This window comes from Erwinia sp. L03-1 (genome assembly GCF_058686115.1).
This window is the reverse complement of sequence record NZ_CM178762.1, coordinates 2,757,175-2,813,976: the sequence shown is the minus strand read 5'-3', so window position 1 is coordinate 2,813,976 and position 56,802 is coordinate 2,757,175. Positions and strand designations below refer to the sequence as shown.

52 protein-coding genes and 2 pseudogenes (1 of these 54 only partly in view) are annotated in these 56,802 nt (G+C 55.4%); 33 read left to right on the top strand and 21 right to left on the bottom strand.

All coding sequences use genetic code 11. The annotated features are described in order from the left end of the window. The 3 genes in view from AC4PCC_RS12980 to AC4PCC_RS12970 are tightly spaced (each overlapping or abutting the next) and all read left to right on the top strand, a layout consistent with a single transcriptional unit that may run on beyond the window. A protein-coding gene (locus tag AC4PCC_RS12980) for an MFS transporter (RefSeq protein ID WP_492124797.1) crosses the window boundary here: on the top strand, positions 1-1,342 show its 3' portion. 359 nt of this gene lie to the left of the window's left edge; only the last 1,342 of its 1,701 coding nucleotides appear in the window; the start codon falls outside the window, past its left edge; it ends in the stop codon at positions 1,340-1,342. Then, complete coding sequence (locus tag AC4PCC_RS12975; protein WP_492124796.1) at positions 1,339-2,433, top strand: HlyD family secretion protein; 1,095 nt, start codon at positions 1,339-1,341, stop codon at positions 2,431-2,433. The genes AC4PCC_RS12980 and AC4PCC_RS12975 overlap by 4 nt, the downstream gene beginning before the upstream one ends. Continuing rightward, positions 2,430-3,812 carry an efflux transporter outer membrane subunit gene (locus tag AC4PCC_RS12970; protein WP_492124795.1) on the top strand — a complete coding sequence of 461 codons (1,383 nt, stop codon included), beginning with the start codon at positions 2,430-2,432 and terminating at the stop codon, positions 3,810-3,812. The genes AC4PCC_RS12975 and AC4PCC_RS12970 overlap by 4 nt, the downstream gene beginning before the upstream one ends. 79 nt (positions 3,813-3,891) lie before the next feature. Here the strand turns inward: AC4PCC_RS12970 and AC4PCC_RS12965 are convergent. The 3 genes and pseudogenes from AC4PCC_RS12965 to AC4PCC_RS12955 all read right to left on the bottom strand — a co-directional run. Next, positions 3,892-4,596, bottom strand: a pseudogene (locus AC4PCC_RS12965) (glycosyltransferase); the annotation flags it as partial. A 183-nt stretch (positions 4,597-4,779) separates the two neighbouring features. Then, positions 4,780-6,249 (bottom strand): annotated as a pseudogene (locus AC4PCC_RS12960) (RHS repeat-associated core domain-containing protein); the annotation flags it as partial. Beyond that, on the bottom strand, positions 6,250-6,837 hold the full coding sequence (locus tag AC4PCC_RS12955) for a hypothetical protein (protein ID WP_492124794.1): 588 nt from the start codon (positions 6,835-6,837) through the stop codon (positions 6,250-6,252). It lies immediately after the preceding pseudogene. Between the two features lie 345 nt (positions 6,838-7,182). On the opposite strand from AC4PCC_RS12955, the gene AC4PCC_RS12950 reads away from it, so the two are divergent. Continuing rightward, positions 7,183-7,350, top strand: coding sequence for a hypothetical protein (locus AC4PCC_RS12950; protein WP_492124793.1), 168 nt, complete (start codon positions 7,183-7,185; stop codon positions 7,348-7,350). Here the strand turns inward: AC4PCC_RS12950 and AC4PCC_RS12945 are convergent. Beyond that, the gene (locus AC4PCC_RS12945) at positions 7,338-8,501 is read right to left on the bottom strand and encodes a beta-glucosidase (protein ID WP_492124792.1); all 1,164 of its coding nucleotides are present in this window, start codon (positions 8,499-8,501) and stop codon (positions 7,338-7,340) included. The genes AC4PCC_RS12950 and AC4PCC_RS12945 overlap by 13 nt on opposite strands. Before the next feature lie 162 nt (positions 8,502-8,663). On the opposite strand from AC4PCC_RS12945, the gene AC4PCC_RS12940 reads away from it, so the two are divergent. Continuing rightward, positions 8,664-10,136 carry a phospholipase D family protein gene (locus AC4PCC_RS12940; protein ID WP_492124791.1) on the top strand — a complete coding sequence of 491 codons (1,473 nt, stop codon included), beginning with the start codon at positions 8,664-8,666 and terminating at the stop codon, positions 10,134-10,136. 23 nt (positions 10,137-10,159) lie between these two features. On the opposite strand, the gene mdoC is transcribed toward AC4PCC_RS12940, so the two are convergent. Beyond that, positions 10,160-11,284, bottom strand: coding sequence for a glucans biosynthesis protein MdoC (mdoC, locus tag AC4PCC_RS12935; protein WP_492124790.1), 1,125 nt, complete (start codon positions 11,282-11,284; stop codon positions 10,160-10,162). Between the two features lie 274 nt (positions 11,285-11,558). Between mdoC and AC4PCC_RS12930 the strand changes: the two genes are divergently transcribed. The 3 genes from AC4PCC_RS12930 to AC4PCC_RS12920 all read left to right on the top strand — a co-directional run bounded on the left by AC4PCC_RS12930 (position 11,559) and on the right by AC4PCC_RS12920 (position 16,079). Then, the gene (locus AC4PCC_RS12930) at positions 11,559-13,094 is read left to right on the top strand and encodes a glucan biosynthesis protein G (RefSeq protein ID WP_492127519.1); all 1,536 of its coding nucleotides are present in this window, start codon (positions 11,559-11,561) and stop codon (positions 13,092-13,094) included. Continuing rightward, positions 13,087-15,648: a glucans biosynthesis glucosyltransferase MdoH gene (gene mdoH / locus AC4PCC_RS12925; protein ID WP_492124789.1), complete on the top strand. Its 2,562-nt coding sequence runs from the start codon at positions 13,087-13,089 to the stop codon at positions 15,646-15,648. The genes AC4PCC_RS12930 and mdoH overlap by 8 nt, the downstream gene beginning before the upstream one ends. A 188-nt stretch (positions 15,649-15,836) precedes the next feature. Further along, complete coding sequence (locus AC4PCC_RS12920; RefSeq protein WP_492124788.1) at positions 15,837-16,079, top strand: YceK/YidQ family lipoprotein; 243 nt, start codon at positions 15,837-15,839, stop codon at positions 16,077-16,079. A 33-nt stretch (positions 16,080-16,112) separates the two neighbouring features. Here AC4PCC_RS12920 and AC4PCC_RS12915 read toward each other — a convergent pair whose 3' ends face one another. From AC4PCC_RS12915 to AC4PCC_RS12900, 4 genes are all read right to left on the bottom strand, one after another. Next, on the bottom strand, positions 16,113-16,511 hold the full coding sequence (locus AC4PCC_RS12915; RefSeq protein ID WP_067703078.1) for a MysB family protein: 399 nt from the start codon (positions 16,509-16,511) through the stop codon (positions 16,113-16,115). 243 nt (positions 16,512-16,754) lie between these two features. After that, positions 16,755-17,993: a multidrug efflux MFS transporter MdtG gene (gene mdtG / locus AC4PCC_RS12910; RefSeq protein ID WP_492124787.1), complete on the bottom strand. Its 1,239-nt coding sequence runs from the start codon at positions 17,991-17,993 to the stop codon at positions 16,755-16,757. Between the two features lie 155 nt (positions 17,994-18,148). Further along, positions 18,149-19,072: a Kdo(2)-lipid IV(A) acyltransferase gene (locus AC4PCC_RS12905; protein ID WP_067703085.1), complete on the bottom strand. Its 924-nt coding sequence runs from the start codon at positions 19,070-19,072 to the stop codon at positions 18,149-18,151. Positions 19,073-19,224: 152 nt separating this feature from the next. Next, a complete protein-coding gene (locus tag AC4PCC_RS12900; protein WP_492124786.1) occupies positions 19,225-20,319 on the bottom strand; it encodes an NADH:flavin oxidoreductase/NADH oxidase in 1,095 nt (364 codons plus the stop codon). A 209-nt stretch (positions 20,320-20,528) separates the two neighbouring features. Between AC4PCC_RS12900 and trhO the strand changes: the two genes are divergently transcribed. Together trhO and proP are read left to right on the top strand one after the other, a co-directional pair. Continuing rightward, positions 20,529-21,581 carry an oxygen-dependent tRNA uridine(34) hydroxylase TrhO gene (gene trhO / locus AC4PCC_RS12895; protein WP_492124785.1) on the top strand — a complete coding sequence of 351 codons (1,053 nt, stop codon included), beginning with the start codon at positions 20,529-20,531 and terminating at the stop codon, positions 21,579-21,581. 403 nt (positions 21,582-21,984) lie between these two features. After that, positions 21,985-23,454, top strand: a complete 1,470-nt coding sequence (gene proP, locus AC4PCC_RS12890; RefSeq protein WP_345831320.1) for a glycine betaine/L-proline transporter ProP — start codon at positions 21,985-21,987, stop codon at positions 23,452-23,454. Between the two features lie 108 nt (positions 23,455-23,562). On the opposite strand, the gene solA is transcribed toward proP, so the two are convergent. From solA to grxB, 7 genes are all read right to left on the bottom strand, one after another. Then, on the bottom strand, positions 23,563-24,675 hold the full coding sequence (solA, locus tag AC4PCC_RS12885; RefSeq protein WP_492127518.1) for an N-methyl-L-tryptophan oxidase: 1,113 nt from the start codon (positions 24,673-24,675) through the stop codon (positions 23,563-23,565). A gap of 106 nt (positions 24,676-24,781) precedes the next feature. Beyond that, on the bottom strand, positions 24,782-25,036 hold the full coding sequence (gene bssS / locus AC4PCC_RS12880) for a biofilm formation regulator BssS (protein WP_067703098.1): 255 nt from the start codon (positions 25,034-25,036) through the stop codon (positions 24,782-24,784). 216 nt (positions 25,037-25,252) lie between these two features. Next, entirely contained in the window at positions 25,253-25,528 is a 276-nt protein-coding gene (locus tag AC4PCC_RS12875; RefSeq protein ID WP_492124784.1) for a hypothetical protein, read from the bottom strand. A 143-nt stretch (positions 25,529-25,671) separates the two neighbouring features. After that, positions 25,672-25,917: a DNA damage-inducible protein I gene (dinI, locus tag AC4PCC_RS12870; RefSeq protein ID WP_067703109.1), complete on the bottom strand. Its 246-nt coding sequence runs from the start codon at positions 25,915-25,917 to the stop codon at positions 25,672-25,674. 85 nt (positions 25,918-26,002) lie between these two features. Further along, positions 26,003-27,049, bottom strand: coding sequence for a dihydroorotase (gene pyrC / locus AC4PCC_RS12865; RefSeq protein ID WP_492127517.1), 1,047 nt, complete (start codon positions 27,047-27,049; stop codon positions 26,003-26,005). A 242-nt stretch (positions 27,050-27,291) separates the two neighbouring features. After that, a complete protein-coding gene (locus AC4PCC_RS12860; protein ID WP_067703121.1) occupies positions 27,292-27,858 on the bottom strand; it encodes a lipoprotein in 567 nt (188 codons plus the stop codon). Positions 27,859-28,008: 150 nt separating this feature from the next. Continuing rightward, complete coding sequence (gene grxB, locus AC4PCC_RS12855) at positions 28,009-28,656, bottom strand: glutaredoxin 2 (protein WP_492124783.1); 648 nt, start codon at positions 28,654-28,656, stop codon at positions 28,009-28,011. 255 nt (positions 28,657-28,911) lie between these two features. Here grxB and rimJ point away from each other — a divergent pair, with 255 nt between their 5' ends. From rimJ to murJ, 3 genes are all read left to right on the top strand, one after another. Further along, positions 28,912-29,502 (top strand): ribosomal protein S5-alanine N-acetyltransferase, encoded by a 591-nt coding sequence (gene rimJ, locus AC4PCC_RS12850; protein ID WP_067703123.1) that lies wholly within the window; start codon positions 28,912-28,914, stop codon positions 29,500-29,502. Positions 29,503-29,536: 34 nt separating this feature from the next. Further along, the gene (locus tag AC4PCC_RS12845) at positions 29,537-30,463 is read left to right on the top strand and encodes a Gfo/Idh/MocA family protein (RefSeq protein ID WP_492124782.1); all 927 of its coding nucleotides are present in this window, start codon (positions 29,537-29,539) and stop codon (positions 30,461-30,463) included. Positions 30,464-30,587: 124 nt separating this feature from the next. Beyond that, positions 30,588-32,126, top strand: a complete 1,539-nt coding sequence (murJ, locus tag AC4PCC_RS12840) for a murein biosynthesis integral membrane protein MurJ (RefSeq protein ID WP_492124781.1) — start codon at positions 30,588-30,590, stop codon at positions 32,124-32,126. Between the two features lie 70 nt (positions 32,127-32,196). Here murJ and flgN read toward each other — a convergent pair whose 3' ends face one another. From flgN to flgA, 3 genes are all read right to left on the bottom strand, one after another. Beyond that, entirely contained in the window at positions 32,197-32,628 is a 432-nt protein-coding gene (flgN, locus tag AC4PCC_RS12835) for a flagellar export chaperone FlgN (protein ID WP_067703132.1), read from the bottom strand. Positions 32,629-32,632: 4 nt separating this feature from the next. Beyond that, positions 32,633-32,929 (bottom strand): flagellar biosynthesis anti-sigma factor FlgM, encoded by a 297-nt coding sequence (gene flgM / locus AC4PCC_RS12830; protein ID WP_067703134.1) that lies wholly within the window; start codon positions 32,927-32,929, stop codon positions 32,633-32,635. Between the two features lie 101 nt (positions 32,930-33,030). Continuing rightward, entirely contained in the window at positions 33,031-33,699 is a 669-nt protein-coding gene (gene flgA / locus AC4PCC_RS12825) for a flagellar basal body P-ring formation chaperone FlgA (protein ID WP_492124780.1), read from the bottom strand. Between the two features lie 155 nt (positions 33,700-33,854). Between flgA and flgB the strand changes: the two genes are divergently transcribed. The 11 genes from flgB (at position 33,855) to flgL (ending at position 43,783) form a co-directional block, all read left to right on the top strand. After that, the gene (gene flgB / locus AC4PCC_RS12820; RefSeq protein ID WP_067703137.1) at positions 33,855-34,268 is read left to right on the top strand and encodes a flagellar basal body rod protein FlgB; all 414 of its coding nucleotides are present in this window, start codon (positions 33,855-33,857) and stop codon (positions 34,266-34,268) included. 3 nt (positions 34,269-34,271) lie between these two features. Continuing rightward, positions 34,272-34,676 carry a flagellar basal body rod protein FlgC gene (gene flgC / locus AC4PCC_RS12815; protein WP_067703140.1) on the top strand — a complete coding sequence of 135 codons (405 nt, stop codon included), beginning with the start codon at positions 34,272-34,274 and terminating at the stop codon, positions 34,674-34,676. Positions 34,677-34,687: 11 nt separating this feature from the next. After that, entirely contained in the window at positions 34,688-35,356 is a 669-nt protein-coding gene (gene flgD, locus AC4PCC_RS12810; protein ID WP_492124779.1) for a flagellar hook assembly protein FlgD, read from the top strand. Between the two features lie 24 nt (positions 35,357-35,380). Beyond that, positions 35,381-36,580 (top strand): flagellar hook protein FlgE, encoded by a 1,200-nt coding sequence (gene flgE / locus AC4PCC_RS12805; RefSeq protein ID WP_067703146.1) that lies wholly within the window; start codon positions 35,381-35,383, stop codon positions 36,578-36,580. Positions 36,581-36,601: 21 nt separating this feature from the next. Further along, the gene (locus AC4PCC_RS12800; RefSeq protein ID WP_067703151.1) at positions 36,602-37,357 is read left to right on the top strand and encodes a flagellar basal body rod protein FlgF; all 756 of its coding nucleotides are present in this window, start codon (positions 36,602-36,604) and stop codon (positions 37,355-37,357) included. A 17-nt stretch (positions 37,358-37,374) separates the two neighbouring features. Beyond that, complete coding sequence (gene flgG, locus AC4PCC_RS12795) at positions 37,375-38,157, top strand: flagellar basal-body rod protein FlgG (protein ID WP_067703154.1); 783 nt, start codon at positions 37,375-37,377, stop codon at positions 38,155-38,157. A 109-nt stretch (positions 38,158-38,266) separates the two neighbouring features. Continuing rightward, entirely contained in the window at positions 38,267-38,968 is a 702-nt protein-coding gene (locus tag AC4PCC_RS12790) for a flagellar basal body L-ring protein FlgH (RefSeq protein WP_492124778.1), read from the top strand. 9 nt (positions 38,969-38,977) lie between these two features. Further along, positions 38,978-40,084 carry a flagellar basal body P-ring protein FlgI gene (locus AC4PCC_RS12785; RefSeq protein ID WP_067703157.1) on the top strand — a complete coding sequence of 369 codons (1,107 nt, stop codon included), beginning with the start codon at positions 38,978-38,980 and terminating at the stop codon, positions 40,082-40,084. Then, positions 40,084-41,022: a flagellar assembly peptidoglycan hydrolase FlgJ gene (flgJ, locus tag AC4PCC_RS12780; protein WP_492124777.1), complete on the top strand. Its 939-nt coding sequence runs from the start codon at positions 40,084-40,086 to the stop codon at positions 41,020-41,022. The genes AC4PCC_RS12785 and flgJ overlap by 1 nt, the downstream gene beginning before the upstream one ends. A gap of 120 nt (positions 41,023-41,142) precedes the next feature. Next, on the top strand, positions 41,143-42,795 hold the full coding sequence (gene flgK, locus AC4PCC_RS12775) for a flagellar hook-associated protein FlgK (RefSeq protein WP_492124776.1): 1,653 nt from the start codon (positions 41,143-41,145) through the stop codon (positions 42,793-42,795). A gap of 22 nt (positions 42,796-42,817) precedes the next feature. Further along, the gene (gene flgL, locus AC4PCC_RS12770) at positions 42,818-43,783 is read left to right on the top strand and encodes a flagellar hook-associated protein FlgL (protein ID WP_492124775.1); all 966 of its coding nucleotides are present in this window, start codon (positions 42,818-42,820) and stop codon (positions 43,781-43,783) included. Positions 43,784-44,206: 423 nt separating this feature from the next. On the opposite strand, the gene rne is transcribed toward flgL, so the two are convergent. After that, positions 44,207-48,169, bottom strand: coding sequence for a ribonuclease E (gene rne / locus AC4PCC_RS12765; protein WP_492124774.1), 3,963 nt, complete (start codon positions 48,167-48,169; stop codon positions 44,207-44,209). 693 nt (positions 48,170-48,862) lie between these two features. Between rne and rluC the strand changes: the two genes are divergently transcribed. After that, positions 48,863-49,825, top strand: a complete 963-nt coding sequence (gene rluC, locus AC4PCC_RS12760) for a 23S rRNA pseudouridine(955/2504/2580) synthase RluC (RefSeq protein ID WP_492124773.1) — start codon at positions 48,863-48,865, stop codon at positions 49,823-49,825. A gap of 36 nt (positions 49,826-49,861) precedes the next feature. Here the strand turns inward: rluC and AC4PCC_RS12755 are convergent, their stop codons facing one another. Continuing rightward, complete coding sequence (locus AC4PCC_RS12755; protein WP_492124772.1) at positions 49,862-50,443, bottom strand: Maf family protein; 582 nt, start codon at positions 50,441-50,443, stop codon at positions 49,862-49,864. A gap of 142 nt (positions 50,444-50,585) precedes the next feature. Here AC4PCC_RS12755 and yceD point away from each other — a divergent pair, with 142 nt between their 5' ends. The 8 genes from yceD (at position 50,586) to fabF (ending at position 56,728) form a co-directional block, all read left to right on the top strand. After that, positions 50,586-51,107, top strand: a complete 522-nt coding sequence (gene yceD, locus AC4PCC_RS12750) for a 23S rRNA accumulation protein YceD (RefSeq protein ID WP_492124771.1) — start codon at positions 50,586-50,588, stop codon at positions 51,105-51,107. A gap of 15 nt (positions 51,108-51,122) precedes the next feature. After that, on the top strand, positions 51,123-51,293 hold the full coding sequence (gene rpmF, locus AC4PCC_RS12745; RefSeq protein WP_073980962.1) for a 50S ribosomal protein L32: 171 nt from the start codon (positions 51,123-51,125) through the stop codon (positions 51,291-51,293). 26 nt (positions 51,294-51,319) lie between these two features. Beyond that, the gene (gene plsX, locus AC4PCC_RS12740) at positions 51,320-52,354 is read left to right on the top strand and encodes a phosphate acyltransferase PlsX (protein ID WP_492124770.1); all 1,035 of its coding nucleotides are present in this window, start codon (positions 51,320-51,322) and stop codon (positions 52,352-52,354) included. A 6-nt stretch (positions 52,355-52,360) separates the two neighbouring features. Continuing rightward, entirely contained in the window at positions 52,361-53,314 is a 954-nt protein-coding gene (locus AC4PCC_RS12735; protein WP_492124769.1) for a beta-ketoacyl-ACP synthase III, read from the top strand. Between the two features lie 16 nt (positions 53,315-53,330). Beyond that, complete coding sequence (fabD, locus tag AC4PCC_RS12730; RefSeq protein ID WP_492124768.1) at positions 53,331-54,254, top strand: ACP S-malonyltransferase; 924 nt, start codon at positions 53,331-53,333, stop codon at positions 54,252-54,254. Positions 54,255-54,273: 19 nt separating this feature from the next. Next, a complete protein-coding gene (gene fabG / locus AC4PCC_RS12725; protein ID WP_492127516.1) occupies positions 54,274-55,008 on the top strand; it encodes a 3-oxoacyl-ACP reductase FabG in 735 nt (244 codons plus the stop codon). Between the two features lie 153 nt (positions 55,009-55,161). Beyond that, positions 55,162-55,398: an acyl carrier protein gene (gene acpP, locus AC4PCC_RS12720; RefSeq protein ID WP_004157115.1), complete on the top strand. Its 237-nt coding sequence runs from the start codon at positions 55,162-55,164 to the stop codon at positions 55,396-55,398. Between the two features lie 88 nt (positions 55,399-55,486). Then, on the top strand, positions 55,487-56,728 hold the full coding sequence (fabF, locus tag AC4PCC_RS12715; RefSeq protein WP_492124767.1) for a beta-ketoacyl-ACP synthase II: 1,242 nt from the start codon (positions 55,487-55,489) through the stop codon (positions 56,726-56,728). Positions 56,729-56,802 lie beyond the last annotated feature (74 nt).

The window sequence follows — 56,802 nt, the reverse complement described above, 5'->3', positions numbered from 1 at the left end:
TTTGCTGGTAAACGATTTAAGTTCCGCCATCGTGGTGCGCACCGCGCATGGAATGGTGGGCGCCGCCCTCAGTTCCCTGGGTATCTATTATCAGATTCAGGCCTGGCCCGCTAAGCATCGGCTTAAGGCGATGACCATCGGCATCGGCGCGTCACAGCTGGCCATTCCGCTTGCCAGGCTCTTTTCAGACGAGCTGCTACAGCTGGAGGAGTGGCGGGGGCTTTACCTGTTTGAACTCGGCCTGGCAATGATCTGTCTGGGAGCGGTACTGATACTTAAGCTGCCGCCCGGCGAACGGATGAAGGTTTTCGAGAAAAAGGATTTCCTGACCTTCCTGCTGATGGCACCGGGAATGGCGCTGTTTTGCGCGGTGCTGTCACTCGGCCGGGTAGAGTGGTGGACCAGTACGTCCTGGCTGGGGATCTGTCTGGCTCTCGGGCTGGTACTGGTCATAGCCGCCATTGTGCTGGAACATAACCGCAGCAATCCGTTGATCAATACCCGCTGGCTGCGCACCGGATCAATAATACGACTGGGTATTGTGATGATAATGCTGCGCGTCACGCTGGCGGAGCAGAACACGGGCGCGATTGGCTATCTGCAACAGATGGGGCTACTCAACGATCAGATGCATGGACTGGCGCTGGCGATTCTGGCTGGCGTAGTCGCTGGCATCGTAATCAGCGCACTGACTATTAATGTTAAGCACCTGAGCTGGCCTATTGTTGTCTCTCTGTTGCTGATTATTGTGGCATCGCTGATGGATGCGCAGTCCAGCCCGCTGACGCGCGCGAACAATATGTATTTCAGCCAGTTTTTGCTGGGATTCAGCAGCACCTTCTTCATTGCACCTGCGCTACTGATGAATATCGGCAGCGTGGTCACGCAGCCTAAAAACCTGGTGAGTCTGGTGGTCCTCTTCGGCATGAGTCAGAACCTCGGCGGATTGATGGGCTCTGCGATCCTTGGGACGTTTCAGACCTGGCGTGAGAAGTTTCACTCCAGCCTGCTGGGTGACCAGCTGTCGACGCTCGATCCAAACGTCACCGAACGGCTGAGCCAGTATACCGGCCTGTTTAGCAGCCAGATTAGCGATAGCGCACTGCTGGCCGCTCAGAGCACCACGCAGCTTCAGAGCGTTGCCACCGTGCAGGCTAACGTGCTGGCCTATAACGATACTTATCTGCTTACCGCTGGTATGGCATTCGTCACCCTGATTTGGGTGCTTTGGCGACTGTCCCGTCAGCGTTACCTTAACTGGCAACAGGCAAAACGTGAGGCGGAAGCCGAACGTCGGGCAATGCTATCACCTACCACTTCAATCAGTCCGGGGAAAGAATGAGTCAGCAGGAACAGAACCCGCTTTCGGAACGAGAAAGAAATAATAAGCTGCGTATATTATCCATCGCCTTCGGCGCTGGGATTGCGATTGTTGGCGTACTGGTTATCCTCTATGCGTGGCAGCTTCCTCCCTTCACCAGTCAGATCCAGTCGACGGAAAACGCTTACGTTCGTGGTCAGGTGACGTTTATCAGCCCTCAGGTGAATGGCTATATTACCGCCGTGAATGTGCTGGACTATCAGCCGGTGCACCGGGGCGATGTGATTATGACCATTGACGATCGTATCTATAAACAACGGGTTCACCAGGCGCAGGCGCAGGTGGCGATGAAAAAAGCCGCTCTGGCAAACAATATCCAACAGCGTCGCAGCGCTGAAGCGGTGATTGAGCGCAATAAAGCGATGCTGGCCAACGCCAGGGCACAGGCGGTGAAAAGCGCGCTGGACTTGAAGCGCGTGGAGAATCTGGTGTCGGACGGTTCGCTGTCGATTCGTGAACGGGATGCGTCCCGCGCCAGCAACAGTCAGACACTGGCCGACGTGCAGCAGACGCAGGCCACGCTGGATGTCTCCCGTCAGGATCTGCAAACCGCCATTGTTAATCGCGCGTCACTGGAGGCCGATGTGGCCAGCGCGGAGGCTGCACTGGAGCTGGCGCAGATCGATCTGGATAACACGCGCATTATTGCCCCCCGCGACGGGCAGCTGGGCCAGATTGCCGTCCGTCAGGGTGCCTACGTTACCGCCGGCACGCGTCTGACGTCGCTGGTTCCGGAGCAGATGTGGGTAGTGGCAAACATGAAGGAAACCCAGATGGCCCGTATCCAGCCCGGCCTGCCGGTCACCTTTACCGTCGATGCGCTCGATGGTGAGAAATTCCAGGGTAAAGTGGAATATATCTCCCCGGCGGCAGGCTCGGAATTTAGCGCCATTTCACCCGACAATGCCACGGGGAACTTTGTCAAAATTGCCCAGCGCATCCCGGTGCGTATCAATATCACCAGTGATAACGCCGGGCATTTACGTCCGGGCATGTCCGTCGAAGTGAGCATTGACACCTCTGCGTCGTCGTCCTCTCAGGAGAAGAAATGATGCGCTGGAAGCTATCGCTGCCGCTGATGCTGGTGGTTACAGCCCTGACCGGATGTGCAACGCAGGTCGAAAAGGCGCCCGGGGCGCTCCCCATCCCTCAGCAGTGGCGTAACCAGGTGGGGCCCTCATCGCCAGTGGAAGCGGGCTGGTGGCGCAACTTTAACGACGACAATCTCAACCGGCTGGTTAGCCAGGCACTGCGCAACAACCTGGATATCCTGACGGCGCGATCCCGCGTCGAGCAATATCGTGCCCAGCTGCGCGGGGCTGAGGGCGATAATCTTCCCACGCTCAACGCTGGCGTCAGTGCCACCCATGCTCGCGCGCTCTCCTCGGTAAGCGGACAGCCTTATGAGTATGCCGTTTTTCAGGGTCTGTTGCAGGCCAGCTATGATGTTGATATCTGGGGCGCACGCAGCAGCAGCATTGACGCCGCCACCGCCTCACTTGCCGCTCAGCAGGCCGCCGCCTCGGCCGCCGAGCTGACGGTGGCCAGTTCAGTGGCCTCAGGCTATATGACGCTGGTTGCACTGGACGAGCAGCTAAGGGTGACAGAATCCACGCTGGCTTCACGCGCTAACTCGCTTAAGCTCGCCCAGCGGCAATATGAGACAGGCTACACCTCAAAGCTGGAGTGGGTGCAGTCCGCGTCGGAGTATCAGACGGCGAAAGCACAGATCCCGGTGCTACAGCATCAAATCGCCCAGCAGGAAAATGCGCTGAGTATTCTGGTGGGCATGAACCCCCGCGAAATTGCCCGGCGACGTGAGTTTGAGCAGGTTGCCCCGCAGATGCTGCCTTCGTTGCTCCCATCAGAGCTGTTACAGCGTCGCCCGGATATCGTCCAGGCTGAGAGGCTGCTGCTGGCGGCGGATAGCTCCCTTGCGGCATCCCGCGCGCGGCTGCTGCCTTCGCTGAACCTGACCGCATCCGGTACGATGCAGAGTTCTGCACTCCACCAGCTGCTGGATAACCCCTTCAGGTTATGGAGCATTGGCGGCAGCGTGCTGGCCCCGATACTCAACCGCGAAGCGCTAACGGCGCAGGTGGATGTGTCCATGGCCAGCCGCAATCAGGCGTTGTACAGCTATGAAAAGGTGGTGCGTAATGCCTTTAGTGAAGTTAACAACGATCTCGACGCGATTGAACGCTACCAGCAGCAGCTGGTGGAGCTGCAAAAGCAGGCGCAGGTAGTGAGTGAAGCGCTGCGTATTGCCAGCAATCGCTATCAGAATGGCTATGCATCCTATCTGGATGAACTGGATGCCCAGCGAACGCTTTACAGCACCCAGCTCAACCTTGTACAGGTAAAAAATAACCTTCTCCAGGCGCAGATTGATCTCTACCGGGCGCTGGGGGGCGGCTGGAAGGAGGCGTAGTGATGCACAGGGACGACGAAATGGTCGTCCCTGTGAGGTTATTCAGGCTGAAGTTAAACACCGTCGGTCATATAAATGATTATTTCCATGAGTGATCTGAACCATTGATAACCTGCCTTCCGAGGCTAAGCATGTTCTGCCTGGGGTGGAGAAGCTGGCCGTATTGTTCATCGCTAAAGCCTTGAGTTTTTCGCCTTAAAATTTTATCTGGTAGGGTTTTTAACGTCGCAACTGCTTTCTTATCCCAGTCAATAACCGCCTGGGTATTTGACAGCTTGATTGTGCTGTAAAGCGCCTCGGTAAATACATCAGGACCGGCAAGTTTAAATACGTTAGTTTCACCCCGCTGATAATTTTCCACTGCCATATCCAGTGTCCGGTTAATTACCCTGTTCTCCCGGGTTGCGCCAATAGGGGTATTGGGCACTGCCTGCTCTTTTTCTCCTTCTTTGGCGATATATTCTTCTTTAAAGCCTATCCCGCCATAGAGAGACAAATCGCCAAACGGCGCTCGCTGCGTATCGTCGACATCCTTATATATCCCACCTTCGTGTTTTAATACTAACAGGCGTAACAGATCGCTTGCCTGTGCATATTTTTTTTCGCGGGTGGTATTAGTATAATACTTAAAAGCAGGGTGAGACTGTATTGCTGAAAATGAAGGTAATGTTCTGAGGTCGGTAACATTAACGTTACTTCCGCGAAATCTTTCAACTAAATCAGCGCTTGCTCCATTGTAACCCTCAATACCGCTGTCATAGATAAGTTGCGTTTTATAATCCGGGTTCATACTGGCAGTATTAAGCGAAAGCTCGACATTCTTATCCGATATTTTGTTGGTGCCAATCCAGATCATATGAATGGATTTTGGAATGTCAGCATACTCATGCGCGGAAATCTCTGCCTGGACTTCTTTATTGATATTCTGTCGCAATGAGGATTTTTTGCCGGAAAAAAAAGGCATTCTTCCGTCGGAATCACTGTAAGAAAGTGGGTTATTCCTGACCATCCGAAACAGGTTGAGGCCATCCACCGTGCCTGCCGGATCCGAACTCAGCCAGCGCGCCGCCCAGGGCTGATAGTAACGGTAGCCATAGTAATATAACCCCGTAGCATCGCGCTCTTTGCCCGCAAATCTGATGGTTTTATAGTGAGATTCTGTCTGGCTACGGGCTGTCCATAAGGCTGTACCGCCAAAGGGATAGTATTCCTCAAGGCTAATAACATTGCCGTCATCGTCCACTTCCAGAGCGCTGCTCCCTGAAAGATTGTCGTAACTCCATCGCGCCATATTATTACCAATACCGTCTGGCTTGCCGCTCTCCCAGTGCAGTATGCGCAGCTGTGCCCCCCCCGACGCATCCAGAGTAATGACCTGCAGATTTTCCGTTAACGAACTGCCCGTTGAGCGGGTACGCAGCTCCAGCCCTGGCAGGTAAATAACCTGCTGTTTTTGCGTGCTGTTGCCCGTTTGCTGTCTGGTCACCTTGAGCAGACGCTGGCTGGTACTGTCATAGCGGTACATTTCACTGTCATTTGCCCCAGCGTCACGGACTATGGGCATCACTTTTCGCAGCTCGCCCCGGGGTGTCCAGTCCAGCATTTGTCCAGGCTGTAACTGTTTTTGCTGGCCAGCCGCCGTAAACAGGGAGTCTACTATGGTCGGGTTCGTCGTCAGTGCGCTTAAGACGCCACGGTTGCTACGATTGCTGATGGTAACGTCAGTGGTATAGGTATTTGAGGTGGCAGGCGCAGCGTGCCGTATTTGCGTCAGGTTTCCGGCATTATCGTACTGATAAGATCGGGTATAAGGCGTAAAGGCTGAACTGTCGGTGGGGAGGGGGATGATGGTAGCGGAAGAGCCAGTGTTCTGTTGCATATTAGCCATTTCGCGCCCGGTGGCGCTGACCAGTTGGTACAGGCTGTCATAGCGACAGGTATTCTCCGGCACCACTTTCTGATTGCGCCAGAAGCGGGTTTCTTCTGCATCGTTACGGATACTTAGCACATTGCCTACCGGATCGTACTGATAACGCAGGTCCTGCAACACTTTTCGCCCTGCGTGATGCCCGGCGGGGCGCTCAGTTTTGATACCTGTCAGGCGTTGTGTTTCCGGCTCGTAGTGGTAGAGCGTCACAACGCCATTGCCATGCTCTTCACGCAGCTTCTGCCCGGCAGCAGACCAGGTCAGAGATTTAACAACCACCTGCTCCGGCTCGTTCCTGATTGTCAGCCAGCTGCCTGAAAGCAGGCCGGATACGTCGTAGACGACACGCTGCTGATTGCCGCTGGCGTCGGTGGCGATGAGTGTCGAGCCTGTAGCATCCACGCGGGTCAGAGTGGTATACGACCTGTCGTCCAGCCGGTCGTCCCAGGCAGAAATAGCGTCCCCCTCCCAGTTAACAACGATCTCTTCGTTATCCATGTCCTTAAGCAACTACCGGGTCACCGAGAGCGACCCGCCGCTCAGGGCGATACTGCTTGTCTGAATCAGGCCGGCGGTGTCGTAATGGCTGACGCACTGACCCGTGAGATTAAAGGCTTTCTCCTCTTTTGAGCGACCAGACCAGATAAAACGATCCGTAATGCGCACGGCCTGGCCCACCTGTTCAGTCGTGCTGAGCAGGCGTCCCGCCAGCGAATGATGCTCATACTGCCAGGTGCGGATTAAGGTCTGGCTTTCATCCCTGATGCCCTCATCAGCGTTGATGTTGGTTACTGCCCGGAAAGGGCGCCCGGCGGTATCATGCAGGGTAACCGCGATCCCGGCATCAACGCTCTGCGTGTGCAGGACATTGCCGGTCAGATCTGTCACACAGGTAAGATTTACCAGGCTGGCTTTAGACAGGCGCGGGTCTGCGCTCTGCGTCATAAAGCCGCGTGGATGATACTGATAATGGGAGATACGCTCATCCGTTAACGACGGTGCGTCGGGATGGCGGTGATAAGCGATGTTGCGAACGGTCAGCGCACGGTTATCAAATACTGCGACCGAGGGTGTTTTACTGAATAGCGTTGTACTCATATTTGCTCTCCATCAGAGGATTAAACGGTCAGAGTTGCATCAATAACTATAAGGCAAAAATGGCCATGAGTTTTGCTGGTAGAAATAAAGGCGCACTGACGGGTGAGGGCGATCGCGTGTCGCCCATCCTTTACAGCGCAGGCTGGGCAGCAGATAATACCCGCTTATGAATGAACATCCTGAATATGAACCCGAAAAAGAACCGCGTTTCCGGCTGGACGATGCTCATTTTGCCATAGTGGTACTTGCAGTCACTTCCGTTACCCTTATAATCTTTGTCCTGATCCTTACCCTGCTAATGATGTAATAATTAACCGGCCACGGTCCGCACGGAGTATGCATAATATGGGATCCAGAGAGGATAAACTTCTGGCGCTGGTGGGGTTACTGTCGGCCTGCCTGATTGCGGTTATGGTTCTGTTCACCCTGACCCTGCTGTCGGACGCGCGTCATCCCTCTGACGATACCATTTTGCCCCAGTCATGCTACGCCATGCCGCCTCACTCCGGCTGATTCGCACTTTTTAATTTGATCTGCTGACTGCGTACTGCCAGTGCATAGGACTCAAAAACCGGTCGGGTGCCGTTCGCATCCGGCAGGCCAAACAACCCGTCAGGCGAACGACGGCTGTCAGCCCAGGCCGGATAAGCCACCACCGGATAAACGGAAACACCTTCTATCTGTACGCCGCGCTCCATTGCTATCCCGACCTGTTCCATCACCCCGGTAAACCAGGGGGCGCATTTATCACCCTCCGCACCGGTCTCGGCAATCAGCATCGGGCGCTGATAGCGCTGCCAGACCTCCTGAAGCAGGCTGGACAAATCGCGATAGTCAGGGTGCGGCGGTGCTATGGGGGTACCGTCCACCCGCCACTGGTTATCCGGATAATAGTTCAAACCCACGATATCCAGCAGCGACGCTTCCCCGCCTAATTCCGGCTGCACCCGACCGCTCAGCATATCCCATGCCTCAAACTGTGCTTCGTGTTGCCTTAAGGCTGTCTGGCGGGAAGCCGCGGTATCCTCTGCGGGGGCAACGTTCACCAGCGGGTCGGTTAATACAAAGCGTGCGCCGGGCAGCACGTCCCGGATGGCCCGCATTGCGGCGAGGGAGGCTCTGACCAACTGCTGCTTTAGCTCGCGCCCGCGCCCGGTCACACCGGGGTTAAACAGGGCTGCGTCAGCGCCGGCCCAGGACCAGAAGGAGATCTGATTCATCGGCGTAATAAAAGGGTGGGTATAACCTTCCTGCTGCATGACGTGAGCCATTGCCCGGGCAAACGCGGCAAAGCGGTCAACAAAGGCAGGCTGCCAGATATCCAGATGGGATGGCCAGCCGAAATGGGCCAGCTCCCAGATCATTTCCAGCCCCTGATTTTCGGCAGCGTGCAACATGGGCAAAAATGTTGACCAGTCATACTCACCCGGCGTCTCTTCAATCAGATACCAGCGTGCGCCGTCGCGGGCGGTAAGCAGTTTTTCCGCTGCCAGCAGGGCATAGTCTTTTTCCAGCAGCGTATCGTGACCGCTATTGATCACCAGATCGAAGCGTTTGCCTTCGGCACGACGGGCGGTGGAGCAGGCAAAGCTTCCCTGAAAGAAACTTTTAAACAGTGTTGGGCTGTGGGGCTGGCGTGACACATCAAGCATTCCGGTTTTCATGCGCGTTCCTCACTCCATTAACCTGACGCAACTCTCTGCGCTAAGTTTAGCCTATCCGGGGTCACCGCATTTAATCAGAACAGTCGCATCACATTTAGGCCGCTGCGCTATTAATAAAACCGCTAGAATAGAGCGCTTACGCTGATGATCTGAGGATAACGCATGGCCGAAGCTTTTACGCTGGATGAGGATGCAACCCCGGGTATACCGTCGCGACTGACGCGCGCCGTCTCCCCGCGGGTGGATATGCACCCTGACCATAGCGGTATTCATCCGCTGGAAGAGGGACTGGACGCGTTCGCCGCGCGCTATTTGTTAACGACGATGGCGGAATACAGTCTGGATATTCAGTACTACATCTGGCAGAACGATATGTCAGGCAGGCTGTTGTTCAGTGCGGTACTGGACGCGGCGGATCGCGGTGTTAAGGTGCGCCTGCTGCTGGATGACAATAATACCATGGGGCTGGACGACACGCTGAGCGAGCTGGCTCGCCATCCTAACATCGCGGTCAGGCTGTTCAATCCCTTCTCTTTTCGGACGCTCAGGGCGCTGGGCTACCTCAGCGATTTCGCCCGTCTGAACCGCAGAATGCACAATAAAAGCTTTACGGTCGATCGGCAGGCGACGATTGTCGGCGGTCGCAATATCGGTGATGAGTACTTTGGTACGGGTGACGAGCCGCTCTTTTCCGATCTTGACGTACTGACCATCGGGCCGGTGGTCAAAGAGGTCACGAAGGATTTCGAACGCTACTGGCAGAGCAGGGCCGTTGAACCTCTGAATGCAGTGGTTAAGCGTAAAGAGGGGCACGGGCGAGAAGACGTCCAGCTGCCGGATATGTGGCGCAACGATCCTAAGGTGATGCGCTACCTGAATAAGGTCAACGCGTCGACATTTGTGACTCAGCTTGAGAGTGGTACGCTGCCGCTTACCTGGGCTAAAACGCGACTGCTGAGCGACGACCCGCGCAAGGGGCTGGGACGTGCGAAAGCCAGCACGCTGCTGCCTCAACGGATGCTAGAGGTGATTGGCAAACCGCAGGTGCAGTTCGATATCATTTCGGCTTACTTTGTGCCGACCCGGGCGGGTGTTGCCCAGCTTCTGTCGCTGGTGCGCCAGGGGGTGAAAATTGCCATTCTCACCAATTCGCTGGCGGCAAACGACGTCTCCGTCGTCCATGCGGGCTATGCCAAATGGCGTAAAAAGCTGCTGCGGCACGGTATTGCGCTCTATGAGCTCAAGCCCCATAGCGACACGCGCGAGCCGAGCCACGATCGCGGGCTAACCGGTAATTCCGGTGCCAGCCTGCATGCCAAAACCTTCAGCGTGGACAATGAAAAAGTCTTTATCGGCTCATTTAACTTCGATCCGCGTTCGGCGATGCTGAACACCGAAATGGGGCTGGTGATTGAAAGTGCAACGCTGGCGACCAGCGTTCATGAGCGATTTATCAGCAGCATGCGCGATCGCGCCTGGACCCTGCGGCTGGATAAGTGGGGGCGGGTTAACTGGGTAGAGTATCCCGGAGAAGGGGATAAAGAGCGGGTACATAAGCACGAACCCCGTACCCGCTTCATCCAAAGGCTGCTGGTGCGCCTGGTCTGGCGGCTGCCGATTGAGTGGCTGCTCTAAGCCAGGTAGCGCCCTGCGGGGCGCTACCGCTGCGGCTTCCCGGAGAAGAGAAAGCGCAGAACCGGAATACGTAAATGGATTTCATACAGGATAAAGGCAATGCCAAATACAAATACCAGCCCGGCAAAAAAGCCGAGGGTATTGTTGCCGATCTCGGGCACAAAGAAGATGCCGTACAGAATAGTCAGCGGATGGTGCACCAGATAAATAAACAGGGAAGCATTCACCAGGTAGGTCACCCGGGGCGAATGAGAATTTAACAGACGATGTCCCAGAGAGAACACTACGTTAACCATCCACAGGCCCATCATCATGGATACAACCGCATCAATTTCATACAGCCAGCCGTCGCCCTTGCTGTAGGTCTGGTTAGCCACGTAGGCAATAAAGGCCAGCAGCGATCCAATAAATGTCCAGGGCACCGGGCGCACGCACAGCGCTTTAATCGCCGGATATTTCCAGGCCATTGCGCCCAGGACAAAGAAAGGCAGGAAGAACAGCGATTGCATGACGGCATAGTTAAAGAATCCATTCCCGAGCAGCTGCGGTTCAAAATGAAACAACAGACGGCGAATCGCGCCCCAGGCCAGGCTGCAAAGCAGGATCGCCAGGCTTAATTTCCCCCATGTCAGGTCAGAATAATCTGTTTTTGCGGGCCTGCTGTCCCGCAGCCACTTAAACATCCAGACACCCGCCGTGGTCAGTACTACCAGCACCAGCAGGAACCAGAGGTGGGAGATCAAATCCCATGTCAGGGCATTAAACTTTTCATACAGCGAAAGGTTATGCCAGTCACCAATTTTAGTGGTCCAGGCTTTGATCATAAAAAACTGGGGAAGCGTCAGCAACGGGACAGCGGCGAGCATCGGGATGCCAACGCGCTCAAGGCGGACCTTAAGCCAGTGCTGCGGCGTGTATCGCAGAAACAGCATATAGGAAAAATAGCCGGAAATGACGAAGAAAACCTGCATACGGAAGGCATGAATAAAGTCATTAAAAAGGGTCAGCCATTCGGAGGGGGTCGCACTATTGACCGACCATGACTGGGTCGAATAGATCAGTGAAACGTGAAAGGGGACGCCAAGCAGCATCAACCATGCCCTGATAGAATCGAGGAAGTACTCTCTTTGCTGCGTTTTTCTAGTCATATTCATCCAAAAATCAACAAATTAATGCAGTAGTTCGCCCTGAACCACGCTAAAGCTTATCGCTTACTTTAGTTGAACGTTCATGGGTATACTATCAGGGGATTCTGTATCCGCTAAGCACTTGAGAATAGGGCGCTAACGCCGCCAATACCGGGGAACTAAAAGTGGTGTCAGGCTGTCGGAATGCTGAATTATCCATTAAGATGGATGGAATTAATTTTGGTACTCGAAAGGGGGGGATGTGCTGATTAAAATGAAAAGTAAGCCACAACAGATGACATTGCGCTTACTTGGCGCTGCGGTCTTATTATCAATGTATGCCAGCTCAAGCTGGGCTTTCAGCATTGATGATGTGGCAAAACAGGCAAAAGAGCTGGCAGGAAAAGGGTATGAAGCCCCAAAAAGCAATCTGCCTTCTCAGCTGCGCGAAATGAAATATGCTGATTATCAACAGATTCAGTTCAACCGGGATAAAGCCTACTGGGGTAAATTAAAGACGCCATTTAAGCTGGAATTCTATCACCAGGGCATGTATTTCGATACGCCGGTACAGATCAATGAGGTGATTGCCTCTTCGGTTCGCCAGATCAAATATTCGCCTGATTACTTTAACTTCGGCAACGTTAAGCACGATCCTGATACGGTCAAAAACCTTGGTTTTGCTGGATTCAAAGTGTTGTACCCGCTTAACAGCAAAAACAAAAAAGATGACGAAATCACCAGCTTCCTCGGTGCCAGCTACTTCCGTGTGATTGGTGCGGGCCAGGTTTATGGACTCTCCTCGCGCGGGCTGGCCATTGATACGGCGCTGCCCTCGGGCGAAGAGTTCCCGCGATTCAAATCGTTCTGGATCGAACGGCCTAAGCCGTCCGACAAGCATCTGGTTATTTACGCGCTGCTTGACTCTCCCCGCGCGACCGGGGCCTATCGCTTCCTGATTACACCGGGTAAAGAGAGCACCGTAGACGTTCAGTCTAAGGTCTACCTGCGCGATAAAGTGGGCAAGCTGGGCGTTGCCCCGCTGACCAGCATGTTCCTGTTCGGACCTAATCAGCCGTCGCCGATGGTTAACTATCGTCCCCAGCTGCATGACTCCAACGGTCTGTCCATTCACGCCGGAAACGGCGAGTGGATCTGGCGTCCACTGAATAACCCGAAACATCTGGCGGTAAGCACCTTCACCGTTGAGAGTCCAAAAGGCTTCGGTCTGCTTCAGCGCGGGCGCGACTTCAACCAGTATCAGGATCTGGACGATCGTTACGATCTCCGCCCGAGCGGCTGGATTGAACCGCAGGGCGACTGGGGTAAAGGGCACATTGAGCTGGTGGAGATCCCTACTGCTGACGAAACCAATGACAATATCGTTGCCTTCTGGACGCCGGAACAGCTGCCGGAACCGGGCAAAGCAATGAGCTTCAACTATCGTCTGCACTTCACCCGCGACGAAAGCCAGCTGCATTCGCCGGATACTGCCTATGTAAATGATACGCTGCGCTCCACCGGCGACGTGAAACAGTCTAATCTGGTTCGCCAGCCCGACGGCACCCTGGCCTTTATCGTTGACTTTACCGGTCAGGATATGAGCAAGATGCCGGAAAATACGCCGGTTACGCCCCAGGTGAGCATCGGTAACAACGGTGAGCTGGTGGAAAACAGCGTACGCTATAACCCGGTCACCAAAGGCTGGCGTCTGCTGATGCGTATCCGCGTCAAAGATAATAAACAGCCTACGGAAATGCGTGCGGCGCTGCTTAACGGCGACAAAACGCTGACGGAAACCTGGAGCTATCAGTTGCCTGCCAATGAATAAGTCTACTGTTATACCTACCGAGTATATCGATGCGCTGCCCCTTTCGCCGGAGCGAAAGGGTGAGCTGCGTGAATCGCTGCCACTCCAGGGGGATGACGCCTTTAGCCAGCTGCACCAGAATCTGGCTGAGGGCGAGCCCCTGGCTTCCCGTCCTGACGACGCGCCCCTGTCGTCGGTTCGCACGCGTATTGATCACACCTGGCCGGACTCCGTGGGCGAACAGGGTGAGCAGTTCGATAAGGATGCACTGGATCGCACTACGCTGAAGGCGATGCCTCCCCATACGCGCTCCTCTATGTATCCGGAAGCCTGGCGCACCAACCCGGTTGCGCGCGCATGGGATTCGCTGCGTGGCCGTAAAACCGTTCCTCGCTTTACCAGTGCGGAAGAGAGAAGGTCGGAAGAGAAGTGGCGACATGTTGGCTCAATCCGCCGCTATATTCTGCTGATCCTCACCATCGCGCAGACGGTCGTCGCTACCTGGTACATGAAAACCATTCTGCCGTACCAGGGCTGGGCGCTGATCGATCCTATGGATATGATCAACCAGAACTGGCAGCAGTCGCTGCTGCAAATCCTGCCGTACGTGCTACAAACCGGGATACTGTTCCTGTTCGCCGTGCTGTTCTGCTGGGTGTCGGCAGGATTCTGGACGGCTCTGATGGGCTTCCTGCAACTGCTGATCGGCAAGGACAAATACAGTATCTCCTACGGAACGGTGGGGGATGAGGCGATCGATCCGGCGCACCGTACCGCGCTAATTATGCCTATCTGTAATGAAGACGTGGAACGCGTCTTTGCCGGGCTGCGCGCGACCTGGGAGTCGGTAGTGAGAACCGGGGAGCAGCAGAACTTTGATGTCTATATTCTGAGTGACAGCTATAACCCGGATATCGCCCTTGCCGAGCAGAAGGCGTGGATGGAGCTGGTGCGCGATGTGGGTGGCGAAGGGCGTATTTTCTATCGCCGTCGCCGTCGCCGCGTCAAGCGTAAGAGCGGCAACATCGATGACTTCTGCCGCCGCTGGGGCAGCCAGTACAGCTATATGGTTGTTCTTGATGCGGACAGCGTGATGAGCGGTGAGTGTCTGACCGGCCTGGTGCGTATGATGGAAGCGAACCCCAATGCGGGGATTATCCAGTCATCGCCAAAGGCATCCGGTATGGACACGCTGTATGCACGCTGCCAGCAGTTTGCTACCCGAGTTTATGGGCCGCTGTTCACCGCCGGTCTGCATTTCTGGCAGCTGGGGGAGTCTCACTACTGGGGACACAACGCCATCATCCGCGTGAAGCCCTTTATTGAACACTGCGCGCTGGCACCTCTGCCGGGGGAAGGCTCGTTTGCAGGATCCATTCTGTCGCATGACTTTGTGGAAGCCGCGCTGATGCGCCGTGCAGGCTGGGGCGTCTGGATTGCCTACGATCTGCCTGGCTCATACGAGGAGCTGCCGCCTAACCTGCTGGATGAGCTGAAGCGTGACCGCCGCTGGTGTCACGGTAACCTGATGAACTTCCGACTGTTCCTGGTCAGGGGCATGCATCCGGTTCACCGCGCCGTGTTCCTGACCGGGGTGATGTCCTACCTCTCTGCGCCGCTGTGGTTTATGTTCCTCGCCCTGTCGACGGCACTGCAGGTGGTGCATACGCTGATGGAGCCGCAGTACTTCCTGCAGCCCCGACAGCTGTTCCCGGTCTGGCCGCAGTGGCGTCCCGAGCTGGCGATTGCGCTGTTCTCTACCACCCTGGTGCTCCTGTTCCTGCCCAAGCTGCTGAGCGTGGTGCTGATCTGGTGCAAAGGCGCTAAGCCCTACGGTGGTGCGCTGCGGGTCTTCGCGTCTCTGTTCCTCGAGATGCTGTTCTCGGTACTGCTGGCGCCGGTGCGTATGCTGTTTCACACGGTCTTCGTGGTCAGCGCCTTCCTCGGCTGGGAAGTGGTCTGGAACTCTCCGCAGCGTGATGATGATGCAACGCCATGGAGTGAGGCATTTAAACGTCACGGTTCACAAATGGCGCTGGGTATTGTCTGGGCAGCAGGAATGGGCTGGCTTGATTTGAACTTCCTGTGGTGGCTGGCACCTATTGTCTTCTCGCTGATCCTTTCACCTTTTGTGTCAGTATTTTCCAGTCGTTCGACGACCGGGAGAGCGTCACGACGGGCGAAACTCTTCCTTATCCCGGAAGAGTACGATCCGCCAAAAGAGCTGCTGGATACCGACCGCTACGTGCAGATCAATCGCGAACGTGCGCTGAAAGATGGCTTTATGCATGCGGTGTTTAACCCATCGTTTAATGCCCTGGCAAGCGCGATGGCAACCTCACGTCATCTCAAAAGTGAGATACTGGAGTTTGCCCGCGATCGTCGCGTTGAACAGGCGCTGAGCGAGTCACCGCTTAAACTGGATCGCGACCGTCGACTGGCGCTGCTTAGCGACCCGGTGACGCTGTCAAGGATGCACTACCGTCTGTGGCAGAATGCGGATAAGTATCATGACTGGTTTGATTACTATCAGTCGCTGAAAATGAATCCGCTGGCTATTCAGAAAGCGAAATAAATAGCGCTGTAATGCTCTGCGAAAGCGGGGTAACGGCAGCAGAGGCCGGGGATTTTCCCCGGCCTTTTTTTATGCTATTTACGCCAACCTTACGTTTTTAACAGGGTTTATAACGGACGGCGCGAACGTGGGTAGGATAGAATATGCGGTAAGTATCGCTCTTTTACTTAGCTTTTGGTCAGAAGGTTATGATGAAGAAAATAATATGCGGGTTACTGCTGGGTGCCAGCGTGCTGGTACTGAGTGGCTGTGGCAGCATCATCAGCCGCACGCTGCCCGGACAGGGTCACGGAAAGCAATTTTATCCTGGGGTGCAGTGGGACATTCGCGATACGCCCTGGCGGTTTCTGACGATTATCGACCTGCCGCTGTCGCTGGTGGTTGATACGCTGCTGTTACCGGTGGATGCCAGCCACGGACCCTATCAATAGCGCACCCTAAAGGGGTGCGCCGTCTTGCATGACTCAGGCCCAGCGATCGGATTCGCTGTTGTCGTCTTCCCACTCCTGCGCAGCCGCTTCACCCTCTTCGGTGTCTGCAGGCGGCTCAAGCTGGAATTCACCTTCATCCCATTCGTGCAGGGTATTTTCCGGCATCCACTCCTGACGCAGTTCAATCTCGTCGAAATCGCCATCAAAAATAGCCTGGGCCGCTTCACCACTGCGCAGCGACAGGCATTCGCCTTCATCGCCCTCGTTAGTAAAGAACTCAGCCTGCCACATGATATCGCCATCCTGCATAACGTATTTTTGCAGATTGAACTGGCTGACGGAGGCATCATCCTCTTCCAGCTCTGGATTCGCAGCCAGGTACTCTTCACGAGCGGCGTCGATGGCTTCTTCCAGCGTTGCGTATAATGACATGCTATTTTCCTTTCCCGGTTAAGACTATCAGCAAAGGATAGTCTAAGTTTTGCAGGGGTAAACCCGTCTCAGGAAAAAAATCGTGCTGTTTTGTATACGCGTATCAGTGTGTTACAGAAAAAAGTGATGAAGGATTAAAAAAACTTCTGTGACATTCATTCTAATTCAACAGCGTAACGCGGTTGCCGCCTGGCTTTATATGCACCCGTTCAAAGGCAATACTGCGCCCGTAACAGCCAGCCTTCATTCCTCTGCCCGCGCGGGGAGTACGGCCCGACGGCGCAGTACCCGCCACGAGTAGACTGCATTGAACAGCACGACGGTTGCCGTGACCACGAATACCGCGCGAAATCCCCAGTGGGCAGAAACCAGCGCACCCATAAGCGGGCCGGTAACATTACCGATGTCGCGGAAAGACTGGTTATAGCTGAAAATACGCCCGGCGACCTGGTTAGAGGCGTTATAGATGAGCAGAGTCTGTACTGCCGGCAGCAGGGCACCGTCAGCCGCGCCGAGCAGGAAGCGCAGGATGCCCAACTGCCAGGGATTCTGCACCAGCGACATCGGAATGAGCAGCAGAACAGAGACCACCAGCATGGCGATCAGAATGCGTTCGGGACCAATGCGGTCGCCCAGTTTGCCCAGCCTCGGCGCGCTGATAAGCGCTGCCACGCCGGGCACGGAAGCGATAAGCCCGGCAATAAACGCCAGGTTTTGCGTAGTACCGTTCAGTTCACGGACATAGAGCGTGAGAATGGGGGCAATTGAACCGGTAGCAATCTGAATAATCAGCGTGGTGACGAACAGCGCCAGCACCAGTCTGGGATTTTTAAGTGAGGTGAAGACCTGGCGCGCGTGCAGCATGTCTTTCTTTTTAACGGGTATAAAGGTTTCTTTGACGGCGAGCAGGGTCATAATAAAGCAGATAAACAGCACGGCGGCGGTAATAAAAAAGACCGGCCGCAGGCCAAAGCTGTCAGCCAGCAGGCCGCCGATTAGCGGCCCAATCAGCGCGCCGCTCACGGCACCGGTAGAGAGCCAGCCCAGCGCCCAGCCGCTTTTATTACGCGGCACCTGGGTCGCGATTAACGCGTTAGCGTTTGGCACAAAGCCGCCCAGCAGGCCCAGCAGCGCTCGCAGGGCAAGAAACTGCCAGACGGACGTTGCCATGCCCATCAGCAGCATCACAATCGCCATACCCAGGGCGGAGCGCAGCAGCATAATTTTTCTGCCTTTGCGGTCGGCCAGGCCGCCCCAGAAAGGGGAGGCAAAGGCAGAGAACAGAAACGTGATGCTAAAGACCGCACCTGACCAGAGCGTGAGCGCATGGGGATCGCTCACGCCAAGCAGCTCAACGTAGAGTGGCAGAAAAGGCATGACCAGGCTGAACGCCACGCCGGTCAGAAAACAGCCGCACCAGGCGACAAACAGGTTTTTCCGCCAGTTCAGTTGTACCAGAGTCACTTCTGAGGGGGTAGACATAGGGGCGCAGGTAACCTGTCGGCAGTAAATGTTTAATTAGCTTGCTAATTATGCGCTTAAAAAACAGTCATGAACAGGGCGGGACAGAGATATTTAAACGAGCAGGGAGTATCAGGAAGTGGGACAGTCCGACCGCTATCGGACTGTCCGTGGGCTTATTTGTAGAGAGAGGGCTCGCCTTTGGGGCGTGTTTTAAAACGGCGATGCAGCCACATATACTGCTCAGGCGCCATCAGCACGCCGTTCTCCACCACCTTGTTCATCCTGGCCGCCGTGGCCGCCTCGTCATCAAGGGGGATGGCTGTCTCTTCTGGCAGAATAACCATTTCATAGCCTTTGCCCTGCGGCAGGCGGCGCGGAACAAAGGGGATCACTGCGGGCTGGCCGCTGCGGATCAGCAGGTAGCTCCCCCGGGTTGACGCGGCTTTTTCCACGCCAAAGAAGGGCACGAAAACGCTGCTTTTTGGGCCGTAATCGTGATCCGGGGCATACCAGATAATATCGCCATTTTTCAGCGCCCGAATCATACCTTTCACGTCGCGGCGGTCGAGCATACTCTTATTGGAACGCATCCGCCCCCAGGTTTGCAGCCAGTCCAGCAGGGCATTGTCATTAGGGCGGTAAACGCCGATGCCGGGGTTATGGATGCCGAATATTCGGGCACCCAGCTCCAGCGTCAGAAAATGCATGCCAATCAGCAGTACGCCTTTGCCATCCTGATGCGCTTTTTCAATATGTTCCAGGCCACTGACCTGAAACCATTTCTTAATGCGCCAGTCGGGCCAAAACCACGCCATGCCGGTTTCGATTAGGCCCATGCCAACAGATTCAAAGTTTCGGACCACCATCGCCTCGCGCTCGGCTTCCGGCATGGCGGGAAAGCAGAGTTCAAGATTGCGGCGCGCGACCCAGACGCGGCGACGCAGAAAGCGCATGGAGAGCCGGCCAAGGCCGCAGCCTGCGTAATAAAGAACGGGGTAGGGCAACAGTACCAACAGGTAAAGTAAACCGATACCAAACCAGGTAAACCAATAACGTGGATGCAGCAACGCACGCGAAAATTGAGGCAGCTGAGTCATGAGTTTCCAGAGTAAAATAAAGGGGCACCATTATGCGGGCCGGGGATGAACATTTATGGCCTATTGTGCCATTTTTTAAGAACAAACTGAAATTATCACGGTGTCGTTAAGGATGGGGTTACTGTCCCACCGCAGTGGGACAGTGATGTCGGTCAGGATTTAAACAGACCTTTTACTTCATGTGGCTCACAGCGCCAGTACTGCTCGGGCGCATTAACTTTTGCACCCAGCTTCGCGGCGGCGTGCCACGGCCAGCGCGGGTCATAGAGCATGCCCCTGGCAAGCGCCACCATATCCGCCTGATTATCGGCCAGTACGGCCTCGGCCTGCTCAGGATCGGTGATCAGACCAACGGCGATAACCGGGATAGCCACGGCCTGTTTGACCGCCGTCGCAAAAGGCACCTGATAATTGGGGCCGACCGCAATCTGCTGTTTCGGCGACAGGCCGCCGCTGGAAACGTGAATGTAAGCACAGCCTTCCTTCTCCAGCGCCTGACTCAGTGCCACAGACTGTTCTGTATCCCAGCCACCTTCCACCCAGTCGGTAGCAGAAATGCGTACGCCCACCGGTTTATCTGCCGGGAACACGCGACGGATCTCACGGAAAATCTCCAGCGTCAGGCGCATACGGTTTTCAAGCGAGCCACCGTACCGATCCTCGCGCGTGTTGGAGAGGGGCGAAAGGAACTGATGCAGCAGATAACCGTGTGCTGCATGTATCTCGATCAAATCCAGCCCCAGCCGGTCGGCGCGAATGGCGCTGTCGATAAAGCCCTGCTTAATCTCCTCAATACGCGCGGTGGTTAAGGCAACCGGGGGGGTATCTGTCTCATTGAAAGGCACGGCTGAAGGGGCAGAGGTCTGCCAGCCTCCCTGCTCAGGCTGTAAAAAGCCGCCACCGTGCCAGGGAGCGTCAGTTGACGCCTTACGACCCGCGTGTGACAGCTGGATCCCCAGCGGAATTGAGGAGTACTGACGCACATCCTTTAACACATCCGCCAGCGCCTGCTCGGTTTCATCGTTATACAGCCCCAGGTCCTGCGGGGTAATGCGGCCAGCAGCCTCAACGGCGGATGCCTCAAGGATCAGCAGTCCTGCACCGGAAAGCGCGAGGTGGCCCAGATGGATGCGGTGCCAGGCGGTGGCCCGGCCCTGGTCGGCAGAATACTGGCACATCGGGGCGATGGTGATGCGGTTTTCCAGGGTGAGCTTACCCAGCGTTATCGGGGTGAAAAGGTGACTCATGAATTTTCTCCGGTATTAATCACAGTTCTGAACTGAACAGGCTAACTATAGGCGGTTATTTCTGTGATGTTGATCAGGCTATGCTGTTAAGTGCCAAACATTACCTTTTAAAGAACCCGGCAACGACTGACAAATCTGGTTTGATTTCCGAATGATTCAGGTATCATAGCCGCCGCAAAATTTCTCTCTTGAATGCAGGAACGAACACCATGCCAGTGTTACATAACCTTGTTTCCAATGAAGAGCTGAGGGCGCGCATGCTGGCCGAAACCGAGCCGCGCACCACCGTCTCTTTTTATAAATACTTCACTGTTGACGATGCGAAAGCCTTTCGTGACGCGCTCTATGTTGCGCTGACCCGACTTAAGGTTTTTGGCCGCGTCTACGTTGCGGCCGAAGGCATCAACGCCCAGATTAGCGTACCTGCCAGCCAGTACGACGCGATGAAAACGATGCTCTATGCCTTCCATCCGGCGCTGGATAACCTGCGGATGAATATCGCGCTGGACGATGACGGTAAATCGTTCTGGGTGCTGCGCCTGAAGGTGCGCGAACGTATCGTAGCGGATGGCATCACCGATGATTCCTTTGATGCCAGCGATGTGGGTGACTACCTCAAAGCGAATGAAGTGAACGCCATGCTGGACGATCCCGAGGCGATATTTGTTGATATGCGTAACCACTATGAGTACGAAGTGGGTCATTTCGAGAACGCGCTTGAGATCCCTGCCGATACCTTCCGCGATCAGCTGCCGATGGCGGTCGATATGCTGCAGGACAATAAGGACAAAAAAATCGTCATGTATTGCACCGGGGGCATTCGCTGTGAGAAGGCCAGCGCCTGGATGCGACACAATGGTTTTGAGAACGTTTATCACGTGGAAGGCGGGATTATCGAATATGCCCGGCGCGCGCGTGAGCAGGGGCTACCCGTGCGCTTCAGGGGCAAAAATTTTGTTTTTGACGAGCGGATGGGGGAGCGTATCTCCGACGAGGTGATTGCGCACTGCCATCAGTGCGGCACGGTGTGCGATAACCACGTCAACTGCAAGAACGATGGCTGCCACCTGCTGTTTATCCAGTGCCCAGCCTGTGCGGAAAAGTACCAGCACTGCTGTAGTCCGCTCTGTATGGAAGAGCTGGTCCTTACGCCGGAAGAGCAGCGCGCGCGTCGCGCAGGCCGTGAAAACGGTAATAAGGTGTTTAATAAGTCGCGTGGCTTATTGAATATGACCTTAAAGATCCCCGAGTCAGATCGCTAACTTAACGATCCCCAATCCGGACCGTCAGCGTAACGTTGACGCTGAAAGATCCCTCAGTCGGATCTGCCCGCGTGGGGGCCAGTCCGATTTGTCCGCGTTCAGGGGCCAGTCGGACGGCTGGCCCTGTTTGACGCTTACACAGTTTTTTCCTTTCTGCTTTGTCCTCTCTGTTTACGCTGCCCGCACTTACGCCAAAAATGCCTTCATTAAAACGATAGCTATCACAAACTTGAAAAAAAACGGGTCGTCTACTAAAGTAAATATCCGTAAAGAAAAGTTGCCCACGCGTATTAACACCTTCGCCCCGTCGCAATCCGCTGCTTTATAGCTTTCTTTCCCTTTAGTTCGTTTTTCACCGGCAACGAAAGCTATAACGCTGCTCACCCTTACTCATGGAGATTGTATGAGCAACACAGAAAAACAGAAGAAGCATTTCTGGCAAAAGCCAAAGAAGCCAAAAGAGCTGACCTTCGAAGATATTACTATCGTTGATGGCGACATGCTTAAGCGCGCCGTAGGTGCTGCAGCCCTGGGTAACGCCATGGAGTGGTTCGATTTTGGTGTTTACAGCTATCTTGCCGTTACCATTGGTAAGGTGTTCTTCCCCGGCGGCAGCGCGGCGGCACAGCTGCTGGCGACCTTTGGCGCCTTCGCGGCGGCCTTCCTCGTGCGTCCGGTGGGTGGCCTGGTGTTTGGTCCACTCGGCGATCGAATTGGTCGTCAGAAAGTGCTGGCGATCACCATGATCATGATGTCCATCGGGACATTTTGCATCGGTATCATCCCCAGCTATGAGAAGATTGGTATCCTGGCACCGATCCTGCTGCTGGTCGCCAGACTGGTACAGGGCTTCTCTACCGGGGGGGAATACGGTGGCGCCGCGACCTTTATCGCGGAATATTCTACCGATAACCGTCGCGGCTTTATGGGCAGCTTTCTGGAATTCGGCACGCTCGGAGGTTATCTGTTGGGAGCGGGCCTGGTCACGGCGTTGACCGCCTTTATGCCGGAACAGACGCTGTTGGACTGGGGCTGGCGCATTCCTTTCTTCATCGCCGCGCCACTGGGCCTCTTTGGTCTGTATGTGCGTCTGAAACTGGAAGAGACACCCGCTTTTCAAAAGCATATGGAGAAACAGGAAGCGCTGGAGCACAGCAAACCCCGCCTGACGTTGTTTCAGATGTTAAGCAAGTACCGCGCGCAGATGCTGAAGTGTATTGGTCTGGTGCTGCTGTTTAACGTCTCTAACTACATGCTCACCTCCTATATGCCAAGCTATCTGACCGGGATTCTGGGGCTGAGTGAGATGAGCAGCCTGCTGCTGATCCTGGTGGTGATGTTTGTCATGATGCCGCTGACGCTGTTCTGGGGGCACTGGAACGATCGTCTGGGCCGTCGTCCTGTTATTTGGGGCGGCGCAGTGGCCCTGATAGTGATGGCGATACCCTGCCTGATGCTGATTGGATCAGGCAATATGCTATGGGTATTCGTGGGCCTGATTATCCTTGGGGCGATTCATACCTGTTTCAGCGGCTCAATGCCCGCAACGCTTCCGGCACTGTTTGCCACTGATATTCGCTACAGCGCGCTGGCGATTGGTTTTAACCTGTCCGTTTCGCTGTTCGGGGGTACCACCCCGCTGATTACCACCTGGCTGGTCAGTACAACGCACAATCTGATGATGCCGGCCTACTATTTAATGGGCGCAGGGGTTATTGGCGTGATTACCGTATTTACCATGCGTGAAACGGCGCGGAAGCCGCTTAATGGATCGGCACCGGCGGTGGCGAATGAGGCAGAAGCCCATAAGCTAATTAACAAGCTTCGTCTGCGACAGAAAAAGAAAGACGCCGCGCTTAATACGCCAAAGTAACGGCACGTAGATAAAAAAACCGGGCGAGGCCCGGTTAAATAAGACGGTAAGAAACGCCCTGTAAGCGATGCGCTGGCAGGGCGTTTTTAATAATCGTTACCAGGCTAATCATAAACGTGAAAGACTAAATGGCGATAAATCAAATTGAGAGGATTTACCCTGAGCAAAATCTGCCGCTATTTCGCCTAACACGGTTGAAAATTTAAAACCATGTCCGCTCAGGCCGCTAATAATAAGTCGGTCCGGCGAACCGGGTAGCGTATCAATAATAAAGTTTTCATCCTGCGTATTATCGTAAGTGCAGGCCTCTCCCCGCAGACAGACCCCTACGCCCGGTAAGAACTGGCGCAGAAAAGAGAAGAGCTCACTGCCATCTTCGGCGACAGAGCCAAAAGGCTTACGTTGTTCAGGCGATGTGATGGGCTGGCCGCCGTTGTGTTTACCTATCTTAATGGCATTGTTATCAGCCGGGAAACCGTAAAACTGCCCGCCGTCAGGCGTTTCAGCGGTAAAAGCGGGGAAGCGGTTATTTTCGCTGTAGCGCCCATCGGCCTGATGCCAGGCGAAGACTTTCCTGACCGGCGTGATGGGCAGGGAGGGGAGCAGAGATTTCCCCCAGGTTCCGGCGCTAAGCAGCAGTTTTCGCCCGCAAAAGTCGCCATCGGCGGTGCTAACCCATTGCAAACCGTCGCGCTCCTCAAGCGAGTCCACGCCGCAGTTAAACAGCTGCGCACAGCCTGCCTCTTTCGCCAGCCGAATCATATGGCGGATCGCCAGCTCTGATTTCAGGTAGCCCGAGCGGGGTTCGAAAATGCCGGTATAGCCAGGTGGAACGCTGAGCTGAGGCCAGCGGCGAGTCACGTCATCACCGCTAAGCGTTTCTGTTTCAAGTGTAAACTGACTGACGCTGTGGCGGATATTGCGCATAAAGGCTGAGTCGTCGGGAGCCAGATTAATCACGCCGCAGCGATGCATAATGCGCTCGCCGCAGTCGGTTTCCAGCTTGTCCCACAGCTGCTGTGCGCGCAGTATCATCGGGACATAGTACGCGCCTTCGCCATAGGCATGGCGGATCAGTCGCGTTTCACCATGATGGCTACCCTGCTGGTGGGGAGGATGATGCCGGTCAATCATCAGAACTTTCAGTCCGGCCTGCGTAGCGTATAAGCCCGCAGCCGCGCCAACCGAGCCGCTGCCCACTACGATTAAATCATAAACCATCTGCATCCGGGTCCTTAGTAATCAGGTGAGGCATGCAGAATAGCAAACTGTCGCAGTAATGAAAAAGGCACCCTGTTGGGTGCCCTTAAGATAAAGCCAAAACGGACTAATGCTTTTTGTAATCACGATCCTGATATTCCGTGGCTTCTATCTTGGCAATACCGGCTTCGAGGATAGAGATAAATTGTCTGGCAACATCAGTGGTTAACCAATAGGTCTGCCCCACTTCAGCCTCTTCGGACTGCTGCTCGTTTGAGGTAAGGGAATGTAGCCGGATCATCATTGCATCGTAGCTGTCTACGGTACTGATATCCCACCCAACGAGGGGATGTGTCTGGATAACATCTTTGTTTCTGTCCATTATGATCCCCTTATTATTCGTGTTAATGATGACAACGAAGTGATTTATCGAGGTTCAATGCGGTCTTTTTTTCACAGAGCCGTTTAACTATAACAGGGATTTTGAATTTGGCTGAATGAAATTTACCCACAGGATGAATGGGTGTTTTATTTGGTTATTATTTCGTCAGGGCGTATTAAGGAAATTAATCGCGCCGGCGCGTTTAAAAAGTGGGGATCACTCACCATTTTTAAGCGGTATATTGTTCGGCGCACGATGCTTTTCAACTTCATCAGCCAGGCGGGAAAAATGCTGCTGCATATTTTCATCACGATCATGATTTTGCGCCTCAAGCCGCAGACGCTGCGTCAGTAATAAAACAGCCTTCTCATCCAGGCAAAATGAAAGGGAGGAAAAAGCAATTTCTAATACGCTGAGGCGTCGCTGCTGGTCGGCAATCAGTCCCAGTAATTCACCAAATGTCATCGCTTCTTCGGGGGTTTCAGGCGTCATGATGGGTTCCTCAGCTGAGCTTGTGTCAGGGACAGGTAATCTAAACCAGTCTACAACGGCAGAGGCATTACGGCGAGGGGGGCGGGGATGAAAAACAAAAAGGCCGGATGGCAAAACCCGGCAAGCTACGGCACAAAATAGAATCAGTCAGTGATAAACCAGTCGTCAGCGCTTTCCCAGGTTTCCTGGAGGATTTCGGTAACGCGGTCTTTGGCTTCTTTGCCTCCACCCATGACGGTCAGATTATTGGACCCGGCATAACGGACGGAGACGCTGTTTGGCGATTCCGGGAACTGCTTATCAATGCGCTTGATCAGCTCATTTGAGAGCGCATCGATGGCACCGGCGGGAAGAGAAGTAGTTTTTGCAACGGTAACTTCAACACGCATAACAGCCTCCGATTAAGTTACTGTGAATATATACAGTATTTAACGCAGAGGCAATCACTTTCTGAAACGAACCCTGGCCGGGGCGTTAACGCTCTACCGTCCAGTTAAGCGTCTCGCCCGCCAGGAAGGGGATCAGGCGGTCATTACCCAGCGCAATGCTTTCGGCTACTTTCCAGGGCTTGCGAACCAGCTTTACTGTCCCCTCGTTTAGCGGCAGGCCGTAGAAACGCGGCCCGTTTAGCGAACAAAATGCCTCAAAATGCGCAAGGGCGCTCATCTCCTCAAACACTGTCGCATAGGCAGACAGCGCGGTTGGCGCATTAAATACCCCGGCGCAGCCGCAGCTGGACTCTTTACGGTGTTGCAGATGCGGAGCCGTGTCGGTGCCAAGGAAGAAGCGATCGTTACCGCTGGCTATCACGTCACGCAGCGCCTGTTGATGAACGTTGCGCTTCAATATCGGCAGGCAGTACAGATGGGGCCGGATGCCGCCAACCAGCATATGATTACGGTTAAACATCAGGTGCTGGGGTGTGATGGTAGCCGCCAGCAGGCTATCGCCCTCCTGGACATAGGCGGCGGCTTCCCGGGTGGTGATATGTTCCATCACCACTTTCAGCGCCGGAAACTGCCTGCGCAACGGGATCATCACCGTCTCAATAAAACGCGCCTCGCGATCGAAGATATCAATATCTGCACCGGTCACTTCACCATGGACCAGCAGCGGCATACCGATTTTCTGCATCCGCTCCAACACCGCGGCAATGCTGGCGATATCCGTTACGCCGTGGCTGGAGTTAGTAGTGGCATGGGCGGGATAAAGCTTCGCGGCAGTGAAAATACCGTCGTTGAAGCCGGTTTCCAGTTCACTGGCGTCCAGCGTGTCCGTCAGATAACAGGTCATCAGGGGGGTGAAGTCGTGCCCGACAGGGCGAGCAGCCAGAATTCGCTCACGGTAGGCCACGGCAGCCGCCACGCTGGTGACCGGCGGGACCAGGTTAGGCATCACAATGGCCCGACCACAGACTTCACTGGTATAGGGCAGCACGGTTTGCAGCATCTCGTCGTCACGCAAATGGATATGCCAGTCGTCAGGGCGGCGGATCAGGAGTTGCTGGGGAAGTGTTGTCATCATCGTGCTCCGGCAGAAGTGAAATCAGTCAGTGATGGCTGGATTTGGCCGGGTATCAAGCATAGGGATAAAGCGGGCTGAATGCACCAGGTTTGTTTACCGTCGGAAAAAAAAGATTTCAGCGGGTAAGCGTAGTCTGGCCGTTAATCGCGCCGGTGGCGGCCTCAGAGAGGGGGGAGGGCGCGCGGTGGAACAAGAGGCGCGACCATCAACAGGGGCGCACAGCGCGCCTCTGAAGTCGCTTAACGTTCGGTGAAGGGAATAACCAGCTCGCCGGGTTTCACTTCCAGTCCTTTAGCAAAACGTTTTGCCAGCGACTCAGCCTTACTGCGATCGGTACTGAGCACCCAGGCCGGTTTTTGATTGAAATAGTCCTTCAGCGACTGATTCAGATAAGGCGTTAGGGTCTTAAGCACACCCTGCATTTTTTCAGGCTCGACCTGTACGTCTACCAGCTCCATATCCTTTAAGAATACCGCGCCCTGATCTTTGTCGTAGAACGGCAGCGCCTTCATGGTCAGTTTCATGGTGGCCTGCTGCGGGCCGAACAGCGAGCTGATATTGACCTTTGCATTGCCGGAGAGCGTCACTTTATTCGGTTCTTCACGACCAATCTGACTGCTGAGATCGGTCAGGACAATATGCGCGTCAATCAGCCCGGCAACGCCAATCTGCTTTTCATAATTATTGTGTTTCTGCAGGGCCTGATTCACTTCCTGCTCACTAATCGTGTACTGCGTAAGCTGATTACAACCAGCCAGCAGACCGGTCAAAAAAAAGGCGCAAAGCGCCAGAGTCACCTTTTTCATAGCTATCCTCCTGGGAGCGTGCAGCCAGTACCTTCTGGCGCAAAACAATAGCTTGCACGACATTCAGTCCGGAGTCACCAGGAGAACCGATAAAGGGAGGGGAAACAGGTAACAAAATGACGCAGGACCGCACGGCGCGGCCCCGATCGATCAGGCGGCTATCGAAGATAACAAATTGATTTGGGTCTGTTTGGCCATATTGTCGCGGTAATCTGCCACGCGGCTGGGGTACTCAATCCCGGCGATAAGGCTGAGCGAACGCAGCACCGGAAACAGGTGAATATCATCCAGAGAGAGTTCACCGTTTACCGCATTCGGCTGGACAATGAGCTTATCGAGCTTGCGCAGATCGTCGTTGACGTTTTTGATATAGCCGTCAGCATGCTTTTTGAGTTCATCAAAGCTGCCCTGGCTGGCTTCCTTTTTAGCATGAAAGTAGCGGCGCGCCTCGGGCGTCGCGAATTCGGCAAAGGAGGCCGCAGCAATACGCGGCAGCAGCAGTTTGTTGAGATAGCCATTCACGCGGCGCAGCCATTCGCTAATGGCGGGATTGGTAGAGCCGGTCAGGAGAGGTTCGCCATCCCGCTTATCCACCCATTCAACGATATCCAGACTTTCGGGCATGCAGCTGCCATCTTCTTTCATCAGGATCGGTGCCATTTTCTGGCCAATCAGCTTCTCAGGCGTGGCCACATCGTCACTGAGCATCACTATCAGCTCAACAGGGATGTTTTTCAGGCCGAAAATCATGCGGGCTTTTACGCAGAACGGACAGTGATCGTAGATGTAAAGTTTCAAGAAACCCTCCTCGAATTATTCTGAGTTTACAAAGGGTAAGTATGGAAGAGATTAGCGGGCAGGGCAAACCGACGGCGGTATTTAGCGGCAAATGTAAAAGTTTGAAGGTTTTTAACGGGATCCAGTTACCTGTCGCGCTGCGGGCGGCTATAGTGAGGTCAGTCATCTCCCTCCCTGAATGCGGCCCTGAGCGGCTCAGTGGGTGTGAGCGAGGGATGTCGTGAAAAATGTCATCTGGCCATTTCAGGAGAAATGATGTTTGGCTATCGATCCGCTGCGCCCAAAGTGCGCCTGACTACGGACAGACTGGTTGTTCGCCTGGTCCATGAGCGCGATGCATGGCGTCTGGCAGACTATTACGCTGAAAACCGCGCTTTTCTTAAACCCTGGGAGCCGGTGCGGGACGAAAGTCACTGTTACCCCTCCGGCTGGCAGGCCAGGCTCGGTCTGATCACCGAAATGCACCGACAGGCCAGCGCATTCTATTTTATGGTGATGGATCCGGAAGAAAACGCGGTTCGCGGCGTGGCGAACTTCAGCAACGTGGTACGGGGATCCTTCCATGCCTGCTACCTGGGCTATTCGCTGGGGCAGCAGTGGCAGGGGCAGGGAATGATGTTTGAAGCGCTACAGTCGGCGATTCGCTATATGCAGCGCCAGCAGCGCATCCATCGCATTATGGCAAACTACATGCCGCATAATCATCGCAGCGGCGATTTGCTGGCCCGGCTGGGTTTTGTAAAAGAGGGTTATGCAAAGGATTACCTGCTGATTGATGGTCGCTGGCAGGATCACGTGCTGACGGCCCTGACCGCCAGCGAATGGACACCCGAACGTCGGGGATAACACCTCCTGACGAACATAACCGAGACGCGACGTAATGAGTCAACTTCGTATAGGCATTGTCGGATTGGGTAATATTGCGCAGAAAGCCTGGCTACCGGTGGTGACGCAGACCACGGGCTGGCATATCGCCGGGGCCTTTTCTCCCAGCCAGCAAAAAGCCAAAATCCTCTGTGACAGCTACCGTATACCGCTTTTCTCGCAGCTGGATGCGCTGGCCGCCAGCTGTGATGCCGCGTTCGTTCACACCTCAACCGAGACGCATTTCGCTATTGTTAAACAGCTGCTGCTGGCGGGCGTGGATGTCTGCGTGGATAAACCGCTGGCGGCAACGTTAGATGAAGCGGAACAGCTGGTGGAGCTGGCCCATCGCCGGGGACGCAGGCTGATGGTGGCGTTTAATCGCCGGTTTGCGCCACGTTATCTACAGCTAAAAGCGCAGCTCAGCCTGCCGCCGGTGTCGCTGAGAATGGATAAGCACCGCAGCAATAGCGTCGGCCCGCGCGATCTGTTCTTTACCCTGCTGGATGATTATTTGCACGTGGTGGACACCGCGCTGTGGCTAAGCGGCGGCGTTGGCAAGCTGCAGGGCGGATGTTTGCTGACCAGCGATTTGGGCGAAATGCTGTATGCGGAGCATCACTTTACGGTGGGGCAGGCAAGGATAACGACCAGCATGCACCGCCGGGCAGGAACCGATCGTGAATCCGTCATGGCCATTACGGATGGCAGCGTCTGGAACGTCAGCGACATGCGCAACTTTCAGCAGGAGAGCGGTGGCCAGCTAATTACTGACCCTGTGCCCAGCTGGCAAACCACGTCGCAACTGCGTGGTTTTACCGGCGCGGCGCACCATTTTATCGACTGTGCGCAGAATCAGACGCCGCCGCAGACCTCGGGTGATCAGGCACTGATGGCACAGCGTATCGTTGAGAAACTGTGGCGTGAAAGCGAGCGCGAATAATTGACTGTAACAAACGAATGTGGTTATTTCCTTCAGCATCAGTAGACTATGCCGGCCCGAGCGCGAAAGACCTGTGCTCAGTCGTGTCTTACGTCGTCATTTATCACCAAGAACCAGGAAGACCATGAACCTGTTGAAATCGCTAGCGGCGGTCAGCTCGATGACCCTGTTTTCGCGCGTGCTGGGATTTGCCCGCGATGCCATTGTGGCAAGAATATTTGGTGCCGGGATGGCAACGGATGCATTTTTTGTGGCGTTTAAACTGCCCAACCTGCTGCGGCGTATCTTTGCTGAGGGCGCGTTTTCTCAGGCGTTTGTACCGATCCTGGCGGAATACAAAAGTCAGAAGGGGGAAGAGGCGACCAGAATCTTTGTTGCCTATGTCTCCGGCCTGCTCACGCTGGCGCTGGCACTGGTCACGGTGCTGGGCATGCTGGCCGCACCCTGGGTTATTCTGATTACCGCGCCGGGATTTGCCGATACGGCGGATAAATTTGCCCTGACCTCGTCCCTGCTGCGCATCACCTTTCCCTATATCCTGCTGATTTCCCTGGCATCGCTGGCGGGTGCGATCCTGAATACCTGGAACCGCTTTTCGGTACCTGCGTTCGTTCCGACGCTATTAAACGTCAGTATGATCGGTTTTGCCCTGTTTGCCGCACCGCATTTCCATCCCCCCGTGCTGGCACTGGCGTGGGCCGTGGTCGCGGGCGGCGTGCTACAGCTGGGTTATCAGCTGCCGCACCTTCGGAAAATTGGCATGCTGGTGCTGCCGCGACTCAATCTTAAGGACGCGGGCGTCTGGCGGGTGATGCGCCAGATGGGGCCAGCGATACTTGGCGTATCGGTCAGCCAGATATCACTGATTATCAACACCATTTTCGCCTCGTTTCTGGTCTCCGGTTCAGTCTCCTGGATGTACTATGCCGATCGCCTGATGGAGTTCCCCTCCGGCGTTCTGGGCGTGGCATTGGGCACTATTCTGCTGCCCTCCCTGGCGAAAAGCTTTTCCAGCGGCAATCATGACGAATATTCCCGCCTGATGGACTGGGGGTTAAGGCTCTGCTTCCTGCTGGCGTTACCCAGCGCGGTCGCGCTGGGGATCCTGGCAAAACCGCTCACCGTGGCACTGTTTCAGTACGGCAAGTTCACCGCCTTTGATGCCTCGATGACCCAGCGGGCGCTGGTGGCGTACTCAGTTGGCCTGATGGGACTCATCGTGGTGAAGGTACTGGCTCCCGGTTTCTACTCACGTCAGAACATCAAGACGCCGGTTAAAATTGCCGTTGTCACCCTGATAGTGACGCAGCTGATGAATCTGGCTTTTATCGGTCCGCTTAAGCATGCCGGACTGTCGCTGTCGATTGGGCTGGCGGCCTGTCTGAATGCCTCGCTGCTCTACTGGCAGCTGCGTAAGCAAAAAATCTTTCAGCCCCAGCCGGGCTGGACAAGCTTCCTGGTACGCCTGCTGCTGGCGGTAGTCGCGATGGCCGCTGCGCTGGTCGGTATGATGATGATTATGCCTGACTGGGCGAGCGGCAATATGCTCTGGCGGCTGGTGCGACTGGCGGGCGTCTGTGCGGTGGGCGGCGGCGTCTACTTCATCGTTCTGGCGCTGCTGGGCTTTCGCGTGGGCGATTACGCGCGGCGTACGGCATCATAAAAAGACCCCGGCGCAACGTTTGCTGCGCCGGGGTCGGAAGCGGTTCGGAAAGGCAGGGCAGAAACGTTAATCAGACTTTACGACTGATAAAACCGCTCGAGGTTGCCTGACCGTCCGGGCCATAGAATTTTTGCGTCTGGTGGGGCTTAAGCACCTCCAGCGCCTGCTCGGTAAAGCCAATCTGATGATTAAGCAGCAGTCCGTTGTGCAGGTTGGTATCACGCAGCTTAACGGTCTGCTCCTGAATAGCGGCCCAGCGCTTCGCCATCTCCGGCTGAAGGCTGTAGGGCGCATGTAGCCCGGCCTCTTTTTCCGCATCGCGCCGCAGCTGCTCAATAAAATTGAGCGTGGCCAGCAGGGAGCTTTTATCTTCGGTAATACGCTGGAGCAAGCTGCTGTTGACCTGTCCGCCTGAGAGCTGTTGCTGCTCTGCCATCATGACGTCGGCCAGGTTCGATAGCACTTCAAGCATTTTATCAAGCGCGTTCAGCAGCTTATCCATCCGGTTAGTTACCTTCTATCGAATCTTTTGCCTGTTGAATCAGGGCATCAGCGATTTTACCGCTGTCCATTTTCAGGTCGCCATTGCGAATGGCGGTTTTCAGCTCTTCCACGCGCGCGGTGTTAATATCCTGCGAGCTGGATTTGGTCAGCTGTGACTGCGCGCCGCTCAGTACAACCTGGGTAGCGGACGGGGTAGTTTTCGTCTCGACCTGACGTGCCTTCGGTGCTGCCGTTTCGTTAGTATCACGCGTCTGAACGGTAGCCGCTGGGTTCAAAGGTTGAGTTCTGTCGATGCTCATGTCTGGCTCCTGTATGCTCAGGCCTGAAAGCGGCCAGATAAGATAAGTGTACTATGTCTGTTAATTACACTATCGGCAGAACTGAAGCCATCTTTAGTCCTTTATAGCGTTATCAGAATATTCCCATCCGCGCCAACTTTACCATTCACAATCTGCCCTGAACTCATTCTCACGCGCACCAGCTGGGCGGCGGTGGCATTATTCATGGCCTGCCCCTCGCTGGAGACGTTAAAGCCCTCGCCGCTGGCGGTTACGGTCACGTTCTGACCCGCCTTAACCCGCCAGGGCTGTCTGACCATCATCAGCGTAACCGGCTGTCCTGGCAAAAAGTCGCGCAGGGTGACCGCATCGGCAATCTCATCCGCTGACATCACCGCACGGGCGGGCAGGGTATCCAGCCGACCGTGCTCAATTTTGACATCGGCGGGCGTGAGGGCGGTACCGCGAGCCACCTGGCGGGCAGCGACGATATAATCGCCGGTCACCTGAACCTGGACCTGAATATAGCGACGGTTCTGTCCGCAGTTTGCGGCGACGCTCATGCTACCCCACATCCGGCTGTTACCGGGGAGTGAGAACTGCGGGGCAGTGCAGTCTGGCCACTGTGCCTGCGGCGTTTTTACTACCACGCTAAGGGTATCGGCACTCTGGCCGTTTTCCCCATAGCGGGATTTAAAAAATTGATTTAACTGACCGGTCAGGTCTTCGGCGCCGGCCGACAGCGTGAGCAGTCCGGTCAGGCACATTACAAGCAGGCTTAAGGCGCGCATTTTTTCTTCCCGCATCTCAACATGAAAGCCATTGTACTGACTGTTGCCCCAGGTCAAGGCGCAAATTAGCAACGCTTTTAGGCGCTATTCTGACGATAAGTCTTCCCCTCACGCGCTTATGCTGTCAGCTCTAAATTCTCATTTGCGGAGGACGCATGCTCGACAAACTGGACGCGGCACTCAGGTTTAATACCGAAGCGTTAAACCTGCGTGCCCAGCGGCAGGAAATCCTGGCATCTAACATCGCCAATGCTGACACCCCTGGCTATCAGGCTCGCGATATTGATTTCGCCAGTCAGATGAACAAGGTGATGGAGCAGGGGCGGGCACAAGGATCGGGGCTGTCGCTGGCGGTTACGTCGGCACGCCATATTCCCGCAGAAACGCTGCAACCCGCCTCCATGGACCTGATGTACCGCATCCCGGATCAGCCGTCGATGGATGGCAACACGGTTGATATGGACCGCGAACGTACGCAGTTTGCGGACAACAGCCTGAAATATCAGACCGATCTGACCGTTATCAGCAGCCAGATCAAAAGCATGATGTCCGTGCTACAGGGGCAATAATCGATGTCTTTACTCAATATTTTTGATATTGCGGGATCGGCGATGAACGCACAGTCGCAGCGGCTCAACGTCAGCGCCAGTAACCTGGCTAACGCCGACAGCGTTACCGGGCCTGACGGTCAGCCGTATGTGGCAAAGCAGGTGGTCTTTCAGACCAATGCTGAGCCCGGCTCACCCACCGGCGGCGTACGTGTTTCCCAGGTGGTTGACGATCCCACACCAGCAAAGCTGGTCTATGAACCGGGCAATCCCATGGCGGATGCGAAAGGCTACGTAAAAATGCCTAACGTTGACGTAGTCGGGGAAACGGTGAACACCCTTTCGGCCTCACGCAGCTACCAGGCTAACGTCGAAGTGTTAAACACCGTTAAGCAAATGATGATGAAAACCCTGACGATGGGTCAATAAGGAGCTCGCTAATGGGCATTGCTGTAGGCGTAAATGAAAAGCTGGATAACAGCTCAATTACCACCACCTCGACCACCGATACGTCGTCTGCCGATCTTCAAAGTAACTTTTTAACGCTTTTGGTGACACAGTTAAAAAACCAGGACCCGACTAATCCGATGGATAACAGTCAGCTGACCACCCAGCTGGCGCAGATCAATACCCTGAGCGGTATTGAGAAACTGAATACCACGCTGGGATCGATCTCCGGGCAGATCAACAGCGGGCAGTCTCTGCAGGCCTCCGCGCTTATCGGTAAAGGCGTGATGGTTGATGGTTCGCAGGTCTTAGTGGGCAGCAGTCAGACCACGCCATTTGGCGTCAGTCTGGAGCAGGCCTCTACCGCCACCACGGCTACCATCAGCGATTCGACAGGCAAGGTGGTGCAGACCATCAATCTGGGTGCGCTGACTGCGGGCGTGCACACCTTCTCATGGGATGGCTCGTCATCCGATGGCACGGCGGCGGCAGATGGCAAATACAACGTGTCAATCAGCGCCAGCAACGCGACCGGTCAACTGGTTGCGCAGCCGCTGAATTATGCACTGGTTAATGGGGTGACTAACGACACGAGCGGTGCCGTTTTAGACCTCGGTACGATGGGCACCAGTACCGTCGCGAACGTTCGTCAGATTATTTAATTAACCCTTTCCAGGAGATTACACATGGCATTTTCACAGGCAGTCAGCGGTCTTAACGCCGCCTCCAGCAATCTTGACGTAATAGGTAACAACATTGCGAACTCCGCGACCGTGGGCTTTAAATCCGCCACCGTCTCCTTTGCGGATATGTTTGCCGACTCCAAGGTTGGGCTGGGCGTCAAGGTGGCTGCGGTTACGCAGGACTTTAACGACGGTACAACCACGTCTACCAGCCGCGGGCTGGATGTGGCGATCAGCCAGTCAGGTTTCTTCCGTATGACCGATACCACCGGTGCGGTCTACTACAGCCGTAATGGCCAGTTCACACTGGATGAAAACCGCAATATCGTTAACGCAGCGGGCCTGCAGCTGACCGGCTATCCGGCAACCGGCACGCCGCCAACCGTCCAGACCGGCGCTACGCCGGTGGCGCTGAGCGTACCGACCACCGCGATGTCAGCAAAAGCGACCACTACAGCGGCACTGGTGGCTAACCTCAACTCTACCGACAGCGTCCCCACGACGACGCCTTTTGATGCAACCAACGTTGACACCTACAACAGCAAGGCATCAATGACCACGTATGATTCACTGGGTAACGCCCACACCATGAATCTCTACTTCGTCAAGTCGAGTGATAACAACTGGACCGTTAACGCGCAGGATGCCAGCACCGGTGCTGCCGCTGGTTCGTTTAACATGACCTTTAACAGCAGCGGTCAGCTGACTTCCGATGCTAACCAGACGCTGAGCATGGCGTCCCTGAATGGTTCCGCAGCCCAGACGTTCTCGCTGAGCATGTTAAACAGCCAGCAGCAGAACACCGGTACCAGCACCTTTGGTAACCCGACTCAGAACGGTTATAAGCCGGGCGAACTGACCAGCTATCAGATTAACAACGACGGCACCGTAGTCGGTAACTACTCAAACGAGCAGTCCCAGACGCTGGGGCAGATTGCGCTGGCTAACTTTGCCAACCCGGAAGGACTCAAGTCAGAGGGCAACAACGTCTGGTCTGCGACGAACTCGTCCGGTCAGGCACTGGTAGGGCTTGCCGGTACCGGTAACCTCGGCACCCTGACCGCAGGCGCGCTGGAGTCATCCAACGTCGACCTGAGTAAAGAGCTGGTCAATATGATCGTCGCCCAGCGTAACTATCAGTCTAACGCCCAGACTATCAAAACTCAGGACCAGATCCTCAACACCCTGGTCAACCTGCGTTAATTCGGCTAACAGGATCGTCTTATGGATCACGCGATATATACCGCCATGGGGGCTGCCAGTCAGACCCTCGAACAGCAGGCAGTGACGGCCAGTAACCTGGCTAACGCCTCAACCCCCGGCTTCCGTGCGCAGCTTAACGCGCTGCGGGCGGTGCCGGTGCAGGGTCTTTCGCTGCCAACGCGCACGCTGGTCACCGCATCAACACCCGGTGCCGACATGTCGCAGGGCTCGCTGGACTATACCGAGCGCCCGCTGGACGTCGCCGTGCGTGAGGACGGCTGGCTGGCCGTGCGTGCGCCCGATGGCAGCGAAGCCTATACGCGCAACGGCAATATGGAGCTCGACCCGGCCGGGCAGCTCACCATCCAGGGTAACCTGGTGATGGGCGACGGCGGACCGATTGCCGTGCCGCAGGGGTCTGAGGTGACCATTGCGGCTGATGGCTCTATTACCGCGCTGAACCCGGGCGATCCGCCGAATGCCACTGTCCAGCTGGGACGTCTGAAGCTGGTGAAAGCCACCGGCAATGAAGTGACTCGCGGGGATGACGGGCTGTTCCGTCTGACCGCGAGCGCGCAGACGCAGCGCGGTGCCGTCCTGCAAAGCGACCCGACCATACAGGTGATGCCAGGCGTACTGGAAGGCAGCAATGTCAAACCGGTTGAAACCATGGTCGATATGATCGCCAACGCACGCCGCTTCGAGATGCAGATGAAAGTGATCTCAAGCGTCGATGAGAATGAACAACGCGCTAATCAGCTGCTGTCAATGAGCTAAGTGCAGAGGAAACCTAAATGATCCGTTCCTTGTGGATTGCCAAAACTGGCCTTGACGCCCAGCAAACAAATATGGACGTCATCTCGAACAACCTGGCCAACGTCAGCACCAACGGCTTTAAACGCCAGCGTGCGGTGTTCGAAGATTTGATGTACCAGACTATTCGCCAGCCTGGCGCGCAGTCCTCTGAGCAGACAACGCTGCCCTCAGGCATGCAGCTGGGTACGGGTGTGCGCCCGGTCGCCACCGAGCGCTTACATACCCAGGGTAACCTGAACAAAACCGATTCGTCGAAAGATGTGGCGATCAGTGGTCAGGGTTACTTCCAGGTACAGATGCCCGACGGCACGCTGGCCTATACCCGCGATGGCTCCTTCCAGACCGACCAGAACGGTCAGCTGGTGACCAACGGCGGCTTCCCCGTGCAGCCTGCAATTACCATTCCGGCTAACGCCCTGAGCATGACCGTGGGGCGCGATGGCGTGGTCAGCGTCACCCAGCAGGGCCAGACGCAGCCGGTGCAGGTTGGGCAGCTGACGCTGAGCACCTTTATTAACGATGCTGGCCTGGAAAGTAAGGGTGAAAACCTCTACCAGGAGACGCAGGCCTCCGGTGCGCCAACCGACAGTACGCCCGGTAACAACGGCGCGGGCCTGCTCTATCAGGGCTATGTCGAAACGTCCAACGTTAACGTTGCGGAAGAGCTGGTCAGTATGATCCAGACCCAGCGCGCTTATGAAATCAACAGTAAGGCCATCAGCACCTCCGATCAGATGCTGGCTAAGCTGACGCAGCTGTAATAGTCGCACTGCACAACCCGCCTGTTCCGGGTCGAAATTTTAAGGTTATGGCGGCCGGTTTTCCCGGCCGTTAATAAAAGAACTTCTGATGATTAAAGGTAGTGATTCCATGGCGAAGCAAATTTCAGTGCCTGGACGTTTGTTGGTAGCAACGCTGCTCCTGACGCTTAACGGTTGTGCTTTGGTTCCCCGTAAGCCCCTGGTCGATGGGTCGACAACGGCCCAGCCGCTGCCTGCTTCGCCAATGGTGGTTAACGGTTCTATTTTTCAGGGCGTGATGCCGATGAACTACGGTTACCAGCCGCTGTTCGAAGATCGACGCCCACGTAATATCGGCGATACGCTGACCATTACCCTGCAGGAAAACGTCAGCGCGAGCAAAAGCTCGACCGCGTCAGCAGGGCGTGACGGCAGCAGTACGCTGGGCCTGACCGCATTACCAAGTGCCCTGACCGGGCTGCTGGGTGGCAGCAAAACCAATATTGACGCCAGCGGTAAGAATGACTTCGCCGGCAAGGGCGGCGCGACCGCGAATAACACCTTTACCGGCACCATCACCGTTACCGTTAATCAGGTATTGCCAAACGGTAACCTGAAAGTCGTCGGTGAGAAGCAGATCGAGATTAACCAGGGGACGGAATTTATCCGCTTCTCGGGCGTCGTTAACCCGCGCACCATCAGCGGCAGCAATAGCGTGGTGTCGACGCAGGTGGCGGATGCCCGCATTGAATACGTCGGCAACGGCTATATCAATGAAGCGCAGACCATGGGCTGGCTGCAACGGTTCTTCCTGAACCTGTCACCGTACTAAGAGGCTACAATGCGTAAGATTATTTTTCAGTTTGCCCTGCTGCTGCTGGCGGGTATCAGCACCCTGGCTCAGGCGGATCGCATTCGCGATCTGACTACCGTGGGCGGCGTGCGTGATAACTCGCTGATTGGCTACGGGCTGGTCGTGGGCCTTGACGGCTCCGGTGATCAGACAACCCAGACGCCCTTTACCACGCAGAGCCTGAACAACATGCTCTCGCAGCTCGGGATCACCGTGCCTGCGGGCACCAATATGCAGCTTAAAAACGTGGCTGCGGTAATGGTGACCGGGAAGCTGCCCGCCTTTGGCCGTCAGGGTCAGGTGATTGACGTAGTCGTTTCCTCTATGGGTAACGCCAAAAGCCTGCGCGGCGGTACGCTGCTGATGACGCCTTTAAAAGGGGTGGATAATCAGGTTTACGCGCTGGCGCAGGGGAACATTCTGGTCGGCGGTGCGGGTGCCTCCGCGGGCGGAAGCAGCGTAACCGTCAACCAGGTTAACGGTGGCCGCATAACCGGCGGCGCGACCATTGAGCGCGAACTGCCGACTAACTTCGGCACGCAAAGCGTTATCAACCTGTTTTTGAATGATGAAGACTTCAGCATGGCGCAGCGGATCAGCGATGCGATTAACGCCCATAGCGGCTACGGTTCCGCTCAGGCGCTGGATGGTCGTACGGTGCAGGTGCAGGTTTCTGCCAACGGTACCTCGCAGGTTCGCCTGCTGGCGGATATTCAGAATATCGACGTCTCAGTGCCGATTCAGGATGCGAAAGTGATTATCAACTCGCGGACCGGTACGGTGGTAATGAATCGCGAAGTGATGCTCAGCAGCTGCGCCATTGCCCAGGGCAACCTGTCGGTGACGGTGAACCAGCAGCAGAACGTTAGCCAGCCGAATACGCCTTTTGCCGGGGGCCAGACGGTCACCACGCCGCAGACGCAAATTGACCTGCGTCAGAGCGGTGGGGCACTGCAAAGCGTGAACGCCAGCGCGAACCTGAACAGCGTGGTGCGGGCGCTTAACGCGCTGGGCGCAACGCCTATCGATCTGATGTCTATTCTGCAATCCATGCAGAGTGCCGGCTGCCTGCATGCCAAACTGGAAATCATCTGATGAGCGATTCTCAATCTCTGATGGGGGCGGCGTACGACAGCCGCTCGCTTAACAACCTTAAACGGCAGGCCAGCGGCGACCCGAAGGCGCATGCCCGGGAAGTGGCTAAACAGGTGGAAGGGATGTTCGTACAGATGATGCTGAAAAGCATGCGTGAGGCCCTGCCGCAGGATGGCCTGCTCAGCACGGAGCAGACGCGGCTCTACACCTCAATGTACGATCAGCAGATTGGGCAACAGATCGCCTCTAAGGGGCTGGGTCTGGCTGATATGATGGTTAAGCAGATGGAGCAGGCGCAGCCGCTGGATGAAAAAGCGGGCACCGTGCCGATGATGCTGGATAAAAACTTCATCAACACGCTGCCGCCGCTGGCGATGGAACAGATCGTTCGCCGTGCGGTGCCGCGTTTACCCTCGTCCGAGACGCCACTCAGCGGCGACAGCAGCGATTTCATCGCCCAGCTTTCACAGCCGGCGCAGCTGGCCAGCGCCCAGAGTGGGATCCCGCATCACCTGATCCTGGCGCAGGCCGCGCTGGAGTCCGGCTGGGGGCAGCGGCAGATCCGCACCGCCGAGGGCAAACCGAGCTACAACGTGTTCGGTATCAAAGCGGGTGCAAACTGGCAGGGCAAGAGCACCGAAATTACCACCACTGAATATGAGAACGGCGAGGCGGTGAAAGTGAAGGCCAAATTCCGCGTCTACGACTCCTATTTCGACGCGCTCAATGATTATGTCAAGCTGATCGCCAATAACCCACGCTACTCCGCCGTGACTACCGCCTCCACCCCGGAACAGGGGGCGCAGGCCCTGCAGGCAGCGGGCTATGCTACCGATCCAAAATATGCCCAAAAGCTGGTGGGGATGATCCATCAATTCAAAAGCATGGGTGAAAAAGTGGTTAAAGCCTATACCCAGGATATTGGCGATTTGTTCTGATTAATTGCTCAAGTTTGTCGCGGTTTAACCGATAACTCTAACAAGCCGGATTTGCGTTAAGCGCAGCCGCAGAATCTTCTTACCTGCCCGTGCCGTGGCCTGGGTACAAAAGGAACCGAGATGTCTAATTTAATCAATACCGCGATGTCCGGGTTAAGCGCCGCTCAGGCCGCGTTAAACACCACCAGTAATAACATCAGTAACTACAGCGTTGCCGGTTATTCGCGTCAGACGACGATTCTGGCGCAGGCAAACAGCACGCTGACCGGCGCGAGCTATGTGGGTAACGGCGTCTCCGTTTCCAGCGTCAACCGGGAGTATGATGCCTTTATTACTAATCAGCTGCGCAACGCCAGCACGCAGTCCAGCGCGCTGACCACGCAGTACAATCAGCTGTCTAATATCGATAAAATGTTCTCCAGCACCACCAACACCTTATCGACCAATATGCAGGACTTCTTCTCCTCGCTACAGACGCTGGTCAGTAACGCGAGCGATTCGTCCGCGCGTCAGACCGTGCTGGGCAAGGCCGACGGCCTGGTCAATCAGTTCCAGGTGACGGATACCTATCTGCGTAATCTCGACAGCAGCCTGAATACGTCCGTTTCCTCTACCGTCGACCAGGTAAACAGCTATACCAAACAGATTGCGAATATTAACCAGCAGATCACCAAATTAAAGGGTGCGGGCGCGGGCAGCGAGCCGAACGATCTGCTGGATCAGCGCGATCAGCTGGTCAGTTCTCTGAATAACCTGGTGGGTGTGACCGTCAGTCAGCAGGATGGCGGCAGCTACAACATCAGCATGGGCAACGGTATCTCACTGGTGCAGGGCGACAGCGCCAGCCAGCTGGCCGCCGTGCCATCGAGCAGCGATCCAAACCGGACCACCCTCGCCACCGTTGACGCCGTCACCGGCGCCACCACCGAAATTCCTGAAAAGCTGGTGACCACCGGCTCGCTGGGTGGCCTGCTGTCGTTTCGCACCGATCTGGATAATACCCGTAATCAGCTGGGGCAGCTGGCGATGACGCTGGGCGACAGCTTTAACACCCAGCATGAAGCGGGCTATGACGTGAACGGCGACAAGGGCGAGGCTTTCTTTAAACTCGGCAGCCCGTCAGTCACGGCCAATACCAAAAATACCAGCACCGCCTCCGTCAGCGCCGCGTGGACCGATACCAGTAAGGTGCAGGCCTCCAATTACAAGGTGAGCTACGACGGGTCAAACTGGAACGTAACGCGCCTGTCGGATAATGCCAGCGTAACCGCCACCTCTGGCACCGACAGCAGCGGTAACTCCACGCTGGCCTTTGACGGCCTGCAGCTGACGGTCAGCGGCACCCCGGCGGCGAAAGACAGCTTTCTGGTGAAACCGGTCTCTGACGTCATAGTTAATATGGACGTGAATATTACCGATGAGTCTAAAGTTGCCGCCGCCGGTGCCGATGATGGAGTGAGTGATAACACCAACGCTCAGTCGCTTTTAGATCTGCAAACCAAAAAGGTCATCAACAGCAACAGCACCCTGACCCAGGGCTATGCCAGCATGGTGGCGAATATTGGTAACAAAACCAGCAATCTGGAAGCGACCAGTACCACCCAGACCAATGTGGTAACTCAGCTGACCAATCAGCAGCAGTCGGTTTCCGGCGTTAATCTGGATGAAGAGTACGGCAATCTGACTCGCTATCAGCAGTATTACTCGGCTAACGCCCAGGTCCTGCAGACTGCCAGCACCATTTTCAATGCGCTTATCAGCGCCATTAGCTGATAACTGAATTAAGGAATCCGTCATGCGTCTCAGTACTTCCATGATCTACGATCAGCAGATGCGCGGCATCAGCAGTTCGCAGGCGAGCTGGCTGAAGGTCGGTGAACAGCTCTCTTCCGGTAAGCGCGTGGTGACCCCGTCTGATGACCCGGTTGCGGCAGCCCAGGCGGTCGTGCTGGGGCAGGCTCAGTCCCAGAACACGCAGTATAAAACCGCGAGAACCTTTGCGACTAACGGGATCTCGCAGGAAGAGACCACGCTACAGCAGGTGACCAGCGTCATTCAGCAGGCGCAGACCGTGGTGGTTGCGGCGGCTAACGGCACGCTGTCAGATGATGACCGCGCATCCTATGCTACACAGCTGACCGGGATCCGCGCGCAGCTGCTCAACCTGGCAAACTCTACCGATGGCAATGGCAGCTATATTTTCGCTGGTTATAAGACCAACAGCGCGCCCTTTACCACCGATGCCAGCGGCAGCGTCTCCTATACCGGCGGCACTACTGCAATTACGCAGAAAGTGGATGCTAACCGCACCATGGTGACCAGCCATACCGGTAGCCAGGTCTTTATGTCGCTGACCAGCAACGCTAAAGCGGAGCCGGACGGCAGTACCAGCGAAGGGAATATCTTCAACACCCTGGATACGGCGATTGCCTCGCTGAATACGCCGCTGGCCAGCGCCGATGATGCGGCAACTACGGCAGCCAGCGCTGCGATTGACAAAACCAGCCGGGGATTAAGTAACTCGCTAAACAACGTGCTGAAAGTGCGTTCCGAGCTGGGTACGCAGCTTAATGAGCTGGATAACCTGAATTCAAAAGGTGACGACACCGCCACCAATCAGGCAACGGAAATGAGCGGGCTGGTTGACGTGGATTACACCAGCGCTATCTCGTCCTACACCATGCAGCAGACGGCCCTGCAGGCCTCTTATAAAGTCTTTACCGACATGTCCAGCATGTCCCTGTTTAAACTGAACGGCTAGTCACTTTAATTTGAACGTGCTTAAACCGGGTACGTTCACCTTCTCCCGCTATTGGGGCTAACCATCCGATAGCGGGTTTTTTTTGTCTGCATTATCCCCGTTTAGCGATTCAGCATGGCTTCATCTCTGTCTCTGTTTGGAGTGGCTTTTCGTTCAGCCAAATCAGCGCATTAAACCTACTCAGCCCGACACCTCTAAACCTACTCAGCGACACCTCTGTTCAATGACATGCTGTAAACCCAACTCAACACCGGCACCCGCACTGTTGGCCGGATAGCAATGCAGTCGGTCGTGCAGTATCAGTATCAGTATCAGTATCAGTATCAGTATCAGTATCAGTATCAGTATTAGTATCGGTATCGCGACGGGGAAGATAAAAAAAAGCCCCGGTCAACTGACCAGGGCTTTTATTAGCAGAGAGGGTTAATCCTGCGGGCGCGTTGCAGGCGCGGTGGCCTGGTGCGTTGCAGCATGTCCACCCGCTGCACCTTTACCGTCAAAGTTATAGGCCGGACGTACCCAGTCACCCTGGCGTGACGAGTCGGACTCAGGCGTATAATCAGGCGCAGGTGCTTTGGTCATTGGCGCGGCGGCATGATGCTTCCAGGCGGAAACCGGCGCATTCTCAGCCACTACCGCTTCGCTGGCGACCGGCGCCGCCGCGGCAGATTCTGCATCGGGAGCGCTGGTAACAGTAGCGGGCTCTGCGGCAGGGGACTGCGCAGGGGCAAATGCACTGTTGCTTTCGGCCACTGGCTGACTTTCGCCAGCCTGCGGAGCGGAAGCTGACGCCTGAGTTACCGGCGCGGATTCATGCTGAACAGCGGCAGTTTCACCCTGCGCTGGCGCGGATTCAGGCTGTGCAGCAGGCGTTTCAACGTGCGCAGGCGCGGATTCAGGCTGTGCAGCAGGCGTTTCAACGTGCGCAGGCGCGGATTCACGCTGTGCAGCAGGCGTTTCAACGTGCGCAGGCGCGGATTCACGCTGGGCAGCAGGCGTTTCACCCTGCGCAGGCGCGGAGTCACGCTGGGCAGCAGCGGCTTCAGCCGGGGCCGAAGCAGGCTCGTCACGGGCCGGAACCGGCGCATGGGGCTCAGAGGTCGCTTCCAGCGCAGCGGAGCGTGAAGGCACGTCTTCTCGCGTCCCGGCGTTCACATCAGCGGCACTGTCGGCAGCCAGCTGGCTGGCGGCGTCGGCAATACGCGTTTCTGATGACGAACGGTCGGTGGGCTCTACAGACGGACTGACCGATGCTTCTACAACGGGTTTGATCTCATTAGCAGCAACGGCCTGTTCAGAGATGCTTTTCGCAGTCTGTTCATCAGCGGCCGAAATCACCGAAGGCTGCTGATTTACCGGCGCGTCAATCGCATCCGTTTCGTCGGTATTAACCAGCGTCACCTGCGGCTTCTCTTCCGGCTGAGGTTCGGCGATATGCACCGGCTCTGCCTCACCCTGATTCAGAGCTGACTGATCGGCACCCTCTGCAACGGCGAAAGCGTCTGCCTGATCCTGATGGCCATACTCAGGCACAACAGACTGCTCGGGCTCAGCGTGCTCATCAGTTACCTGCGCAACCGGGTAGGAGATCCACACTTTACCTGAAGCCATTTCCGGGGAAGCGGCTGCGAAAGTCAGTGGCATCGGCGACTGATTTGGATAGCGCTCGTCACGATAGCGACGACGGCGCTGTCCGCTGACGCGCAGATGGCGAGGCGAACGACGTGAGCGACGCGGCATGCTGTCACGCTCGTCTCCCTCATCGGCTTCGGCCACGGGTTCTACAGCGACAGGCTTTTCTTCGTCGGAAGGTTCTGACGTGCTCTCTTCGGTGTTGAAAGAGCGCGCAGCAGTCTGCTCAGCGGTTTCGATACGCACTTTTTGGTTTAGCTGGCGCGGTTTACGGCGCGGCATCACCTCAACGGTGTCGTCGCTGGTTTCAGCAACCTCTTCCAGCACTGCCGGTTCTTGCAGCTGATCTTCCTGCACCGTCGGACGTTTATCATCCTGGCGGCGGCGTGAACGATCGTTGCGTTCGCGACGCGGTTGCTGCTCGATGGCGGCTTCGTCAGTTAACTGAACCTCTTCGCGGACCTCATCCTGAACGACGACGTTGCGCTTGTTACGACGGGTATCTTCGCGGCCTTCAGCAGCAGGATCGCGATCGCGGACCATACGTTCGTTGCGGTTCGCGTTACGATCCCCACGGTCATTATTGCGTTCGCCACGGTTGTTATTGCGCTCACCACGTTCGTTACGGTCGTTGTTACGCTCGCCACGGTCGTTATTACGTTCGTTACGGTCGTTGTTACGCTCGCCACGGTCGTTATTACGTTCGTTACGATCGTTGTTACGCTCGCCACGGTCGTTGTTACGTTCGTTACGGTCGTTGTTACGTTCGTTACGGTCGTTGTTACGCTCGCCACGGTCGTTGTTACGTTCGTTACGGTCGTTATTGCGTTCGCTGCTGTTGCGATCGCCGTAGCGTTCACCACGCTCACCGTTACGGTCGCGACGATTATTCTGTCGGCGATTGTTACGGCGCTCACCGCGCGGGGCGGCTGGCGCGGCGACGGGCGCCTTCTCTTCCACGACTTCTGGCTGAGCCTCAGCGACCTGCGGCTTCTCTTCGCCCGCAAACATCTTCTTCAGGCCACGGACGAAGCGGCCCAGCAGGCTACCTTCGGACGCAGCAGCAGGGGCTTTTGGCGCGGCTGTCGCTTCAGGTGCAGCGATTGCTGGCGCTTCAGGGACTTTTTCCTGCGGCATTGGCGGAGCATCAGGCATGACAAAGGCCGCCAGAGCAGGTTGCTCCGGGCGCTTGCGCTCAGCGTGATCTTCTTCAGACGGCAGCGCCATCTCGGCTTCATGCAGCTTCGGCAGGTGGTAGCTGAGCGTCTGCGTCTCTTCGCCCGTACGTACGCGCAGGACGGAGTAGTGCGGCGTCTCCATCTGATCGTTTGGCACGATGATGGCGCGAACGCCGCCCTGGCGCTTTTCAATCGCGCTCACCGCTTCACGTTTCTCATTAAGCAGGTAAGAGGCGATTTGCACCGGCACGATGGCGTGGACTTCTTTGGTATTTTCCTTCAGCGCTTCTTCTTCAATCAGTCGAAGAATAGAGAGCGACAGGGACTCGTTATCACGAATGGTTCCGGTACCGCTACAGCGCGGGCAGACGTGGTGGCTTGACTCACCCAGCGACGGGCTGAGGCGCTGGCGTGACATTTCCAGCAGGCCGAAACGTGAAATATGGCTGATCTGAATGCGGGCACGATCCTGACGGACGGCGTCACGCAGACGGTTTTCAACCGCACGCTGATGGCGAACCGGCGTCATATCAATGAAGTCGATAACGATCAGCCCGCCCAAATCGCGCAGGCGCAGCTGGCGGGCGATCTCGTCGGATGCCTCCAGGTTAGTATTAAACGCCGTTTCTTCAATATCGCCGCCGCGGGTAGCGCGTGCGGAGTTAATATCAATGGCGGTCAGCGCTTCGGTAGTATCAATAACAATCGACCCACCGGAAGGCAGGCGAACTTCACGCTGGAAAGCGGATTCAATCTGCGATTCAATCTGGTAGTGGCTGAACAGCGGGATTTCACCGGTATAGAGTTTAATCTTGCTGCTGAAGTCCGGACGGCCAAGCGCAGCGATATGCTGACGGGCCAGCTCCAGGACTTTAGGATTATCAATCAGGATTTCGCCGATATCCTGACGCAGGTAGTCACGGAAAGCGCGCACGATAACGTTGCTTTCCTGATGGATCAGGAATGGGGCAGGGCGGTTTTCAGCGGCTTTTTTAATCGCTTCCCAGTGCTTCATGCGGAAGCTAAGATCCCACTGCAACGCCTCGGCTGACTTGCCAACGCCGGCGGTGCGGACAATCAGACCCATCCCTTCCGGCAGTTCCAGCGCGGAAAGCGCCTCTTTCAGTTCGGTGCGGTCGTCTCCTTCGATACGGCGAGAGATGCCACCCGCGCGCGGGTTATTTGGCATCAGCACCAGATAGCTACCGGCCAGACTGATAAAGGTGGTCAGGGCTGCGCCTTTATTTCCGCGCTCTTCTTTATCAATTTGAACAATGACTTCCTGACCCTCACGCAGGACTTCCTTAATATTAGGGCGACCGTGAGAGGCGTAGTTACTGGGAAAGTATTCGCGAGAAATTTCTTTGAGGGGGAGAAAGCCATGTCGCTCAGCGCCGTAGTCGACGAAGGCGGCTTCAAGACTGGGTTCAATACGGGTAATTTTGCCTTTATAGATATTCGCTTTCTTTTGTTCGTGCCCCGGGCTTTCAATATCCAGGTCGTACAAGCGCTGACCATCCACCAGGGCAACACGCAACTCCTCTTGCTGAGATGCGTTAATTAACATTCTTTTCATCGTAACTTACTCATTATTCTTGCATTAGTGACAAAGCTACGGGCAATAGTAACGCTGGACGCGATCGACCGATGACCCCGAGACTCATCGCAGCGCCGCCAACCTCACGGGTGTCGGCGTCTCCAGGGGTGCTAATTCTCGGCAGCCTGTTTTTCATTTGGAAAAACAGCGCTTTTAAAAGGAGGAACTGCCAGCATCAAACCGCGTGAACCAGTCCCGTCTTGTCGTCCAGGCTGCAACCCGCAGCCCGCTAAATGCCTGATTACCCAAAACGTCTTACGCCATTGCTGCGTGTAAGGGCTATCCGGCAAAACTTATTATTACACTATATCCTTCCTATCGGATAAGGCCCGGAGCGGGTCGCGTTAACTCACCCGACTTGCTTACCCTGTAAGCTCATCGCGCTGTTCGCACTCGCCGTCCTTAAGACGTTCCCGATAATTTGGTTATATTTACTTGTTTCACAAGGTTTAGCGAGGAAACGATTCTCATTATTCCATCGCCAACCCTGTGTTAGCAAGGTGACTTTTCCTGCAACAGGCAGTTTATTGTCCATTTAAACGCGATTTGCCTCACACGAATGCAAATTGCCTAAAAACTGGACGAAAAATTCCCTTACATAAAGAGTCACTGTCAGTTAAGCACAGAAAAAGAAGTGGCGCTATGGTGGCGCGGTAATTAGAATCGCCGACCATGAAAACCAATACTCCAGCAGTACGCATCGTGACCATTACCGTCGATGAGGCTGAACAGCGCATTGATAATTTTTTACGCACTCAGCTTAAGGGCGTGCCGAAAAGCATGATTTACCGCATCTTGCGTAAAGGCGAAGTGCGGGTGAACAAAGGTCGAATTAAACCCGAATATAAGCTACAGCCGGGGGATGAGGTTCGCATTCCTCCCGTGCGGGTTGCCGAACGTGAAGATGCGGCCATTTCGCCGAAGCTGGATAAGGTTGCCGCCCTCGCCAGCGCTATCCTTTATGAGGATGATTATCTCCTGGTGATCAACAAACCGTCAGGCACGGCGGTACACGGCGGCAGTGGCCTGAGCTTCGGCGTAATTGAAGGCCTGCGCGCGCTGCGGCCCGAGGCGCGGTTTCTTGAGCTGGTACACCGTCTGGACCGCGATACCTCCGGTCTGCTGCTGGTCGCCAAAAAACGTTCCGCCCTGCGCGCGCTGCATGAGCAGCTGCGTGAGAAAAGCATGCAGAAGGATTATCTGGCGCTGGTGCGTGGCCAGTGGCCTTCGCATATTAAATCTGTCCAGGCGCCGCTGCTTAAAAATATTCTGCAAAGCGGTGAGCGGATTGTTCGGGTTAACAGCGAGGGTAAACCCTCAGAAACCCGATTTAAGGTTGAAGAGCGTTTCGCCTGTGCCACGCTGGTGAAGGCCAGCCCGGTGACCGGCCGTACCCACCAGATTCGCGTACATACGCTGCATGCCGGGCATCCGATTGCCTGTGACGATCGCTATGGTGAACGCGACTTTGATCAACATTTAGCCCCAACCGGGCTGAAAAGACTGTTTCTGCATGCGGCCGCGCTTAAGTTTACCCATCCTGACACGGGCGAGGTGATGCGGGTTGAAGCGCCGCTGGATGGCGAACTAAAACGCTGCCTTGACGTGCTGCGCAAAACTTCTCCCGCAAGATAATCCTCATTTTCAGGGCAGGAGAGGCCTGCCCTGAAGCTACCCAAGCGGATCCATGCCTGCCTGACGCAGCATGTCGCACAGCGCGATCAGCGGTAATCCTATCAGCGCATTGGGATCGCGTCCCGACAACCGATCAAATAGCGTAATTCCCAGTCCTTCACATTTAAAACTGCCCGCGCAGCTTAGCGGCTGCTCTCTGTCGATATAATTTTCAATTTCGCGGTCGGTTAACTCCCTGAAATCGACGCTGAAGGGTTCACAAATAACCTGTAAGCGATTATTCCGGCTCTCGAACAGCGCCAGTCCGGTATAAAAGACCACGCTATGGCCACTGGCACGCCGCAATTGCTGACGGGCCTTTTCCGGCGTATGGGGTTTGCCGGTTATTTTTCCGTCAATAACGCAAACCTGATCGGAGCCAATAATCAGATGGTCAGAATAGCGCCCGGCCAGCGCCCGGGCTTTCGCTTCGGCCAGACGCGTTACCAGCGCAGTGGCCGATTCACCGGGCTGCGGCGTTTCATCCACCTCAGGTGCTGCGGTAATAAAAGGCAATGCCAGCTTCGCTAACAGCGCCTGGCGGAAAGGAGAGGTTGAAGCTAAAACCAGTTGGGTCATATTTTTTTCCGGAATAGATAGCGGATCTGAGCGGCGCATTTTAAACTGTGCGCCGCACTGGATGCGAATTATGGGTGAAAGATGTCGTAAAGCGGCCTTTTTCTTTGACTCTATCTCGTTACAAAGTTAATATGCGCGCCCTATGCAAAAGGTAAAATTACCCCTGACTCTCGATCCGGTTCGTACCGCTCAAAAGCGCCTGGACTACCAGGGCGTTTACACCCCTGAACAGGTGGAGCGTATTACCGAATCGGTAGTGAGCGTGGACAGTGATGTTGATTGTAAGATGTCGTTCGCGATTGATAACCAGCGTTTAGCGGTACTTAAGGGTACTGCTGCGGTCTCCGTTACGCTGTGTTGCCAACGCTGCGGTCAAACTTTTCCGCAACATGTCCACGTGACGTACTGCTTTAGCCCTGTCGTTACTGACGAGCAGGCTGAAGCACTGCCGGAAGCGTACGAGCCGATCGAGGTCAACGAGTTTGGCGAAATCGATCTGCTGGCGGTGGTTGAAGATGAAATTATCCTCGCCCTGCCTGTCGTTCCGGTGCATGATTCTGAACACTGTGAAGTGTCCGAGGCGGACATGGTCTTTGGTAAGTTGCCTCCCGAGGCAGAAAAACCAAACCCATTTGCCGTATTAGCCAGTTTAAAGCGTAAGTAATTAGGAGTAAGGTCCATGGCCGTACAACAGAATAAACCAACCCGTTCCAAGCGTGGCATGCGTCGTTCGCACGATGCTCTGACTACAGCAACTCTTTCCGTAGATAAAGTTTCTGGCGAAACGCATCTGCGTCACCACATCACTGCGGATGGTTACTACCGCGGTCGCAAGGTCATCGCTAAGTAATTCCTGCGGAACAGCGCGGCGATACTTTGACACGTCTGACCCTGGCACTCGATGCCATGGGCGGGGACTTCGGTCCCTGCGTGACAGTGCCTGCTGCAATGCAGGCACTGGCCTCCGATCTGCATTTGCATCTTCTTCTGGTCGGCGATCCCGACAAAATCAAGCCATTACTTGCAAAAGCTGATTCAGCCGCACTCGCGCGCCTGCAGGTTATTCCTGCCGAGTCGGTTATTGCCAGTGATGCCAAACCCTCCTGGGCCATCCGACACAGTCGCGGCTCCTCCATGCGCGTGGCGCTGGAGCTGGTTAAAGAGGGGCGGGCAGCGGCGTGCGTCAGTGCCGGGAATACCGGTGCGCTGATGGGGCTGTCAAAACTGCTATTAAAACCGCTGGAAGGCATTGAGCGTCCGGCGCTGATGACCGTTCTGCCCCACCAGAGGCAGGGCAAAACGGTGTTGCTGGACCTGGGCGCGAATGTGGAGTCGGACAGCGCGATGCTGGTGCAGTTTGCCATTATGGGCGCGGTGGTGGCAGAAGAGTTACTGACCATTACTCACCCACGCGTAGCGCTGCTGAATATCGGCCAGGAAGAGAATAAAGGTATCGCCAGCATCCGCGATGCGGCTGATATACTGCGTGAATCGCCAGATATTAACTATATTGGTTACCTTGAAGGTAACGATCTTCTTACCGGTAAAACGGATGTGCTTGTCTGCGATGGATTCGTGGGCAATATCACGCTAAAGACCATGGAGGGCGTGGTAAGAATGTTTCTTTCGCTGTTGAAATCACAGGGCGAAGGTAAAAAGAGGGTATGGTGGTTGTCGCTGCTGGGGCATTTACTTAAGAAACGCCTCGCCAGGCGCTTCGGCCATCTCAATCCCGACCAGTACAATGGCGCCTGTCTGTTAGGATTACGCGGTACGGTGATAAAAAGCCATGGCGCGGCCAATCAAAGCGCGTTCGCTGCGGCGATCGAACAGGCAGAGCAGGCGGTGCGGCGGCAAGTTCCGGAGCGGATTGCTGCCCGCCTTCAGGCTGTATTACCTAAGAGTGACTGAGCGGAAATGTATACGAAGATTATCGGTACGGGCAGCTATTTGCCCGAACAGGTGCGGACTAACGCCGATCTGGAAAAAATGGTGGATACGTCGGACGAGTGGATTGTCACCCGAACCGGTATCCGTGAGCGTCGTATTGCCGCGCCAGACGAAAATGTCGCAACCATGGGATTCCAGGCCGCCCGGCGCGCGCTGGAAATGGCCGGTATTGATAAAAACGATATCGGGCTGATCGTAGTCGCCACCACCTCATCCAGCCATGCCTTCCCCAGCTCGGCGTGCATGATCCAGCAGATGCTGGAAATTGATGATGCCGCGTCGTTCGACCTGGCGGCTGCCTGCGCAGGCTTTACCTACGGTCTTAGCGTTGCCGATCAGTACATCAAAAACGGTGCAGTGAAGAATGCACTGGTCATTGGCGCCGACGTGCTGGCGCGCATGCTCGATCCTGAAGATCGCGGCACAATCATTCTGTTCGGCGACGGTGCCGGTGCCGTCGTACTGGGTGCCAGCGAGGAGCCGGGCATCATCTCTACCCATCTTCATGCCGATGGCCGCTACGGCCAGCTGTTAACGCTGAGCAACCAGGATCGTGAGCATCAGGAACAGCCTTCCTACGTTACGATGGCGGGGAACGAGGTGTTCAAAGTAGCGGTTACTGAACTGGCGCATATTGTTGAAGAGACGCTCCAGGCCAACAATCTTGATCGCGAAGCCATTGACTGGCTGGTCCCCCATCAGGCAAATCTGCGTATTATCAATGCCACTGCCCGCAAGCTGGGCATGGGGATGGAAAAAGTGGTGGTGACGCTGGATCGTCATGGTAATACCTCTGCGGCCTCGGTCCCGACAGCGCTCGACGAAGCGGTGCGCGATGGTCGTATTCAGCGCGGCCAGCTGATCCTGCTGGAAGCCTTCGGCGGTGGATTCACCTGGGGCTCGGCGCTGGTTCGTTTTTGATTAACAGGAAATGACAATGACGCAATTTGCAATGGTTTTTCCCGGTCAGGGCTCACAGACGCCTGGCATGCTGGCTGAACTGGCAGCGGAAAACCCAACAGTTGAAAAAACCTTTGGCGAAGCTTCTGCGGCGCTGGGCTATGACCTGTGGGCGCTGGTGCAGAATGGGCCTGCTGAAGAACTGAACAAAACCTGGCAAACGCAGCCCGCGCTGCTGGCTGCATCTGTTGCTATTTTCCGCGTTTGGCAGGAAAAAGGCGGCAAGATGCCAGCAATGCTGGCGGGACACAGCCTGGGCGAGTATAGTGCGCTGGTTTGTGCAGGCGTGCTTGAGTTTACTGATGCTATCAGGCTGGTAGAGCTGCGCGGAAAACTGATGCAGGAAGCGGTGCCGGAAAGCACGGGTGCCATGCAGGCCATTATTGGTCTGGACGATGCCTCTATCGCAAAAGCCTGCGAAGAGTCTGCCCAGGGCCAGGTTGTTTCACCGGTTAACTACAACTCGCCAGGGCAGGTTGTGATTGCCGGAAATAAAGAAGCCGTTGAGCGTGCGGGTATCGCGTGCAAGGCCGCTGGCGCCAAACGTGCGCTACCGCTGCCGGTCAGCGTACCTTCACACTGCGCGCTGATGAAGCCCGCCGCGGACAAGCTGGCGATAGCGCTGGAGAAGTTGACCTTCAACGCCCCGACTGTACCGGTCGTGAATAATGTTGATGTCAAATGCGAGACCTCGGCTGAGGCTATCCGCAGTGCGCTGGTTCGTCAGCTGTACAGCCCGGTTCGCTGGACCGGCTGTGTGGAATTTATGGCAGCCCAGGGCGTAACGTCGCTGCTGGAAGTGGGGCCGGGTAAAGTGCTAACTGGCCTGACTAAGCGTATCGTTGATACCCTGACGGCGGCACCGGTGAACGATCCGGCCAGCCTGTCCGCTGCGCTTTAACAGTTATACGAGGAAGATGATGAGCTTTGAAGGAAAAATTGCGCTGGTAACGGGCGCAAGTCGCGGAATTGGGCGCGCTATCGCTGAAACGCTGGCCGCACGCGGTGCAACAGTGATTGGCACCGCCACCAGCCAGAGCGGCGCGGATGCAATCAGTGCTTATCTCGGCAGCAAGGGCAAAGGCCTGTCGCTGAACGTGACTGAAACGGCTTCTATTGAGCAGGTGCTTGAAAATATTCGCGCCGGGTTTGGTGAAGTCGACATTTTAGTCAATAATGCAGGCATCACGCGCGACAATCTTCTGATGCGGATGAAGGATGATGAGTGGCAGGATATCCTGGAAACGAATCTGACTTCCGTTTTCCGCCTGTCAAAAGCGGTAATGCGCGCTATGATGAAGAAGCGCGCAGGCCGAATTATTACCATCGGTTCCGTTGTCGGAACGATGGGTAATGCGGGCCAGGCAAACTATGCAGCAGCAAAAGCAGGTTTGATTGGCTTTAGCAAATCACTGGCGCGTGAAATCGCGTCACGTGGTATTACCGTTAACGTTGTGGCTCCTGGTTTCATTGAAACCGACATGACGCGTACGTTGACTGAAGATCAGCGTACGGGCATTCTGGCGGAAGTGCCTGCGGGGCGCCTTGGCGACCCACAGGAAATCGCCAATGCCGTTGCATTTTTAGCCTCCGACGAGGCGGCGTACATCACTGGTGAAACGCTTCACGTCAACGGCGGAATGTATATGGTCTGATAATCACGAAATTATTTGCGTTATTTGCGGCGAATCCCGCAAAATAACGTAAAATCGTGGTTAGACCAGCCGGGATTTAGTTGCATCTTTTTCAACATTTTATACACTACGAAAACCATCGCGAAAGCGAGTTTTGATAGGAAATTTAATAGTATGAGCACTATCGAAGAACGCGTTAAGAAAATCATTGGCGAACAGCTTGGCGTTAAGCAGGAAGAAGTTGTAAATACTGCCTCTTTTGTAGAAGATCTGGGCGCTGATTCTCTTGATACCGTTGAGCTGGTTATGGCTCTGGAAGAAGAGTTTGATACCGAGATCCCGGATGAAGAAGCTGAGAAAATCACAACTGTTCAGGCTGCTATTGATTACATCAATGGTCACCAGGCTTAAGTGAGCATCTCCAGGCGGTCACTCGACCGCCTGAATTTTATCTGAACGTCCCACACAGTGTCATTTTTTCCCTCCCTGGAGGACGAACGTGTCTAAGCGTCGTGTAGTTGTGACTGGTCTTGGCATGTTGTCTCCTGTCGGCAATACCGTAGAGTCTACCTGGAATGCTCTTGTTGCCGGTCAGAGTGGCATCAGCCCGATCGACCATTTTGATACTAGTGCCTACGCAACGCGTTTTGCTGGCTTAGTAAAGGATTTTAACTGTGAAGAGTTTATCTCGCGTAAGGATCAGCGCAAGATGGACGCCTTTATTCAATATGGAGTTGTCGCTGGCATTCAGGCCATGCAGGATTCTGGCCTGGTCATCACCGATGAAAACGCCGACCGTATTGGTGCCGCTATCGGCTCTGGTATTGGTGGTCTTGGTCTGATCGAAGAGAACCACACATCTCTGGTCAACGGCGGTCCGCGTAAGATTAGCCCTTTCTTCGTGCCTTCTACGATTGTAAACATGATAGCCGGTCATCTGACTATTATGTTTGGCATGAAAGGTCCCAGCATTGCTATCTCTACCGCCTGTACGACCGGTGTGCATAACATCGGACAGGCAGCGCGCATCATTGCTTACAACGATGCCGATGTCATGCTGGCGGGCGGTGCAGAGAAGGGCAGTACCCCTCTGGGGATTGGCGGCTTTGGCGCGGCCCGGGCACTGTCTACCCGCAATGAGGATCCTCAGTCGGCAAGCCGTCCCTGGGACAAAGACCGCGACGGCTTCGTGCTGGGCGATGGCGCGGGTATCGTGATGCTGGAAGAGTATGAGCACGCGAAAAAACGCGGCGCGAAAATTTATGCTGAGCTGGTGGGCTTTGGCATGAGTAGCGATGCTTATCATATGACTTCTCCGCCGGAAAATGGTGCGGGTGCAGCACTGGCAATGGTCAATGCACTGAAAGATGCGCAGCTTTCACCGGAACAGATTGGCTATATCAACGCGCATGGCACCTCAACGCCGGCCGGTGATAAAGCGGAAACGCAGGCGGTGAAGAGCGTCTTCGGCGCAGCTGCGTCAACCGTGATGGTCAGTTCAACGAAATCGATGACCGGGCATCTGTTAGGGGCCGCTGGTGCGGTTGAGTCAATCTACTCGATACTGGCGCTGCGCGATCAGGTTATTCCACCCACCATTAATCTGGATAACCCGGATGAAGGCTGTGACCTTGATTTCGTGCCGCATACCGCACGTCAGGTCAGTGGACTGGAATACGCATTGTGCAACTCCTTTGGCTTTGGCGGCACGAACGGCTCGCTGATCTTCCGACGGATCTAATCCCGCAATGTGGTATCTGAAGCCCCGCCCCAGCGGGGCTTTTTCATTTCTGGCTGCCGGCGCATCCGCATTTT

What these genes read in the sequence shown, in the direction of transcription:
- AC4PCC_RS12975 (WP_492124796.1), top strand. Translation starts at nt 1,339, where the DNA reads ATGAGTCAGCAGGAACAGAACCCGCTTTCGGAACGAGAAAGAAATAAT.
- AC4PCC_RS12970 (WP_492124795.1), top strand. Translation starts at nt 2,430, where the DNA reads ATGATGCGCTGGAAGCTATCGCTGCCGCTGATGCTGGTGGTTACAGCC.
- AC4PCC_RS12955 (WP_492124794.1), bottom strand. Translation starts at nt 6,837, where the DNA reads ATGAGTACAACGCTATTCAGTAAAACACCCTCGGTCGCAGTATTTGAT.
- AC4PCC_RS12950 (WP_492124793.1), top strand. Translation starts at nt 7,183, where the DNA reads ATGGGATCCAGAGAGGATAAACTTCTGGCGCTGGTGGGGTTACTGTCG.
- AC4PCC_RS12945 (WP_492124792.1), bottom strand. Translation starts at nt 8,501, where the DNA reads ATGAAAACCGGAATGCTTGATGTGTCACGCCAGCCCCACAGCCCAACA.
- AC4PCC_RS12940 (WP_492124791.1), top strand. Translation starts at nt 8,664, where the DNA reads ATGGCCGAAGCTTTTACGCTGGATGAGGATGCAACCCCGGGTATACCG.
- mdoC (WP_492124790.1), bottom strand. Translation starts at nt 11,284, where the DNA reads ATGACTAGAAAAACGCAGCAAAGAGAGTACTTCCTCGATTCTATCAGG.
- AC4PCC_RS12930 (WP_492127519.1), top strand. Translation starts at nt 11,559, where the DNA reads ATGACATTGCGCTTACTTGGCGCTGCGGTCTTATTATCAATGTATGCC.
- mdoH (WP_492124789.1), top strand. Translation starts at nt 13,087, where the DNA reads ATGAATAAGTCTACTGTTATACCTACCGAGTATATCGATGCGCTGCCC.
- AC4PCC_RS12920 (WP_492124788.1), top strand. Translation starts at nt 15,837, where the DNA reads ATGATGAAGAAAATAATATGCGGGTTACTGCTGGGTGCCAGCGTGCTG.
- AC4PCC_RS12915 (WP_067703078.1), bottom strand. Translation starts at nt 16,511, where the DNA reads ATGTCATTATACGCAACGCTGGAAGAAGCCATCGACGCCGCTCGTGAA.
- mdtG (WP_492124787.1), bottom strand. Translation starts at nt 17,993, where the DNA reads ATGTCTACCCCCTCAGAAGTGACTCTGGTACAACTGAACTGGCGGAAA.
- AC4PCC_RS12905 (WP_067703085.1), bottom strand. Translation starts at nt 19,072, where the DNA reads ATGACTCAGCTGCCTCAATTTTCGCGTGCGTTGCTGCATCCACGTTAT.
- AC4PCC_RS12900 (WP_492124786.1), bottom strand. Translation starts at nt 20,319, where the DNA reads ATGAGTCACCTTTTCACCCCGATAACGCTGGGTAAGCTCACCCTGGAA.
- trhO (WP_492124785.1), top strand. Translation starts at nt 20,529, where the DNA reads ATGCCAGTGTTACATAACCTTGTTTCCAATGAAGAGCTGAGGGCGCGC.
- proP (WP_345831320.1), top strand. Translation starts at nt 21,985, where the DNA reads ATGAGCAACACAGAAAAACAGAAGAAGCATTTCTGGCAAAAGCCAAAG.
- solA (WP_492127518.1), bottom strand. Translation starts at nt 24,675, where the DNA reads ATGGTTTATGATTTAATCGTAGTGGGCAGCGGCTCGGTTGGCGCGGCT.
- bssS (WP_067703098.1), bottom strand. Translation starts at nt 25,036, where the DNA reads ATGGACAGAAACAAAGATGTTATCCAGACACATCCCCTCGTTGGGTGG.
- AC4PCC_RS12875 (WP_492124784.1), bottom strand. Translation starts at nt 25,528, where the DNA reads ATGACGCCTGAAACCCCCGAAGAAGCGATGACATTTGGTGAATTACTG.
- dinI (WP_067703109.1), bottom strand. Translation starts at nt 25,917, where the DNA reads ATGCGTGTTGAAGTTACCGTTGCAAAAACTACTTCTCTTCCCGCCGGT.
- pyrC (WP_492127517.1), bottom strand. Translation starts at nt 27,049, where the DNA reads ATGACAACACTTCCCCAGCAACTCCTGATCCGCCGCCCTGACGACTGG.
- AC4PCC_RS12860 (WP_067703121.1), bottom strand. Translation starts at nt 27,858, where the DNA reads ATGAAAAAGGTGACTCTGGCGCTTTGCGCCTTTTTTTTGACCGGTCTG.
- rimJ (WP_067703123.1), top strand. Translation starts at nt 28,912, where the DNA reads ATGTTTGGCTATCGATCCGCTGCGCCCAAAGTGCGCCTGACTACGGAC.
- AC4PCC_RS12845 (WP_492124782.1), top strand. Translation starts at nt 29,537, where the DNA reads ATGAGTCAACTTCGTATAGGCATTGTCGGATTGGGTAATATTGCGCAG.
- murJ (WP_492124781.1), top strand. Translation starts at nt 30,588, where the DNA reads ATGAACCTGTTGAAATCGCTAGCGGCGGTCAGCTCGATGACCCTGTTT.
- flgN (WP_067703132.1), bottom strand. Translation starts at nt 32,628, where the DNA reads ATGGATAAGCTGCTGAACGCGCTTGATAAAATGCTTGAAGTGCTATCG.
- flgM (WP_067703134.1), bottom strand. Translation starts at nt 32,929, where the DNA reads ATGAGCATCGACAGAACTCAACCTTTGAACCCAGCGGCTACCGTTCAG.
- flgA (WP_492124780.1), bottom strand. Translation starts at nt 33,699, where the DNA reads ATGCGCGCCTTAAGCCTGCTTGTAATGTGCCTGACCGGACTGCTCACG.
- flgB (WP_067703137.1), top strand. Translation starts at nt 33,855, where the DNA reads ATGCTCGACAAACTGGACGCGGCACTCAGGTTTAATACCGAAGCGTTA.
- flgC (WP_067703140.1), top strand. Translation starts at nt 34,272, where the DNA reads ATGTCTTTACTCAATATTTTTGATATTGCGGGATCGGCGATGAACGCA.
- flgD (WP_492124779.1), top strand. Translation starts at nt 34,688, where the DNA reads ATGGGCATTGCTGTAGGCGTAAATGAAAAGCTGGATAACAGCTCAATT.
- flgE (WP_067703146.1), top strand. Translation starts at nt 35,381, where the DNA reads ATGGCATTTTCACAGGCAGTCAGCGGTCTTAACGCCGCCTCCAGCAAT.
- AC4PCC_RS12800 (WP_067703151.1), top strand. Translation starts at nt 36,602, where the DNA reads ATGGATCACGCGATATATACCGCCATGGGGGCTGCCAGTCAGACCCTC.
- flgG (WP_067703154.1), top strand. Translation starts at nt 37,375, where the DNA reads ATGATCCGTTCCTTGTGGATTGCCAAAACTGGCCTTGACGCCCAGCAA.
- AC4PCC_RS12790 (WP_492124778.1), top strand. Translation starts at nt 38,267, where the DNA reads ATGGCGAAGCAAATTTCAGTGCCTGGACGTTTGTTGGTAGCAACGCTG.
- AC4PCC_RS12785 (WP_067703157.1), top strand. Translation starts at nt 38,978, where the DNA reads ATGCGTAAGATTATTTTTCAGTTTGCCCTGCTGCTGCTGGCGGGTATC.
- flgJ (WP_492124777.1), top strand. Translation starts at nt 40,084, where the DNA reads ATGAGCGATTCTCAATCTCTGATGGGGGCGGCGTACGACAGCCGCTCG.
- flgK (WP_492124776.1), top strand. Translation starts at nt 41,143, where the DNA reads ATGTCTAATTTAATCAATACCGCGATGTCCGGGTTAAGCGCCGCTCAG.
- flgL (WP_492124775.1), top strand. Translation starts at nt 42,818, where the DNA reads ATGCGTCTCAGTACTTCCATGATCTACGATCAGCAGATGCGCGGCATC.
- rne (WP_492124774.1), bottom strand. Translation starts at nt 48,169, where the DNA reads ATGAAAAGAATGTTAATTAACGCATCTCAGCAAGAGGAGTTGCGTGTT.
- rluC (WP_492124773.1), top strand. Translation starts at nt 48,863, where the DNA reads ATGAAAACCAATACTCCAGCAGTACGCATCGTGACCATTACCGTCGAT.
- AC4PCC_RS12755 (WP_492124772.1), bottom strand. Translation starts at nt 50,443, where the DNA reads ATGACCCAACTGGTTTTAGCTTCAACCTCTCCTTTCCGCCAGGCGCTG.
- yceD (WP_492124771.1), top strand. Translation starts at nt 50,586, where the DNA reads ATGCAAAAGGTAAAATTACCCCTGACTCTCGATCCGGTTCGTACCGCT.
- rpmF (WP_073980962.1), top strand. Translation starts at nt 51,123, where the DNA reads ATGGCCGTACAACAGAATAAACCAACCCGTTCCAAGCGTGGCATGCGT.
- AC4PCC_RS12735 (WP_492124769.1), top strand. Translation starts at nt 52,361, where the DNA reads ATGTATACGAAGATTATCGGTACGGGCAGCTATTTGCCCGAACAGGTG.
- fabD (WP_492124768.1), top strand. Translation starts at nt 53,331, where the DNA reads ATGACGCAATTTGCAATGGTTTTTCCCGGTCAGGGCTCACAGACGCCT.
- fabG (WP_492127516.1), top strand. Translation starts at nt 54,274, where the DNA reads ATGAGCTTTGAAGGAAAAATTGCGCTGGTAACGGGCGCAAGTCGCGGA.
- acpP (WP_004157115.1), top strand. Translation starts at nt 55,162, where the DNA reads ATGAGCACTATCGAAGAACGCGTTAAGAAAATCATTGGCGAACAGCTT.